Genomic DNA, 57671 nt, shown 5'->3' on the forward strand with positions numbered 1-57671 from the left:
CAAAGCGGATTTACCTACTCTGACTGCCTCAATGCTTGGGCACACATAACCAACAGTGTGCTTAGCTTATCCTACTGTGTCATCCCATCTCTCAAACGGTTATCGGTAGTACAGGAATATCAACCTGTTGTCCATCACCTACGCCTTTCGGCCTCAGCTTAGGTCCCGACTAACCCAGGGCGGACGAACCTTCCCCTGGAAACCTTGGGTTTACGGCCTGTGGGATTCTCACCCACATCTCGCTACTCATGCCAACATTCTCACTCCCATACTGTCCACATGTCCTTACGGTCATGCTTCAACCCGTATGGGAAGCTCCCCTACCCATCATTACTGATGCCGTAGCTTCGGTAGTAAGTTTTAGCCCCGGAAATCTTCGGCGCAGGATCACTCGACCAGTGAGCTATTACGCACTCTTTGAATGAGTGGCTGCTTCTAAGCCAACATCCTGGTTGTCTGTGCAATCCCACATCCTTTACCACTTAACTTACATTTAGGGACCTTAGCTGACGATCTGGGCTGTTGCCCTTTCGACTATGAATCTTATCACCCACAGTCTGACTCCCAAGTATAAGATGACGGCATTCGGAGTTTGATAGTCTTCGGTAGGTGCAATACCCCCTAGGACATTCAGTGCTCTACCTCCGTATCTCTCACCTTGAGGCTAGCCCTAAAGCTATTTCGGGGAGAACCAGCTATCTCCGGGCTCGATTGGAATTTCACCGCTACCCACAAGTCATCCCCGAGCTTTTCAACGCTCGTGGGTTCGGACCTCCACGAAATTTTACTTTCGCTTCATCCTGCTCATGGGTAGGTCGCCCGGTTTCGGGTCTACGTCAAGTAACTGAACGCTCAGTTAAAACTCGCTTTCGCTACGGCTCCACACCTTAAGTGCTTAACCTTGCTACTTAACGTAACTCGTTGGCCCGTTCTACAAAAAGTACGCGGTCACACAAGAAATGTGCTTCCACAGCTTGTAAGTGCAGGGTTTCAGGTTCTATTTCACTCCCCTCCCGGGGTTCTTTTCACCTTTCCCTCACGGTACTATACGCTATCGGTCACTAGGTAGTATTTAGCCTTGGAGGGTGGTCCCTCCTGCTTCCCACAGGGTTTCACGTGTCCCGTGGTACTCTGGATCATATCTGAAGTTTTCTCGTTTAACATACAGGACTATTACCTTCTGTGGTGGGTCTTTCCAAACCTCTTCAATTACGATACCTCTTCGTTATGATATGTCCGCAACCCCAATAAAGAAAACTTTATTGGTTTGGGCTATTCCGCGTTCGCTCGCCGCTACTTACGGAATCGAATTTCTTTCTCTTCCTTCAGGTACTTAGATGTTTCAGTTCCCTGAGTTCCCCTCATTAAGCTATGTATTCACTTAATGATACTTAGACATTACTCTAAGTGAGTTTCCTCATTCGGAAATCTTCGGATCAAAGTTTACGTGCAACTCCCCGAAGCTTATCGCAGCTTATCACGTCCTTCATCGGCTCCTAGTGCCAAGGCATCCGCCCTGCACCCTTAATAACTTGACCAGTTAAAAAGGTTTGATAGATTAAAGTCTATCAACTTGATAATTTTTAAAAGTTATCAGCTTTATATATTACAAATTAGATGTCATATCACTAAATATATATGCAGTTTTCAAAGTGCTAACGCACATCGCCAACGTATAAATCCCGTTGCTTAAAGTGCTAACGCACGTCGCCAACAAACAAACTTCACATTCGTTCAGTTTATTCTGTTGCTTAAAGTGCTAACGCACAGCGCCAACAAACAAACTTCACATTCGTTCAGTTTATTCTGTTGCTTAAAGTGCTAATTTTGAGTATTCGTAAAAACGAACCCTCAAAATTAAACAGTAGGTAATTCTCCTTAGAAAGGAGGTGATCCAGCCGCACCTTCCGATACGGCTACCTTGTTACGACTTCACCCCAGTTATTGATTCCACCTTCGACGACTTCTTCCAAAAGGTTAGATAATCGGCTTCGGGCGTCTCCAACTCCCGTGGTGTGACGGGCGGTGTGTACAAGACCCGGGAACGCATTCACCGCAGCATTCTGATCTGCGATTACTAGTAACTCCAGCTTCATGTAGGCGAGTTTCAGCCTACAATCCGAACTGAGAGTAGCTTTAAGGGATTAGCTCCACCTTACGGCTTGGCAACCCTCTGTACTACCCATTGTAGCACGTGTGTAGCCCTAAGCATAAGGGGCATGATGATTTGACGTCATCCCCACCTTCCTCCAGGTTATCCCTGGCAGTCTCTCTAGAGTGCCCAACTTAATGATGGCAACTAAAGACAAGGGTTGCGCTCGTTGCGGGACTTAACCCAACATCTCACGACACGAGCTGACGACAACCATGCACCACCTGTCACCAATGTCCCCGAAGGGAACTCTCCGATTAAGGAGATGTCATTGGGATGTCAAGCTTAGGTAAGGTTCTTCGCGTTGCTTCGAATTAAACCACATGCTCCGCTACTTGTGCGGGTCCCCGTCAATTCCTTTGAGTTTCACTCTTGCGAGCGTACTTCCCAGGCGGAGTACTTAATGCGTTAGCTGCGGCACCGAGGGGGGTAACCCCCGACACCTAGTACTCATCGTTTACAGCGTGGACTACCAGGGTATCTAATCCTGTTTGCTCCCCACGCTTTCGTGCCTCAGCGTCAGTTACAGTCCAGAGAGCCGCCTTCGCAACTGGTGTTCCTCCTAATATCTACGCATTTCACCGCTACACTAGGAATTCCACTCTCCTCTCCTGCACTCAAGTCTCCCAGTTTCAAGAGCTTACTACGGTTGAGCCGTAGCCTTTCACTCCTGACTTGAAAGACCGCCTACGCACCCTTTACGCCCAGTAAATCCGGATAACGCTAGCCCCCTACGTATTACCGCGGCTGCTGGCACGTAGTTAGCCGGGGCTTCCTCCTCAAGTACCGTCATTATCTTCCTTGAGGACAGAGTTTTACGACCCGAAGGCCTTCATCACTCACGCGGCGTTGCTGCATCAGGCTTTCGCCCATTGTGCAATATTCCCCACTGCTGCCTCCCGTAGGAGTTTGGACCGTGTCTCAGTTCCAATGTGGCCGATCACCCTCTCAGGTCGGCTACTGATCGTCGCCTTGGTAAGCCGTTACCTTACCAACTAGCTAATCAGACGCGGGTCCATCCTGTACTGGCTCACCTTTGATATTTAAGAGATGCCTCTCAAATATATTATCCCGTATTAGCATACCTTTCGGTATGTTATCCGTGTGTACAGGGTAGGTTACCCACGCGTTACTCACCCGTCCGCCGCTCTTTACCGAAGTAAATCGCTCAACTTGCATGTGTTAGGCACGCCGCCAGCGTTCATCCTGAGCCAGGATCAAACTCTCAAATAAAAGTTTATCAGGCTCAGATACTATTGTTATCAAAATATCTGGCTTTATGGTTTGTTTCTTGTTTTATAAATTAACCTACTGTTTAATTTTCAAAGTTCATTTTTCATGTTTGCCCTTTTCTTAAGGACAAGTAATACTATATCACCTTAAAAATAATCCGTCAACACCTTTTTAATATTTTTTATTTTATTTTTCATATATCAAGTTTCTTTAACTCTTCTAAATCGAGTGTTATCAACATATTAAGCATATCTTTTCTTTTGATTTTATCTTCATATTTTTCTATAACTTTTTTTCTAATATCACCTAATACATTTAAATATTCCTCATAATCTTCAGTATATATCTCTTCAAGCTCCTTTTTTATCTTTGATGATAATGAAGGGCTCTTACCCCCAGTAGATATACTTATAAGCAAATCACCTCTTTTTATATATGATGGGACAGTAAAATTTGATACCTCTACATTATCAACAACATTTACTAACTTCTTTTTTGTTCTACAATATAATCCTATTTCCATATTCAATTCTCTGTTATTTGTGGCAGCAATTATTACAGAAGCATTTTCTATATACATTTCTTTATAATCATCTTTTATTATCCTTATATCTCCTTCTAAATCATAAAACCTATTTGAAAGTTGTTTAGAAACTATAGTAACACTCTTATTAAAGTTTAAAAAATTCTTACATTTTCTATATGCAACTTCTCCTCCACCAATTATAACTACATCTAAATCATCTAATTTTAAATTAATAGGATATAGCATTTTATACCTCCAAAATTTATTTAATTACATAAATAAAGTATAGAAATTATAAATTAGTATCTATTCTTATTTAATAAAGCTCTAAATAAAAACACTATAGAATATCTAATTACAATTCCTATACTTTTTATAATTCTTTTTCTTTATAGAATCTATTTTTGTAGCAATCTCGCAATATCTTTAGCAAAATAAGTTATTATTATATCTGCTCCTGCTCTTTTTATAGATGTAATTGATTCAAGAATTACATCTTCATTTAATAAACCTTCTTTTACAGCATACTTAAGCATAGAGTATTCTCCACTTACATTATAAGCTGCTAGAGGTAAATCAAAATTGTCTTTAACTCTTCTTATGATATCTAAATATGATAATGCAGGTTTAACCATAAGTATGTCTGCACCTTCTAATATATCAAGCTCAGTTTCTATTATAGCTTCATTGCTATTTGCTGGGTCCATTTGATATGTTTTTCTATCACCAAAAGATGGTGCTGAATGAGCTGCTTCTCTAAAAGGTCCATAGAAATTTGAAGCGTATTTAACACTGTAAGCCATTATTCCTATATTCTCTAACCCATTTTCATCTAAAGCGTCTCTTATCGCTTGTATTCTTCCATCCATCATATCAGATGGAGCTACCATATCTGCTCCAGCTTTAGCATGACTTACAGATATTTTAGCTAAATACTCTAATGATTTATCATTATCAACATAGCCAGTATCAGTTAAAATTCCACAATGTCCATGACTTGTATATTGACACATACAGACATCTGTTATTACATTCATATCTGGATTTATCTCTTTAACTTTTCTAATTGCCTTTTGAACTATTCCATTATCATTAAATGCTTGTGAAGCACACTCATCTTTTTCATCTGGCACTCCAAATAACATTATATGTTCAATTCCTAACTCACTTATTTCTTTTATTTCTTCTTCTAACTTATCTATAGATAAATGATAAACATCTGGTAAAGATTTAATTTCTTCTTTAATATTTTCTCCCTCTACTACAAACAGCGGGTATATTAAATCTTCTACATTCAATTTAGTTTCTCTTACTAAATTTCTTATTGCTTTACTTGCTCTTAGTCTTCTTGGTCTTCTTAACATAGTAATCCTCCAAAATTAATTTTTTATGATTAAATCTATCAATGAATCTATAGTAGATTTAGTAGCTTCTTTATATAGCTTTATTCCCAAACTATTTATTGTATCTGTAGTTATAGGTCCTATGGATAGCGTTTTTATTTTGTCTAATATTTTAATATTTTCTTTTCCTATAATTTCAACAAGATTATTTACTGTTGAAGAACTAGTAAAAGTTATATAATCTATATCTTTAGAATTTAAAATATCTAATATCTCATCTTTTTTACCTTCATCTATTAATGTTCTATATGTATGTACTTCTGTTACTTCACAAATATCCTTAAGCTTGTCAACTAGATAGTCTCTAGCATTTTCTGCTCTTGGTATAAGTATATTATCACTACTTTTCAAAATAGGCATTAGCTCTTCATATAGTGATTCTGCTACAAACTTTTTAGGTACTATATCTGCTATAATTCCTCTTTTTTTCAATTCATTTGATGTAGCAGAGCCTATAGCACATATTTTTAAATTAGATAATATTCTTAAATCAAAATTCATTTCATATATCTTTTTAAAAAAGATTTCTACAGCGTTTTTACTAGTTAATATTAGATAATTATATTTGTTTATATTTTTTATTTCGTTTTCTAACTTAATATTATTTTGTATCTTTTCTATCTTTATAGTAGGTATTTCAACTGGATTTCCACCTAAATCCATTATTTTTTCCACCAATACACTATTTTGATTTCTAGACCTAGTTACAGCAATACTTTTTCCAAATAAAGGCTTATTCTCAAAGAAATTCAACTTTTCTCTAAGACCTACAACGCTTCCAACTACTATAAGGGTTGGCGGCTTTACTTCTTCTTTAATAGCAGTTTCATAAACATTCTCAAGTGTAGATGTAACTACTCTTTGATTGTACCTAGTTGCCCAACTTATAAGAGCAACTGGTGTATCTTTATCTTTTCCCTGTTTCATTAAGTTTTCACTTATTTTCTTTAAGTTTGATATTCCCATTAAAAACACAAGAGTCCCTTTATTGTTTGCAAGAGCATTCCAATTTAATTCCCCACTATCATCACCTTTCAAGTGACCTGTTATTACATGAAAAGATGAAGCATGTTCTCTATGTGTTATAGGTATACCAGCATAACATAAGCCTCCTATAGCAGAAGTTATTCCTGGAACTACTTCAAATTCTATCCCCTCATCTACTAAAGTCTCTGCTTCTTCGCCTCCTCTACCAAATACATAAGGGTCTCCCCCCTTAAGACGAGTCACATATTTTCCTTCTTTAGCTTTCTCTGCTATAATTCTATTTATATCTTCCTGTGGCAAAATATGATTACTTGATGCCTTTCCTACATATATAAGTTCACAATCAGGCTTAGCCTCTCTTAAGTAACTACTATTTGCTAATCTATCATATACTATTACATCTGATTTTCTTATACACTCTAGGCCTTTTAAAGTCATGAGTTTATAATCTCCTGGTCCTGCTCCTACTAAGTAAACTTTACCCTTCATAATTCTCATACTCCTTCAACACAAGTTTAGCTAACTTTAAACCTAACTCTCTAGGGGAAGAAATATCTCCATCTATAGACTTAATTACTACTTTAGTCCCTTCTGAATCTCCATATAGACCAGTAAGATGTATCTTATCTTGGATTATTTCACAATAAGCTGCCATTGGAATATGACAACTTCCATTAACACCATCCAAAAAACCTCTCTCAGCTAATATTTGGATTTCTGTATTTTCATCTTTTAGTGAATTTACTATTTCTTCTATATTACTATCATTACTTCTTATTTCTATAGCCAAAGCTCCTTGAGCAGGTGCTGGTATAACAACATCAACAGGTAAATAAGAACTTATTTTTTCTTGTAAATTCGCTCTTATTATTCCTGATGCAGCTAACACAATCCCATGCATATTTTCATCTTTTATTTTTCGTATTCTAGTTTCCACATTACCTCTAACTTGTACTATATTTAGGTCAGGTCTTTGCTTTAATAATTGAAATTTTCTTCTTTTACTTCCTGTTCCTATTACTGCTCCATGAGGTAAATCGTCTAAGTTTTTATATCCTTCTCTAAGTATTAGAACATCTCTTGGGTCTTCTCTCTTAGGTGTATGAGCAAATTTTAGTCCATCTGCTAAATAAGAGGGCATATCCTTCATACTATGTACTGCTATATCTATTTTTCCATCCAATAGTTGTTGCTCTATTTCTTTAACAAACAATCCTTTATCGCCTATTTTATCTAGGGAAACATTTTGAATCAAGTCCCCTTTTGTCTTTATAACTTTAATCTCAAAATTAATATTTGGATACTTCTTTTTTAGTTCATTAATTACCCATTCTGTTTGTATAAGTGCTAGATTACTACCCCTAGTTCCAACCACGATATTCATACTAAATCTCCTTTAAAATGTTACCTTCATCTATTTTATTTTGTTCTCTTTATTTACTAGTATTGTAGAAAAATAAGATATCTTATCTTCAAGATGTGCCTCTCGTAAATCTTTAAATACAGTTTCACCTTCTTGAGACGAGTTACTTACTAAAATAGCATGTTCTATTAGATTATATTTTTCTAGTTTCTTTATTATTTCTTTAAAATTCTTATAAACTTTCATCAATACTATTGAGTTATAATTTTGTAAAGCAAGTTCTATTTTATCATCTTCCATAGTACAAGGAACTATTACTAAGGCTTCCTTATCCATAACTAGTGGGAAATTTTGATTAGATGCTATATTAGAAAATGATGAAATTCCTGGTATAGTCTCAACCTCTATCTCATCTGATATTCTCTCCATTATGTACACATATGTACTATAAATCATAGGGTCCCCTAATGTTACAAACCCTACATTTTTTCCATTCTTAACATCTGCAGCAATCTCTTCAGCTACATTGTCCCATGCTATATTCTTTTCATTTCCATCAAAACACATTGGAAAATGTCTAGATTTTATCTCTATTGATTCATTTAAGTATTCTTTAACTATTGATAAAGCTAAGCTATCTCCACCTTTTTTTGATTCTGGAGTATATAAAATATCTAGTTTCTTTAATGTGCTAACTGCCTTCATTGTAAGTAAAGAACTATCTCCTGGCCCTGCTCCTATACCATAAAATTTAACATTTTCTGCACATTTAATCGCATGACTAACAAACTTATCTTGTATATAAGGATTTTCACCTAAGCCTTTTAAATGTATATTTACATTAAACCCATTCTCTTCTAAGATTGTTTTCCAAGAATCTTCTTCATCTCCTGCCATATCATTTATAGCATGGTCACCTGCAACTAACATAAATGGCATTAGATTTACAGTTTTTATATTTCCTTCTTTTAATCTTCTTATTACATGTTCTATTTCTGGATAACCTTCAACTGTACCAACATAAGCATTTACTCCATTATCTCTAAGCATATACTCTAATGCTGGATATGCCGAATGTGACTCATGAATAGTTCCATGACCCATGAATACTACTGCTTCATCATTTTCCATATGAGGGATTTGATGCTTAATTGCCTCTACAGATTCTTGATAGTCCTCAATATGTGTAAGTAAAGGTCTACCTAATACAATCTTTTTAAATTTAGATGAGTAGCTTTCCACTTGTTCTTTTAACTTGTTAAATTCTTCTCCACATATAATATGAAGAGTTTGAATTATTACTTCATCATATCCTTGTTCATATATTTTATCTAAAGCTTGTATTGGATTGTCTATCTCTATTCCATCTCTTTTTCTTATTTTATTTATTATCATATTTGATGTATAGGCTCTAAAAAAATCGTAATTTTTTAATGAATTTTTTATTTTATTTTCACATATATCTATTGTCTTTTCTCTCGTTTCATTATAGCTTGTACCAAAACTCACTACTAATAAGGCCTTCTTCATATGTTCTCCTCCTAAAAAATTATACAAGTATGTCTTTAATTTTGTTTATATCATTAATTACATTTTCATAGTTAATTGATTCTCTCTTAATAATTATCACTGGTATATTGAAACTTTTACATGCATTTACTTTTTCTAAGAAACCACCTGCTATTCCACTTTCTTTTGTTATAACTAAGTCTATGTCATAATGTTTATAAGTTTCTTCGTTTATACACTGGCTAAACGGCCCTTTCATAGCTACTATATTGTCTGCGTTTAAACCTAATTTTTCACAACTTAGTATAACTTCACTAGTTGGAAGAACTCTAACTACTAAGTTTTTATCATTTATTTCTTCTACAAATCTATTCAAATTTTTACTTCCTGTTCCTATGAATATATTTTTTCCTATTTTATTTGCTATTTCACAGGCTTCTTCAATTGTATTTACTATAAACTTATTATCATAATCTATTTTTTCAATTAGAGATTTTCTCTCAAATCTTATATATTCTATATTTGATAGTTTTGCACAATACATAGCATTTTTAGATACTTCAACTGCATAAGGATGAGTTGCATCTATTATTTTTACTATATGGTTATCTTTTATAAATTTTAGCATTTCCTCTTTTCCGAGTTTCCCTAAAATTACATTTTTTGTATGTCGTTGTGCAAGTTCCTTTCCATAATCTGTGGTCACTGAAAGGATATATGGTTGCTTTAGTTCATTTATCTTATCACATATAGATAAGCTATCTGAAGTTCCTCCTAAAATCAAAATCATACTGTATAGCCTCTTGGAGTTATCATCAACTCACCATCAATATAAGTAGATTTATTTCCAATTATAACCATTGTAGTCATATCGACTTTTTCAAAATCCATATTTTCAAAAGTACATACAAATTTTTCTTCCTTTTCTCTGCCTACATCTTTAACCACTCCAACAGGCGTATTCCCACTTTTAAATTCACCCATTATTTTAAATGCTTTACTTAAATGCTCACTTCTTCCTTTACTTCTTGGATTATATAAACAAATTACAAAGTCAGCTTCAGCAGCTAATTTCAACCTTTTTTCAATTACTTCCCATGGAGTCATTAAATCACTTAAACTTATATGACAAAAATCATGCATAATAGGAGCTCCAAGTATCGCTGCTGCACCAATACTTGCAGTAACACCTGGAATCACTTTTACTTTTATATCTTCTTTTTCTTTAGATATTAATTCTAAGATAAGTCCTGCCATTCCATATATTCCAGCATCTCCACTACTTACAACTGCTACCTTTTTTCCTTTTTTAGCTTCTTCTACTGCTTGTTTACATCTGTCAACTTCTTGTCTCATACCATTTTGAATTATTTCTTTATTTTGTATAAATTCTTCTATTAAATTTATATAAGTTTTATATCCAACAATAGCCTCAGAATCTTCAATTGCTTTTATTGCTTCTAAAGTCATGGTATCTTTGCTTCCTGGACCAATTCCTACAACGTATATCATATTTTTATTCTCCCCACTGAAAAAGTTATTCCTTTATATTTATGTTTTTCAACTATTAAATTACCTTTGCTCAAAAGATATGCTACAGGCTCTGCTACTGAATACACTCCCACATTTTTTTTAACAAAATCGGATTTATCAAATAAATTATCCACCTTTGATATTTCATCTATTGAAAATGTTTTAAATTGTATTTGTAGTACTTTTGATAAATCAATGATTGCCTTCTCATCTTTTTTCAGCTCTATACTTCCAATCATATTTATTGCTCTTATATCTATATTTTGTTTATTAAGAAATTCTACAAGCGAGTTATACATTAACTCACTATCTGTATTTCTTCTACAACCAATTCCTATTACTATATCTTTTGGAATTACTCTTATTATTTTTTCATTAATATAACCATTCTCAAACTCATTATCTGTATTTAAATTTTCAACATCTCTAATACAATTTATTTTATGGCTTATTATAACCACTTTTTCTATGTACTTATCTAAGAAACTCTCTTTTAATTCATCAATGTTTTCTATAAACTTAAATCCTCTAGTATCAACTTGATACCCTTCATCAACATATAAGCCAACACCTTTATTATTAACTAACATAGAATTCACTTCTTTTACATTTTCTCTGAAGTTATCAATGTGTGCATTTAGGTTCTTTGCTATCATGTCTAAGGAAGCTTTTTGATTTACATCAGTGGCTGTTGTTATTACTGGGTTAGCATCGATAAGATTACTTATATAATGTGTTAAATTATTTGCTCCTCCAATATGCCCACTCAATAAACTTATTACGTTTTTGCCTTTTTCATCTAGTACTAAAATTGCTGGGTCGCTAAATTTACTCACTATATATGGTGCTATACTTCGTACAACTATACCTGTAGCCATTATAAATACTATGTACTGAACCTCCCATGACTAAAGTCACAGGGTTCCTGCTTCATAGAATTTTGCATACTTAAATATGTCTTACAAACTCTCCACAGGCTATCCCCATAGTTCCTACGGTTCTTACATAAGTTATCTATTTTAAACTCTTATTAGTTTTAATCCTTCTTTTAGTATATTTATACTTGCATTTATATCTCTATCGTGAGTTTCATTACAACAAGGACAAATCCATTCTCTTATACTTAAATTCTTAACTTCCTCGTTTTTGTACCCACATTTATTGCATATTTGTGAACTTGCAAAGAATTTACCTACCTTTACAATTTGTCTACCATACCAATTAGCTTTATATTCTAATTGACGAACAAATTCTGACCATGACACATCAGAAATTAAGCGAGATAGTTTATGATTTTTAGTCATATTCTTTACTTGTAAATCTTCTATGCAAATAATATCATTCTCTCGTATTAATTTAGTAGATAGTTTTTGTAGAAAATCCTTCCTTTGATTAGCTATATGTTCTTGAAGTCTTGCAACTTTTAACCTTGCTTTATTTCTATTTAAACTACCAATTGTTTTTCTCGATAATTCTCTTTGTAATTTAGCAAGTTTGTTTAATGACTTTTGAAGATACTTAGGATTTTCTATAAATTCTCCACAACTTGAGATACAAAACTCTTTAATTCCTAAATCTAAACCTATCTGATTATTAGTATTTTCAAATGCTTCAATCTCTATATCAGTACAACATAGTGATACATAATATTTACCACTTGGTTCTTTGGATACTGTAGCATTAAGTATTCTCCCTTGAGGTACTTGTTTATCCCTTACTTTAACCATACCAAGTTTAGGTAATTTTATATATTGACTAAAGTACATAATATTTCCATTGGTAAAGTTAGTTCTATATGAAAATCTGTTAGTTTTCTTTGATTTAAATTTAGGAAATCCTGCATTTTCTTTAAAGAATTTTTTATATGCGTTTTCTAAATCTTTTAAGGTGTTTTGTAGTGAAAATTTGTCAGGTTCTTTAAGCCACTTTAATTCTCTTTTTAAATTGGTCAAATCAGAACTACACTGTTTATAAGTAAAAGTTTCTTTATTGTTTTCATAAACTTCTATTTTTTTAGCAAGATACTTATTATATACAAATCTACAACATCCAAAAGTTTTGTTAATTAACTCTTGCTGTTTTTTATTTGGATACATTCTAAACTTATAAGCTTTTTTCACTACTATCACCTCACTTTAATTGTTTTTTATGATTATTAATATACATATCCGAGTAACTTCTATTTTTCATCACCCATTATAATATTAACAAACGTAATTATTTAAAACAATTATTTCGAAGGTTTTATATCTATTTTTAAATAACATATGTAAGAACCGTAAGTCTTAACTTTTATCATTTTTGAAGTTGTCGTTCACATAAGTTCGCTACTACCTATGCAGTTCTCTTATGAACTTCTTACACTTTCATGTAAGCACAGACTATATCTTATCCTTCGGCATTATCCGTTAAGGTCTACCCACTTCCACTACCAATAGCTTGTAGTGTACTTCCCTCAAGAGGAATAGTCGTTGAAGTTTCTCCTATTCGGAGTTTACCTGCTGATTGCCCATTTTAAAGTACTTAGGGTTTAACCTTATACCATCTAACCAATTTTTTCTACTTTCGTAACTTTCACACTTAGGTTTATTTCATCCTTATGTTTTAGTTTGGTTAGCTTTAGGGGTTTCCAGCAATTCAAGTAGTATTGGATAGGTTATATCCTATCTCTACATATAAGTTTCCCTATACGCTGACTACTTTAGCTACTAACTCATGACTAAAGTCACAAGTGTGCGTAGCTATTTTTTAATCAAATTTATTAAATACTTCTCCCACAAAATCACTTAATTTCTTTTGAACTATATGTACACATGTTTCTTGAACATTTAAATCACTTTTTTTATTTTTTATTTGATATATAACACAGTTACTTACTAAAGATTTTATCTTTACAGCTAGATTCTTACCATTTTCTGTGATACAGATTATAGCAATATTACCCTCTATACTCATGTTTAAAATCCTTGTCATATAACTTTGAGTTATTATATTCTTCTCCTAAGAATCTTCCAACCATTATTAAAGCAGTTTTGTTTATATTATTTTCTTTAACTTTTACAGCTATGTCACTTAAAGTTCCTTTAACTATTTTTTCATCTGCCCAAGTTGCTTTATATATAACTGCTATAGGGGTATCTTTTGGATATCCACCTTCCAGTAATCTAGACACAACCTTCTCAATTTCTTGAACAGATAAAAATATTACCATAGATGTTTGATGCTTAGCATATGATTGTATTGATTCTTTCTCTGGAACTGGAGTTCTTCCTTCCATTCTTGTTATAATTACACTTTGAGAAATTTCTGGAACTGTATATTCAACACCTAAAGATGAAGCTGCTCCTAAAAAAGAACTTACTCCTGGAGTGCAATCATAGTCTATATTCAATTTATTTAAATCCTCCACTTGCTCTCTAATTGAACCATATATAGAAAAATCACCTGTTTGCAATCTTACAACAGACTTATTATTTTCTATACCTTCTCTCATTACATCTATTATCTCTTGTAAATCCATATGTGCACTATTATGTATTTGGCAATCTTCTTTACAATATTCCAGAAGTTCAGGATTAACAAGAGAACCTGCATATATTACTACATCTGCATTACTTAATAATTTGTATCCTTTTAGTGTTATTAATTCTTTATCTCCAGGTCCTGCTCCTACAAAATGTACTTTATTCATAATCATTTTCCCCTTTTTCACAAGATATTATATATATAGGATTTAGTGGTTTAAAGTATTCACCTTTTCCTAGTTTCTCTAGTTTAGAAACATTCAAAACGCATACATCTATTTCTTTAAATCCATATTTTTTTAGTAGTTTTAAAGTTTGATTAAAAGTATCTATTATTATAAAATTAGCTACAAGTCTTCCTCCTGTAACCAAACTCTTTTTAGACCATTCTATTATTTCTTCTAAATTATTTCCTGTTCCACCAAGGAAAATAGACTCAACCTGAGTATTTAATCCTATATCGATTGGAGCATATCCTTTTATTACTTCTATATTTTTTAAGTTGAATTTTTTTACGTTTTTATCTATAAGCTCTATAGCAACATCATTTTTTTCTATGGATATAACATTTAAATTTGGATAATTATATGCTGCTTCAATACTTACACTACCTGTACCAGCCCCTATGTCTATAAAGTTTTTAGCATTAACTAAATTCAACTTACTTATTGATATTGCTCTAACTTCTTCTTTAGTAATTGGAACTTTCCCTGTTATAAATTCACTATTCTTCATCTAAAATCACCACAACATTCATCTCGAAATTGTCCATTCTTATTATATCTTCTGGTTTTGCTATTGTTATTTTTTCATTTTCATATGACAAATTTTCTCCTACAACAATAATCTTATTTAGATTTCTATCCATTATTTCTTTACTTATTTGTTTTGGCCCTATCTTAGAGTCTGTAACCATACATACTTTTTTATGTGATAGTATATAATCAAAATCTGGTACTTTACCATGACTACTTGTGATATATACATCATTCATATCAACGTATATTTTTGAAAATATATATTGTAATGAACTAATTCCAGAAACCATATTTATTATTTTGTTGTCAATATTCTTAGATAGATATCTACCTATACCATATATTAATGGGTCGCCAGAAGCTATTACTGATATTTGCTTTTCTTTATTATTATTTATGTACTCTATAATTTCTCTCAAATTAGAATCTAAGATTATTTTTTCTCCTTTGAAGTTTTTTATAGATTCTAGATTCCTCTTACCACCAATTAATACATCAGAAGTGGAAATTAAGTTTTCACCTTTTTTTGTTATATAGTCCAAATTCCCAGGCCCTAGACCTATTATGTTTATCATATAAAGACCTCCACTAATGCATCTGTATTATCCGATTTACCTAACAATGACTTATCCATTGAAAATATCATCACTTCCACATCAATATCATCTGACTCTTCATTTAAGTATTGCTTTACTCTATCTCTACATTTATTACTTAATATATTATACACCTGTTTATATTCACTATTATTTATTATATCTACAGCTTCTTCAGCTGTTAGGCACTGATTTATTTTATTTAAAAATTCATATGTAGCTCCCATTAAGGCTAAATTTGCCACTAATATCTCACTTCGAGCATCTGCTACTTTACTATGAGTATTAAAGATACCAGCAGATACTTTTATAAACTTACCTATATGGCCAGCCATTAATATTTTTTTATATCCTATTCTTTGAGCTTCTTTAATCATATAGCCTACAAAGTTACTCGTTCTAACTACATACTTAATATCTAAGTTTAGTTTCTCTCTTATAAACTGTTCTCCATGATTTCCTGGAACCAGTATTATTTTATCTAAGCCTTGTTCTTTTTTCATTTGAAGTTCTATAGATAAAGATTTTTTCCATCCTTCATCACTCATAGGTTCAACAATACCAGTTGTACCTATTATAGATATTCCTCCAACTATGCCTAATCTTGGATTAAATGTTTTCTTTGCTACTGCTTCTCCTTGTGGAGCAAATATTGTTATTTTTAAAACTTTATTATCTCCAAGTATAGATTCAAAATTACTTCCTACAAGCTTTCTTATTTCCTCGTTTATCATTTTAAGTGGAGTAGGATTTATAGCTGGCTTACCAACATCTACACTAAGCCCTTTTTTGGTTACTACCCCAATACCAATCCCACCATAAACTCTAATAAATTTATGTAACTCACTTTGACTCTCACTATTAGTACTTACACTACCGATATCATATAAAGTAAGATACTCTTTATCCTCATCGTTTTTGGATACAATTTCAGCTCTTGCATAAATATCCATAGTATGAGTTGCATCTATGTCATCTCCACCATCTTTTTTTATGGAACACTCCACAAAAGAATTAGAAATATTTACATTATCGACCTTTAATGATAGTGGTATCCCTTTAGGTGTATCTATATTTATAGTATCAATCTTATTTTTTGTCATCAACATGTACACAGCAGCCTTAGATGCACCTGTTGCACATGAACCTGTAGTATATCCTCTTCGATATTTTTTACCATCTATATACACATATTCTTCCATACACATACCTACATAGTATATAATATAGCATTTACTATTGCTGCTGCTAAATTACTACCACCTTTTCTGCCTTTAGAAATTATATATGGTATATCTGTTTTTTCAACTTCGTCTTTTGATTCTTGTGCCCCTACAAAACCTACAGGAACACCTATAACTGCATCTAAATCTAATCTTCCTTCTGATTTCATCTCCATAACTTTATATAAAGCTGTTGGTGCATTTCCTAAAACAAATATCTTTCTTCCCTCTTCTTTAGCTGCAATCTCTACTGCTGCCATGGAACGAGTAATCCCTTTCTCTTTAGCTAATTTTGCAGTTTCTTCGTCTGCTACTAAACATTTATATTTACATCCTAATGCTTCTAGCTTTCTTTTATTTATCCCACTAAGAGCCATATTTGTATCAGTATAAATACTCGCATTATTTTTTAATGCATCTATTATACTATCTACTGCTTCTTCTGATATTTTTAATATGTCTAAGTAATCAAAATCTGCAGTAGTATGTATAGCTCTCTTTATTATTTTTTCTTCGATAGTATTCTTAAATCTATAATCTGGTCTAATCTCATCTATTATCTCTTGTATTAATTCAAAACTTTTTTCTTCTATTTTCATAGGATTCTTTATGTATTGCATTCTATTTCCCCCTTAATTCCTCCATTTATTATGTTCAACGTATAAATCTTATTATAAACAGAATTTATATTAGATTCACATAAAACATTTATTATATTTTTATCATCCATAAACTTATCAATTAAAATACCTATTACTGTACCACTGTGAGCAATGTTTACTCCATATGCTCCACATTTTTCAGCTATTTTTATGATTTCATTTAAGTACTCTTTTTTTTCTATATTTTCATTTGCTAAACTACTCAAAGTACAAGCCTCTCCAACTAGAGATAAGTTATCATTTTTCAATCCTTCTTCTAAAAGAGTAAATGACTTTTTTATGATTTCCCTATTTTCTATTTTTAAGGTATTATAATCTTTCCTCAGCCTAATTTTCATAGTATCTAGTACTTTATTGGGCTCAAGTATTATAACTTTTGCATTACTTATATTTCCTAGGTATTTTATAACAGTTCCATTTAGAGGATTAAATATGCTATTTTTGTCTATAAATATAGAATCTGTTGGCTCTATTTCTGCTGCTAATTTACAAATCTCTTCACTACTCAAGTCTTTATCTATCAATGATAATGTTGCCTTTATAGTAGCTCCTATATCGGCAGTCGAACTTGCCATCCCTTTTCCAATAGGTATTTTACTATCTATATTCAAAGAAATATTTTTAGTATCTTTTTTAGGTAAATTAAACTTTTCAAATACCTTCTCAATTGCCAATCTTGACTTATATCTACCCAAATTTATATCTACTAATTTTTCTTCAATATACACTTTGGAATACATATCTATTGCATATGAGCATAAATATTCTTCATCATCAATTATCCCTTGTACAAACTCTCCACAAGATGCTGGGCATATTCCATAAGATTTCATTTTAATCACCCAATAAACTTTTTATATTTTCTATAAGAATTTTATTATCCTCATGAGATTTTATAGCTACTCTTATAAAACTATCATCTAATCCTACAAAGTTAGATGCATCTCTAACCAATAGATTTCCTTGCTTAAACAAATCTTTTTTCAATTCTCTAGATATTTTTTTATAAATTTTTATCAAAATAAAATTAGCATCTGTATCATAGACTTTTATATTTTTTACGTTTCTCAACTCTTGTAACATGTATTTTCTTTCTTTTATGTAATATTCTTTACTCTTTCTAATATACTCTTTATCTTCAAAAATAAAATCAGATAGTATGTCTGCAAAAGAATTTATAGTCCATGGCTCTTTGTATTCATAAATTTTGTCCATAATGTTAGTATTGCTTGTAATACCATATCCTAACCTTAAGCCAGGCATACCAAAAAACTTAGTCACAGCTTTAATGATGAATATGTTTTTGTTTGATTCTATATATTTTACTAAGCTATACTCATTTTCATCTTCAACAAATTCCATAAAAGTTTCATCAACTATTAATAGCTTTTCGTGTTGACCTAATAAGTAAACAAGTTCCTTTAAGTCTTGAACATTCCCACTAGGATTATTAGGATTACATATAAATAAGCTGTCAAATTTTTCAATGTTCTTTTTTATTATATCTATATCAAGTTTAAAATTATTTTCCGAATCTAACTCTAATTCTATAATATCTAGATTGTTTAACTTAGCACTTCTTCTATATTCTGAAAATGTAGGATTTATTATAGCTAATCTTTTTTTAATACTCCTCATAAGCAAATAAATCACTTCTGTAGCACCATTTCCAGGTATTATAAAGTTTGGATTTATATCTATATATTTTGATATATTTCCTCTCAAGTTTGTATAGTTTATATCTGGATAATTCCTACACTCTTTTAATCCTCTTAAAATGTATCTTTCTAAATTTGGTAATACATTTGGATTTATATTTGAACTAAAATCTATTATTTCTTTTGGGTCTTTCCCATATAATTTTGCCATTTCATCTACATTGGCACCATGCCCTAAATCCTTCATCTATGTCCCCCTTAAGTTAGCAAACCATAATTTATATAATTAAGTTAATTAAAATCGCCCTACATAACATATATACTAGTGTAAATACTAATATAGATACAAAGGAAGATGCATACATAATTTTATTCGTTTTAATTATATCCTCTTTATCTATCTCCCTAAGCTTATCCCCTATTGTTGGCTTATATACTTTTTCTCCAAAATAAAAATTGGTACCTCCCAGTTGTATTCCTAAAGCACCAGACACTGCCCCCTCTGAAAAAGCACAATTTGGACTTTTATGATTCTTTCTATCTCTAATGGATATTTTAAAACAATTTCTATAGTTGTAACGTAAAAAGAAACTGCCAATTGTCATAAGAATAACAGATATTCTAGCTGGTATATAATTGGCTATATCATCAATCTTAGCAGAAGCAAAACCAATATCTTTATATTTCTCATTTTTATATCCAACAGTTGAATCTAATGTATTTATAGCTTTATACGCCATAGCAAGTGGTGCTCCTCCAATAAATGCATAAAACATAGGTGCAATTATACCATCTACAGTATTTTCTGCAACAGTTTCTACAGTCGCCCTTATTATCTCAGACTCACTTAAATTAGTAGTATCTCTACCTACTATATAAGATAACTGAGTTCTAGATTTCTCTATATCTCCAGTTTTTAATACATTATAAATTTTTAATGCTTCATCTTTTAAACATTTTGTAGCTAGTATTGTATAAATTAGAAAACTATTTACTGCAACACTCAATACTACATTAAAACTAAATAACTTCACTATAGCATAGGTTATTAAATACGTTATTCCAACAGTGATAAACCATAATATAAATCCGCCAAATTTTAATTGTTTATCACTCTTAAAAACCTTCCTTATTATACCTTGAGTAAAATTTATAAGCTTACCAATAAACCTCACTGGATGAGGAAAAGAATATGGGTCTCCTACAATTAAATCTGTCACATACCCTATATAAATAGATAAAATATTCATTTACTTATTTCCTTTATTCAAAAAATTTTCTATACAATTTAAATTATTATAAAAATGAGTATGAAGATATGTAGCTAAAGTGTTTCCTTTACTATAACCACCATCCCATTCTTCTACTATATTTCCATCTCTTTCTTTTTTCATCGAATATGCACACTTCTCATCACTCTCAAATATTGAATGATGAAACTCATGTCCTTTAATCGTCTCTCCCTTTTTAGATAAAAGAGTATTTTCTTTAGCTACACCAATACAGTATCCAAATCTCTTTAAAGAAGATGTCATCTTACTAATTCCACTAAATATACCAACCATATTAAATTCTTGTTCTTCTTGATTCAATAGTTTCTCACCTAGGTACATCAGTCCTCCACATTCTGCATAAATAGGTATATTGTTATTATGTGCTTCTAATATAGAGGTTCTCATTGACTCATTTGCTTCTAGTTCTTTTCCAAATATTTCTGGAAAACCTCCTCCAATATAAATATAATCTGAAGTTGGCACTGATGTATCTTCAAGAGGACTAAAATAATTTACTTCTAATCCAAGTTCTTCTAAAAGCTCTATATTTTCTCTATAATAAAAATTGAATGCCTTATCATATGCTATAGCTATTGATTTATTATTAACATGCTTTTTTATTCCATTATTTTCTATCAAAGTTTGAAAATCGAAATCACTCTCAAACTCATCACTTTCCGAGATTTCGATTATTCTATCAATATCTATATAACTTTCAATTTCATCAGCTAAAGTATAAAATTTTTCTCTTAGAGATTTCATCTCTACACTAGGAACCAATCCTAAATGTCTAGATTCTAAAGAAAATTTATTATTTGGAGGAAAATATCCCAATACTTCAACATTACAATATTTCTCTATAGAACTCTTAATTATTTGATAATGGCTATTAGTCTTAACATTATTTACTATGACACCTTTTATATTTACATCTTTATCTAATTCCTTATATCCTAGTACCATAGCAGCACTAGATGCTGCCATAGATTTTCCATTTATAACTAATATAACAGGTGATTTTAACACTTTCGAAGTATGTGAACTTGTACAGTTATCTAAATCTATTCCAAAACCATCATACAACCCCATAACACCTTCTATTACTGAAATCTCTGCATCCTTTGAGGACTTATTTACTATATACTTTATTTTTTCGTCATCTAACATATAAGAATCTAGATTTCTGGAATGTCTTCCAGTTATAAAAGTGTGGTATGAAGGGTCTATATAATCTGGCCCTACTTTATATGGCTGTACTTTCATATTTCTCTTGACTAAAGCTTGCATTATCCCTAATGATATTGTTGTCTTACCTACTCCACTACTAGTACCTGCAATTAAAATTTTTTTCATAATACACCTCCTACCTAAATTATAAATACAGAATCATTAATATTTCATAATCTCATATATTTTTTCTATATCTAAATGCTCTCTCAAAAAATCAGCCAATTTATCATATTCTTTATCTTTAAATTCATCAAAAGAGTTTACCTTGCTTTCTAATTCTTGTAGACCTTTTTTCATTCTTATATTATTTAAAATTTTCCTTGTAAAACTTATTTCATCGAAAATTCCATGAAGATAGGTTCCGATTACATTCCCATCTTTATTTATGCTTCCTTCAGTATAATTCACTTCTTCATCCAGTTTTTTTGTTATCAGGTCCAAGCTTCTTACACCATTACCTCGATTTGTAATACCCATATGGATTTCATAACCTTTGACTTTCTTACCTTTAAGGCCATTCATATATTCACCAGTACATTCAACAATAGTAGCTTCTACCTGTGTTGTAGTTTTTTCTTTCTCAAATATTGTTTCTGTATCTAAGAGACCTATACCATCAACTTCTTCAATTTCACTTTCAACATGGTAAGGGTCTTTTAATTTTTTACCTAGCATTTGATATCCACCACATATACCAAATATCAATTTACCCTGACTATATAAATTTTTAATTTGTGACTCAAGACCACTTTTTCTTATATATGTTAAATCATCTATAGTACTTTTAGTTCCAGGTATTATTACCATATCGGGATTTCCTAAAGATTCCCCATAATCTACATACCTAATACTTACATCTTCTTGCGTCTCAAATATATTGAAGTCTGTAAAGTTAGACATATGTGGAGTTCTAATTATTTCTATGTGTATATCGCTTTTATTCATTTTTTTCTTGAATCTAGTAGTCACACTATCTTCATCTTCTATTTTTATATCTGTATAAGGAACTACACCTATAACTGGTACTTTTATGATGTCCTCTAACATCTTTACTCCATCTTGTAAAAGCTCTTTTTTGCCTCTAAATTTATTAATTATTACTCCTTTTACTCTTTTTTTCTCATCTTCACTTAATAAAAGCATTGTTCCTACCAGTGATGCAAATACTCCACCTCTATCAATATCTCCAACTATTATTACAGGTGCATCCGCTATTTCTGCCATACCCATATTAGAGATATCTCTATCTTTTAAATTTATCTCTGCATTACTACCTGCACCTTCCATAACCACAATATCATAGGTTGAATTCAAGCTATCAAAGGTATCCTTCAATACATCTACCAATTCCAGTTTATAATCATGATATTGAGAAGATGGCATTTCCCCTATAACCTTCCCTCTTACAATAACTTGACTTTTGTTATTTCCAGAAGGTTTTAATAAAACCGGATTCATATCAGCTATTGGCTCTATTTTCGCCGCTTCGGCTTGAAACACTTGTGCTCTTCCCATTTCTAATCCTTCTTTAGTTATAAAAGAATTTAAAGCCATATTCTGAGATTTAAAAGGAGCAACCGTATAACCATCTTGTTTAAATATTCTACACAGCCCTGCTACTAAGATACTTTTACCTACATTTGATGCTGTTCCTTGTAGCATTATTTTTTTCCCCACTTTCTAACCCCTCCTTGTTAAAATTTACTAAAACACAAATAAAAAAAGTCCTAATGCTTCTAAAGATAGGACTTTTATACGTATTAATTAAAAATCTTTCACCCCGAAGACCTCTTGTTTTAAATTAAATTAGGCAGGTATCCTGGCTTAACTTCATCCTACTTCTATAACCTTCCCATCAAATTGACAGTGGTATTTATAGTTTCGTTGGTTTCACAGTAGCGGGGGCTGCAAAGGCATCTAACCTTTTTCCCTTTTAACATATAATTAAGAACCTAATTTTAATCTAATATTCTATTTTCATTGATATTCTTACAGACATATATTATAATACTTAATTTCAATTAAATTATATAAAATCTGTAAAATTCATTTTATCTACTACAGTAAATCCACTATTAACTTCTAAAACCGTAATAGATGAATTATCAATTTTAAAGTTCCAATGATATTTATAACTACCAGAAATCAAATGTGTTATTATATTTCTTATTGTTCCTGCATGAGAACATATAAGTATTGTTTTTATATCTGAATGACTATCATTTTCTAAAATTATATTATCAATCTCTTTTGCCACTCTTTTATAAGAGTCTATAAGACTTTCTCCACTTGGATATCTATAGTTGTTACCTTCTTCTATCATTTTTTCGAATTCTTTGGGATATTTGACTTTAATTTCCTCAAAAGTTATTCCTTCAAAGTCTCCAAAACTAATTTCTCTTAGAGTTTCTTTTTCTTCTATTTCTATTAACTTTAATCTTGATATTTTTTCTATTGTATCCTTAGTACGTGAAGATGGCGTCGTGTAAATTCTGTCTATATTTTCATGACTTAGATATTTAGTAATTTTATTTATTTGCAATTTACCTTCTTCACTAATACAACTATTTATGTGACCTGATAATCTTCCTTTTTTATTATCATTTGTCAATGCATGTCTTATTAATATTAATCTTATCATATTATCACCACTTTTTAGTTTTAAAAAAACATAAAAATTAACAAATATATATAAATCAAATATAAAAGTTCTGAAAGTTCTATTCCACAACCTAATATATCTCCTGTTACTCCATCAATCTTTTTATAAATATGTTTTTTGAATAATATTATAAATATAAAAACTACTATAGCTGAACCTAATATTTTAATCAATACTATATTAGGTAATAAGAATATAAATTTAGTAATAAGAATAACTATTAAAAATGTGTATATTATAGCTGTCATTAACATACTTGTAGTCAATTTGCCTATAAATAAATTTCCCATTCCTTTTTCTCTTGGTGTCACAGTTTTATATGTCAATAACATTACTCCTAATCTTGCAATCATTGGCATAAATATTATAATCCATAATGAGTTATTACTTATTATATTGTATATGAATCCAACCTTTAATAAAAGTACAAACATAATTGCTAAAAGTGAATTTGTGCCCAATCTTGAATCTTTCATTATTTCAAGCATTTTTTCTTTATCTCTATAACTGTATATTGCATCAAATGTATCTCCTAATCCATCTATATGGAGACCTCCAGTAATTAAAACACCAGCTAAAGTTATTATTATAGAAGCTATAAATGGCTCAAATAATAGTATAGAAATCCATCCTACTAAGTAGGTTAATATGCCAATGACAAAACCTACAAGTGGAAAATATACTATTGATTTATAAAATTCATCATCAAATCCTACATTTAATTTTATAGGTATCCTTGTTAAAAACTGTAGTATTAAAATAAATCTTTTCATAGATACATACTACTCCTTTATTTTCATGGGTATTCCACTAACTACAAAATAAACTTCATTACTTTTTGATGCTATGTATTGATTTATACGACCTACAATATCGGCATATATCCTACTAAGTTTATTCCCAGGAACAATTCCCATACCTAATTCATTTGTCACAAACACAAAGTATAGATTTGTTTTTTCTATTTCTTCAATAAGTTTTCTAACTTGTTCTTTTATGTACTCTTCCAATTTGTTTATTTCTTCTTGAGTAGACTCTTCTATATTTAGATTGTGTTTAAACATTAGATTATTTACTAATAATGTCACACAATCTAGTATAACAGTTTCATGTTCTTTGTATAGCTGTCTAATTATGGAATATATATCTTCATATATTTCATATGTATTCCAATTTCTAGGTCTATTCTCTTGATGTTTTTTTACTCTATCTTTCATTTCATCATCAAATGGAATAGAAGTTGCTATATAAGCTGTATTATTATTCCTGTTCAAACATAGTTTTTCTGCAAAGTTACTCTTTCCTGACCTAGCTCCTCCTGTTACCAGAATAATTTCACTCATCAAAACACTCCTATATATTAAATTTTTATGTCTTATCTTCCCATGTCAATTTCATCGAAAGTTGCCATATTCTTATAAGTATAATTTGAAGCTTCTATTATATTAAATGCTAAAGCAGCTCCACTTCCTTCACCTAACCTCATGTCCATATTTAGTAAAGGGTCTAATTTCAATATATCTAAGGCTCTTTTAGTCCCTGATTCTGCTGACGAGTGAGATGCTATCATATATTCTCTAGTTTTTGGATTTATCTTATATGCAATCAATGCTGCTGCATAAGAAATAAATCCATCTATTACTACTGGAATTCTATTAGCACTACATCCTAATATAACACCTGCCATTGAACCTATTTCAAATCCTCCTACTTTAGATAAAATATCTACTCCATCAGTTGGATTTGGATTATTAATCTCAATAGCCTTTCTAATTACTTCAGCCTTATGTTTTAGTCTTTCTTTTTTAAGACCTGCACCTATACCAGTAACTTCTAATGGGTCACATCCTGAAATCACAGATATTATTGCTGTACTTGGAGTAGTGTTTGCTATACCCATCTCTCCAATACCAATAAGCTTATAATCTTTTTCTATACACTGTTCTGCTATTTCAATTCCTATCTCTAAGCATCTAATAGCCTCTTGCTTACTCATAGCTGGCCCTTTCGCCATATTTGATGTTCCTTTTCTAATCTTATAATCTAATACTCCATCTAGTTTTTCATCACAGTTTATTCCTACATCTACAGCTACAACATCTGCCCCTACAAATTTACTTATTACTCCCACTCCACACAGACCTTTTGAGAAATTTGGAAATTGTAGTTTTGTTATGTTTTGAGGGTCAGGTGCTACTCCTTCTTCATATACACCATGGTCTCCAGCAAAAGCTATTATAACTTTTTTACTTGTATCAAAATTTTCATTGCCAAATATTCCTGATAATTGCATACAAATATCTTCTATTTTCCCTAAGCTTCCAGTTGGATGTATAAGCCTGTCCAATCTCTGCTTTGTTTTTTCAATAGAAGAATTATCTAAAGAATATATATTTTTTGATATACTTTCTAATAAACTCATTTTCTATCCTCCCAACATTTTTTTGTTTTTTAAATTATCTTTTTAGATAAAAAATACTCTTATTTTCTAAAAATTTCAACTTTTTATTTTTATTTTTACATATATACAAAAATTATTCTACATTTTATCTGTATTTCCTTTATTTTACATTATGAATTTGCATACAATCCGATGGTTTTTGTAAAAATATATTTAAAAGAACTTTAAGGAGATGATATTGTGGATGATTTTTCTAAATTAAAAAATTTATATGAAGATGGATATAGATGTATTTATCATGACTGTGTAGATAATAATTATACTATCTACCTTAAGAATTTTTATACGGAAGGTTCAGAAACTATAGAGTTGAGTAGCGAATCAGATTTCTCACAATTCAAAGATTATATAGATGGACTTAGAATGTCTTAATCACTATGAAACCCATTAAAATAGGGAGTTTAACAACTCCCTATTTTGAAGTCACAATTTTTTTTATAAGCTTTAAAAGTTCGTCTCGGTTTACTTCTCTTTCATTTTTTCTGTCCTTATACTCTTGAAAGTTAACAACTTTTGTATTTGGTTTCTCCATAAACTCACTTCCCATTTAACATTATTAACTTATCTTAATATATTTTATTCTATACAATTTATCTATTTCCTTCTATTTATAATACAAAATTTCTTAAATAATCCCAAATTTTCAAAACAAAATTTTCAAAATATACTAAAATCTACCTTTCAAATATAATATCAAATAAAATTTAATAATCCTTATACTTTATAGTATAATATACTCATAAAATATAATAAAGGAGATTTTAAATGAATATCTTACAAAATGAAAAGTTAATTATAGAATCAAACAGTTCTGGTGCTGAACTCACTAAAATATTTTCTAAAGAATATAACAAAGACATTCTTTGGAATGGCAATAAGAAATATTGGGGTAGACAATCACCTATATTATTTCCTATAGTAGGTAAACTTTTTGATAATGAAACTATAATAGAAGAAAATCTATACAGCATGACTCAGCATGGATTTGCTAGAGATATGGAATTTGAAATTGTAGACAAAGGAGATACATTCATATCTTATAAGTTAATAGACAATGAATCTACCTTAAAAAAGTATCCATACTCTTTTGAACTAATTATAAATTATACATTAAACAATGACAGTATAAATATAGAGTGGATTGTAAAAAATACTGACTCTAAAGATATATTCTTTTCTATAGGTGGACATCCTGCATTTAATATTCCTTTTTTTGAACAAAATGGTTTTTCTAAATATCATCTTGAATTTAAAAGAAGAAATGATGTGGAAAAAATCAATTTAAATGGTTCTTTTACTGATGATATAACATTTATTGGTGATTTAAAAAACTTACAGTTAAATCCGGAACTGTTCAAGAATGATGCCTTGATATACACCAATATAGATGAAGTATCTATATGTAATAATGATGGTAGCAAATATATAACTCTATCTATGTTAGATTTCCCTCTAGTTGGTATTTGGACTCCTTATTATAGTGAGTCTAATTCTACTGCTCCATTTTTATGTATAGAACCTTGGTATGGTCTTGCTGATAGTATGTATTCCAATAAAATTTATAAAGACAAGAAATTCATTAATAAACTTAGTAAGGGAAAAGTTTTTACTGCTTCTTACAGTATAAATATACATTAAATAAGAGTCAGTTACATGTGTTACCAAAGTTATAAAATATGTTAATATAAGTTAGTATAATAATATGAAGTGGTATTATTTAATATTCCTTAATCAAAAAATATTACTGGAATACAAAATTCCAGTAATATTTGATAACTAAATAATATGTTTTTACATAAGCCTATAAATATCTTATTTTTTATGGCTTAACAATACATACTTATATACGTTTTTTTAATTCTATTTAGAGCCTCATTTAATGTTTCTTTAGGACACCCTATATTAAGACGGATAAACCCCTCTCCATCTTTTACAAAGTAACTTCCAACTACCATAGTTAAATTTGCATGTCTAAAAAACTCTTTCGATTCTTCTTCATTTCTAAATACTTCTCTCACATCTATCCAAGCTAGAAAAGAAGAGTCTGATTTCATAACCTTAGCTTTTGGTATATATGTCTCAAAAAACTCATAGACTATTTGAAAATTATTTTCTACATAATTGGTCATTTCATCTAACCATTTTTCACTTTCATTATATGCCGCAACAATTGCTGGTATTGCAAATACATTTGGAGAAGTTATTGAGTTACTTTTTAGTCTTTCTAACAAAATTTCTCTAACTTTTAAATCTCTTATTAGTACATAAGATGTTTTTAATCCTCCTAAGTTGAATCCTTTATTAGGAGATACACAGATTATGCTATTTTTATAAATTTCTGGATGAGAATTCCATAAAGACACAAATCTATGACCTTTAAATACTACATCCCTATGAATTTCATCACTTACCAAAAGTACATTATACTTTAAGCATAACTCTGACACTTTATACAGTTCTTCCTTTGTCCATATACGACCTGATGGATTTTGTGGACTACAGAATATAAATAATTTTATATTTTCGTATTTCATTCGCTTTTCTATATCTTCTAAATCTAAATAATATCTATTATTATCTAATTTTAATGAACTACAGCATAACTTTCTATTATTATTTACTACAGCTTCTGCAAAAGGGTCATAGGCAGGTGTATTTATCAATACACCATCTCCTTCTTTAGTGTATGCTTGGACTATATAATGAAGAGTTGAAACAGTACCAAAAGTTAACTTTATCCATTCTTTCTCTACATATATATCAAATCGTCTTTTGTTCCAATTTATAACAGCATCATAGAAGTCATCTCCTATAAAAGTATAACTATAATCTCCTACTGAGGCTCTTTTTAAGATAGCTTCTTTTATGGTAGGAGCACATTCAAAATCAATATCAGCTAAATCCATAGGAATTGCATCTTCATTTAAGTCAAACTTTTCTTTAATTACATGGTTGCTCCATTTCCTACAATTCCCCTCTTTACGATTTAATACTTTGTCAAAATTATATTTCATAATTTTATTCTCCTAATATCATAAAATCTTTAGATGTCTTATTGAGTGAGACACCTTTTCCACCTATTATAGCAATGTCATCTTCTATCCTAACTCCCCCTATATTTGGAATGTAGATTCCTGGCTCACAAGACATTACCATTCCCTCTGTTAATATATCATCACTATTTGGATTTAGGGTAGGAACCTCTCCATCTCCAAGACCTATACCATGACCCAGACCATGATTAAAATACTCACCAAATCCATGTTTATCTATAATTTCTCTAGCTACTTTGTCAACATCACTGGCCTTAACGCCTTCTTTTATTGACTCTATTGCAGATAATTGTGCTTCTAATACCACATCATATATCTCTTGAATAATTTCAGGAGGTTTACCTATAGATATTGTACGAGTCATATCCGATTGATACCCTTGATAAACAACACCAAAATCTATTGTTATAGCCTCATTCGTTCTCAGTTTTTTGTTTGTAGGTCTTCCATGTGGCATTGCTCCTCTTTCTCCTGATACCACTATTGTTTCAAAAGACATTCCACTTGCACCTTTTTTCAATGCATGATACTGAATTAGAGCTGATACTTCTAGTTCGGTTATACCTTTTTTAATCTCAGAAATAACCTCACTAAATACTTCATCTGTAATCTCACATGCCTTTTTAATAAGTTCAATTTCTACTTTAGATTTTATAGCCCTTAATTTCCATAATTCATTGGTTATTAAACTGATTTCAAAACCTGCATTTTTTAGCAAAATATACTCTTGTATACTCATAGCCTGATTTTCTATTGCTAGCTTTCCTATATTCAATTCTCTTAATAATTCGATTATATTTGGTATATAAGAACCTTGAGATACAACTCTTTTTATGAAACCACTCGTTTTTTTATCTGCTTCATCAGTATATCTACCATCTAGAATTTGGTACTTTTTATCTTTAGTAACAAGTACATACACACCGCTACCTGATAATGCTCCTATATATTTTTTAGTATTTTTGGACTTAATCAAAAGAGCGTCAACACCTCTTTTATAGATTAAATCTACTAGTCTCTCTATTGTATTATTCATAACAAAATATTAGAAATCCAGACCTAAATCATCTAATAGGTCTTCTTCTTCTTTAGAGAATATGTTCTTTGTTTCTTCTTTTTGTTTTTTATTATTTTGTTGACGTTCCATTATTTTAAAGAATGGCCAATATAACAAGATTGCTAATACTAATTGTAATGCATTTGCTAATATAGAATGCCAATCTCCATTAGTTAAAAAACCTTCTAAGAACACTCCTACATATGGAGGGTCAAATACTGGTTTTGCTAACCATCCCCAGTGCATAAAAAACATTGGTAATGTACCTATTATAGCTCCACCAAATACATGTGGTATAAACATTATTGGATTTAATATTATAGGTGCACCAAATAATATTGGTTCATTTATTCCAAATAATGCAGGGAATAATGATACACGTCCAATTTTTTTATAAGATGAATTTTTTGACAACATACATGCGATTACACAACCTATACTAATTCCACAACCTGTAAATCCAAAGAATGCACTTGAAGCTCCTGCTGTAAAGAAATGAGGTATTGTTTCACCAGCTTGCATAGCTGCTATATTTTCAGCTATAAATGTAATCATTATAGGTCTAGTTATAGGGCTAAATACTGATGAATGTATTCCAAAAAAGAATATGGTGCATATTGCAAAATTAAGAGCAAGAACTGACCATGGATTATCCATACTTCCTACTAATGGAGATAAAAATTGAGTAAGTATCTGTGGAGGTAATTCTCCAAACACTTTTAATGAAATAAAACGAGCAACTATAAAAGTACCACAAACTATTATAGTAGTTGGTATTAACTCAAAAGACCTAGATACAAAATCAGGTACATTTTCTGGCATTTTTATTGTAATATTCTTCTTACTACAGAAATTATATAACTCTACAGAACCAAGCCCTGCTATCATCCCCGTAAATAGCCCTTTAGCTCCTAAGTTTCCTATTTCTAATGCACCATCTGGTGTGAATGATGCTACTAGGAATAGAAAAGAAAAAGTTGATAATGCAACACAACCTGGTATATATAATTTATAATAATTACCTAGATTAAAAGCAATACACATACAAGCATATAATCCTATCAAACCTATGGAAAGACTTACTGGCAAGTCCAGTATTGCTGCATTATTCAATATGAATTTGCTTATTGAGTTATTTTCTCCAAGCATGTTTGGAAGTGCTGGAAGTATTGCAAATATACTTCCTAATATTGTGAATGGTGTCATAGCTACCATACCAGCCTTTATAGAACCAAGGTGACGCTGATTGTCAACCTTGTGAGCTAAAGGCATAAATACTCTATTCATAAACGCTTCAAATTTTGAAAACATATTTAATCCCCCTTTTCCCTCAATATTCTTATTATCCTTGAGCTAATTGATGTTTCTTATAAGTTATTAATGCTAACTTCATAACTGTAGCTCCATCCATTTTTCCATAAACATCTTTATCTATTACTGCAAAAGGTTTATTTTTAGGCTCTAATATTCCTTTTAAAAAATCTATTTTGTGAGCTATTTGAGGACCTATAAGTACTATATCCCAATCATCAACCTCACTTTCTATTGAATCTGCTGGTATAGCTGTAAATTCAAAATCTTTTTCATTAAGTTTAGTACTTTCTTTTACTACCTTCTTCATATTTTGCATTAGCATATTAGTAGAAAATCCACCTGCACAACATAATAATATTTTCATAATAATTCCTCCTAAAATTTGTATTTTTTATTATCTCTTGAAAGTATTTAAAACTTTCTAAAAGAAAATTTATGTAAATAATTTATTTATACACTTCAACTACTTATCAAAACAATCTATCAAAGCCTCTATCAAATCTTTCGCTAGTTGAGAAGTCATGTAGTGGTCTTGGGCATGTACCATTAAAAGACTCATTGCTGGACTTTCAACATCTTCATTTAAATCTTGAGTTATTAATTCTGTCTGTATTCTGTGAGCTTCAATATCTATTTTACGAGCCTCCTCTATTAACAATTTTGCTCCTTTAAAATCTTTTGCCTTAACTTTTTTTAAAGCTTCGAAAGCTTTTGATTTACTTTCTCCTGCAGTTGATATAAGCTCCATTATTTGCACTTCTGTTGACATTTTCTTTTTCTCCTTTAAATAAAATTTCTTATATGTTTATATTTTTCTTCATCAAAATTTAAAATTAACTGTGTATATAATCTTATAATGGCATCTAAATCTTTATTACTTACTATCGAAAATGCACAATGACCATATCTGACTGGTACACAAGTTACTACACAAGGTTTCCCTTCATTTACAAGATGTGCTTCCCCCCCATCAGTTCCACCTGATTCAAACATATCGTGTTGAAGTAGTATGTTGTTTTCATCAGCAATTTCCATTACATAATCTATCATTTTTCTACTAGGGACTAGAGTCCTGTCTCTATGCATTAGCATTATACCTTTATCAATTTGTTTCTGATTTGTATAGTCTCTTACAAACTCGTTCTTAGCACATGCTACATCTATCACAAATACTATATCAGGATTTATTAACTGTGTTGCTGTCTTTGCACCCCTTATTCCAACCTCTTCACTACTTGTAGCTGCAAAGTGAATATTACAGCTTAGATTTTTCTTCTCTAACTCTTTTAAAACCTCACCCATCACAAAGCATCCTATTCTATCATCAAAAGCTTTTCCCACTAATCGGTCTGACAGAGCAAATTCCTCAAAGTTTGTTGTATAGGTCACCATATCCCCAACATGAATCCCTAAATTGTATACCTCTTCTTCTGTATATGCTCCAATATCTGCATATATATTTTCAGCTTTGCCATTATTATATGTGGCATTTATGATAGCAGGTATTTTTTTTCCTTCTCTTGTTGTAATTCTAATTTTTTGGACAAACTGTGCAAGAGGTTTTACCCCTCCTATTGTTATTAGGTGAATCATACCAAGTTTATCTATACTTCTCACCATAAATCCAACTTCATCCATATGAGCACAAATCATTACATTTGGTGCATTTTCATCTTTTATCTTAGAAAAAATTATACTCCCTAGCCCATCACATATAACTCTATCACTATAATCTCTTAATTCTTTTAATAAAACTTGCCTAACCTCCTCTTCATTAGATGCTATACCATCTGCTTCTGATAATCTCTTAAAAAACTCTATATTCATGTCTAACCTCCCAGGTAGATTTTTAACTTATACATAAACTCTTCATAGGATTGCGACTTATTTAGCATATCTACCATATCCTTATCTGTCATAATCTTACTTAGATACTTAGATATCTGTTTATGAAGTTCTAGATTTCCCTTTATTAATGAAATCATGAAAATAATCTTTGGCACTCTATTTTCATAACTAATATCAGTTTGTATCAAGGCCACTGATATAATATTTTTATTACCTGTCATTTCAATTGGATGAGGTATCGCTACACCATTTGTATAAATAGTGCTCAAATAACTCTCTCTTTCCCACACATCTTTAGGATAGGTCGGAGAACAAGCGCCTTCATCAACTATGCATTGTGACATGCTATCAAGGATATCCTTATATTTGAATTTATCTTTTATACATCTAAAATGATTCTTATCAAACAGACCTAATATGTATTGTTTTGGACTTGATATATTTCCTATATGTTCTGCAAATCTAATACTTTCTTTAATATCCAAATAATCTAGTTCGTCTAAAATTTCATTTATAAGAATAACTGGAGTATTTATTTCAAATAAAAGATTTGTTATTGAAAAAATCAAATCTGGTGCAAATTCTACTACATCCTTTTCTTCTAGTAATGAAAAGTTTTTTATATCAGCATTTGGAAAGATTTCTTTAAGTCTTAAATTTATCAAAAATGCGCTACCTCCGCCAGAAGAGCATATTATTGCTATCTTATATTTTTTATTAAAATTAGCCTCTTCTCTTTTTTCAAAAGGAACAGCAATGTGAGTTGCTATAAAACCTATTTCATCTTGACTTATTTTTATATGATACTCATTTTCTATAATTTTTGAAAATTGAATAGATAAATTAAAAACAGTTGGATACTGTTGACTTATCTTAACTGAAAAAGGATTTATTATCTTGTGATTCTTCTTTATGCGTTCTATTAAACATGCAATATGTAAATAAAATAAGTTAAGAAACTCTTTATCCTCCAAAAAATTAGAGTCATACTTTTTATCTATATCTCTAAAAAATTCATACATTATATCTTGAAGTTTATTTTTATCTATATTCTTTATAGTGGCTTTCTTATCTTTAGTCCTTAGTTTTATAAGTTGTTTTAAGTAATACTTTTCGTCATGAGTAAGGTTATATTTTTTATCTTTAAAAATTTTATCTAATAAATCATCTATAATTAAATCTTCTGTATATAAGTCTAAATCATTAATATCTCTCACCACTCTCATACTAACTCTTATATACAATATAATAATTTGTGCTAATATTTCCTCAAGCTCTGTTAAGTTAACTTCTAAGTTATGTTCATTAAGGACATTTTTTATTGTACTTCTGATATTATCTAATTTAAAATTATCTATAAACTTATTTCTATACTCTGTTATATTTCTATTACCTTTAAAATAACTCTCCACTAATATACTTTGAATTTCTTTTACAGAGCCTTCTATTTTGATTCCATAATGAGCCTTTCTTTCTAATTTTAATTCTGTATCTTTTATCTTTTCATCTACCTTTTTCAAATCATTTTTTATTTGAGATGAACTGACTAAAAATTTTTTACTTAACTGCTCTATAGTTTTATAACCTTCATTTATTAAAAGTTCTACTATTATAGACTCCAACCGTTGTTCTGGATTTTCAACTAAGTCTGAGGGTAAGTTTTTTAGGTAATGCTCGAATTTATCTTGGTCTTTAATATTTAGAATATATCCTAATTTAGACTTATATTCTAATTTGAAACCATTACATTCTTTTATAGTTTCTATCTTTTTTATTTCATTTCTGATAGTTCGAGTAGATACCCCTAACTTATCTGCAAAATAATCTATATTTAGATAACCACTACTATTTTTCAATGTTTCAAGAATAATGCGTTCTCTCATATCACCACCTCCCCCAGTATTATTATATTTTTCAAAGTAGTATTATAAACAAAAATATTTTCTTATAAAAATTAAACTCTTTATTTGTATTTATCGAAGTTTATATCCTAGTATATTTTAGCACTAAAATTTAAGATATATATTTCATAATAATAAAATATATAGTTCAATTTTTATTATATTTTAATTATATATGTAATACTTTACCAATAAAAGCTGATATTTTTCATCAATTAAATGAAAAAAATACACCATTATAGCTATAAATGAAATAAATTTTTCATATAACAAATATCCTAAACTTATCTAAAATAAATTTAGGATATTTTATTTTTTATGCTTTATTTACAGACCCACATACTTTAATCTTTTCTTTTACAAAGTCCTTTACTGATTGAAGTCCTGCTAATCCATATTTTTTAGGGTCTATAACTTCAGAATCTTCACTTAAAACTTTTTTAACTCCATTACTATATGCAATTCTTAATTCAGTTGCATAGTTAACTTTTGTAATCCCTCTTTTTATAGCCTCTTTTATAATATCATCACGTATTCCTGAACCTCCATGTAATACTAAAGGTATTGAAACTACCTTTTTAATTTCTGATAGTCTGTCTAAATCTATTTTAGGTTTACCTTTATACAGCCCATGCGCTGTACCTATAGCTATAGCTAATGAAGATACCCCTGTTCTATCGACAAACTCTTTTGCCTCTTTTGGATTTGTATAATCATTATTGTCTCCACCATCTAAATCATCTTCTTTCCCTCCAACTTTTCCAAGTTCTGCTTCAACTGGTATAAGAGACGGGTTACATGCTTCCACTACTGATTTAGATAGAGATATATTATTTTCAAAACTTTCATGAGAACCATCTATCATTATTGATGTATATCCATCCCTTAAAGCTTTCATTGCAAGGTCGAAACTTGAGCCATGGTCTAGATGCATTGCCACAGGTATATTTACTCTTTCTGCAGCAACCTTTGCGTTTGCTAGATAATAATCAAGCCCTGCATACTTTACAGTTGACGGAGTAGTTTGTAATATAACTGGAGAATTTAACTCCTCAGCAGCTTCTATAACAGCAATTACCATTTCCATATTTTCCACATTAAATGCTCCTACTGCATACTCTTCATCTTGTGCCTTTTTAAGCATAGATGTTGTTGTTACTAATGCCACATTGATACCCCCCAAATTATTTAATTATAATATTTTAACAAATGCTTTTAGTATTCATATATTGTTACACCTTTTACTACTCTATTTACTGTTCCCGTAGCTGACGGTGTGTCTGGCTTATTTTCAACTTTTATAGATACAAATAATGCTATAGTTTGTGCAAATAATATGTATGGCATTGCAAGATACACATCTGGTAATTTATTGTACTTTCCTTCAAATTCAAACTTTGTTCCTGAGAAATTATTTTCATCTTCTACTGATACTGAGCAAGCAAGTTTAGCAAGTTTATCTCTTTTTATTTCCTCTAAAACATCTAAGTCATATTTTCGTGTATATGAACAATTAGATACAAATTCAAAGACAAGTGTCTTTTCATCAATAAATGATTTTGGGCCATGTCTAAATCCCATAGGAGAATCATATACTGTAGCTATTTTCCCTGCTGTAAGTTCTAAAAGTTTTAGTTGTGCTTCTTGTGTCAAACCACCTAATCCCCCTGAGCCTAAGTATACAACTCTATCAAAATCTTTATTTATTAACTCATGTATTTCATCTTTTCTATCTATAACATTTTTTCCCATCTCAATTATTGCATGTATATATGACTTTTCTATATCCTCTTCTAAACTATCAAATATCAACATAGCAGATAACATCATACATGAAAAACTTCCTGTCATAGCAAAACCTTTATCATTTGATTTTGATGGCATTAATAATAAGTAATTATTTTCATCATTTTTAGTCATTTTAGCCAGTTCTCCTTCTGGGTTACAAGTTATAGCTAAATGATAAAAATTATCTACAACCTGATTCCCCAAATTTAGAGCAGCCAAACTTTCAGGGCTATTTCCACTTCTTGCAAATGAAACTAATAACGTTGGCACATCTTTTTTTAAGTAATCATATGGATTAGAAACTATATCTGTAGTAGGTATTGTTTCAAATATGTATTTTCTTATGTCATTTTTATTTTTAAGATACGGAAGTATTGAGTTGCCTACATAAGCTGAAGTTCCAGCACCTGTAAATATAACTCTAAACTGCCCATGATTATTACTTATTGTGTCTATAAATCTACTTAATCTTTCTTTGTTGGATTTATATATTTCATAAGTTTCTAACCATAGTTCAGGTTGTTGTTTTATTTCATTAGTCGTTATTATTGCACCTAAATCTTTTAGTTTTTGTTCTTCTAGTTTAAACATTTTTATTCCCCTTTCATACTTATAACATTTATTTTTGGTAATGAGGTTATAACCACTTTTAAATGTAAAAAAAATATATCTTTTTATATTTTTTACTTGGACTTTTTATTACTACTAAAACTAATTTTTAAATACACTCTATACATTTTGATTATTTTCATAATTTATTTTTAGTTTATATTAAAAAATTTATTAGAATTATATTATAGACGTTTTGGTATTTTTATTTTATGATAAAAATTTATTTAAACAAAGTGGTTATTACCACTAATCCAAATATAAATTAATTTGAATTTTTTGTCAATACATAAAATATTTATGTCAGTCAATTTTATATACATTTTTTAAAATTACTTTATCAATTATCTTTATTTGACCATTGATTTACCTGCATAAACTTCAGATTTATTTTTTTGACACAAAGTTTACAAATTTATGTGTCTGAATTATAATCATTTCTATAAATATAAAAAACACTAGGAGAAACTATTATGAAAAATATAAAAGTAGGTATGATAGGTCTTGGCTCTATAGCTCAAAAGGCATATTTACCTGTATTAGCAAAATCCGAGCGATTTGAGTTTGTAGGAGCTTTTACTCCAAATAAAACCAAGAAAGAAAAAATCTGTAGTGATTATAGACTCACACCATTTGATTCTATTGAATCTTTAGCTAAAAAATGTGATTGTATTTTTCTACATAGCTCTACAGAAACACATTACGATATTATAAAGAAATTATTAAATTTAGATACTCATATATATGTAGACAAGCCCCTTGCCTCAACAGTCGAGCAAGGAGAAGAGCTTATTGAGTTAAGTCTGAAAAGAAACTTAAATTTAATGGTTGGATTCAACCGCAGATTCTGTCCTATGTATAAAGAAATTAAAAATAATGCCACAGAAATTGTATCTATCAACATATGTAAACATGGATTAAATTCCTTAAGAAATGTTAGATTTGACAGTACACTTATAGATGACTATATACATGTTATTGACACTGCTTTATGGTTAGCAAATGGCGATGTCGAAATTACTGGAGAGGATTTATTTTTAACAGACAATAAAAATCTAATATTTGTAAGTCATAAACTTAAAGGTAAATATTTTTCTATAAATACCTCTATGCATAGAGATTCTGGAACAAAATTAGAACAAGTTGAAATTCTTTCAAAAGGTAAGATTCAAAGAGTTAAGAATCTTAATGTACTGGAAATAGAGGAAAATGGAAATCTAACTTCAAAACAGAGTGGTGCATGGGTAAATATATTAAAACAAAAGGGTTTTGAGGATATAACAAATCATTTCATTGATTGCTTAGAAAATAATATAAAGCCAGCAATTAGTGGAGAAGAGTGCGTTAAAGCTCAAAGATTACTAGAGAAAATTATAGGTTCAGTAAAATAGATATTTATTATAAAAATAGTTAGAGACAAATGTCTCTAACCTATTTTTATATAAGACTATGTTTTTATACATAAAATTCTATTATATGCATACTAAACCCATTATATTCACATTAGCTCTATTCAACTTAACTTTGTTACTTCAACTAAATTTTGATACTTCTCAACTTCTTCTAAACATACAAATCCAGTTTCCATATTTAGAGCATTACTTATACCACAAGCATTTGCAAACTTAAGTAAATATTCTATTTCGTACCCTCTTAAAATACCTACACTAAATCCAGCTATCGTGCTATCTCCACTACCTACAGTATTTACACATTTTACAGATGGTACTTTAACATCATATACACTATCTCTACTTAAATAAACCATTCCATCTTTTCCTAGAGATATACATACATTTTCTGCCCCCATTTCAAGAAGTTTTTTTCCTGATAAGATAACTTCCTCTCTTGACTCTATATTAATTCCTAATAAATTTCTTATTTCATCTATATTTGGCTTTATTAAATATGGTTGCGACTTTAAAGCTACTTTTAAAGCATCTCCTGATGTATCTAATATAAATTTTATATTATTTTCTCTACATAAATTACCTAACTTTTCATAATAGTCTATTGGCATATTTTCACAATAACTACCAGATGCCACTAGTATTTTAGTACTTTTTATTACTTCATCTATGTCATTTTCAAATCTCTCTAAATCACTTTTTTCCACCCTTGGTCCCTTTTCTAAAAATTCTGTACTTATTTTATTGTCTTCAATTATATTTAGACAATTTCTAGTTTCCTGCTTTATATTTGTAAATTTATTTTGTATATCTAATTTTTTAAGTTCATTTTGTATGAATTTTCCATTGAATCCCCCCAAAAATCCCATAGCCAAAGGTTTTTCTTTTAAAACTTTACATACTTTAGCTACATTTAATCCTTTACCTCCAGCAGTTGCATTTGTACTTACTACCCTTTGCACCTCACCTATATTTATACTATTTACTCTATACATTCTATCTATAGATGGGTTGAATGTTACTATTGTAATCATACTAGATTCTCCTCATTATTAACCTTTTACTTTTCTAAATAATAAATTAATATGTAAAAATATAAAATCCTCGTCTATAATACACCTCAAGTGGTTATTACCAATTTGAATATAAATTATTTCACTCGTTTTGTCAATGCATCATAATTTTGAAATAAATTAATAGTCTTACTTATTTAATTTTGATTAAAAAATAGCTACGCACACTCGTGACTTTAGTCGTGAGTTAGTAGCTAAAGTAGTCAGCATATAGGGAAACTTATATGTAGAGATAGGAAAGAACCTATCCAATACTACTTGAATTGCTGGAAACCCCTAAAGCTAACTAAACTAAAACATAAGGATGAAATAAACCTAAGTGTGAAAGTTACGAAAGTAGAAAAAATTGGTTAGATGGTATAAGGTTAAACCCTAAGTACTTTAAAATGGGCAATCAGCAGGTAAGCTCCGAATAGGAGAAACTTCAACGACTATTCCTCTTGAGGGAAGTACACTACAAGCTATTGGTAGTGGAAGTGGGTAGACCTTAACGGATAATGCCGAAGGATAAGATATAGTCTGTGCTTGCATGAAAATGTAAGAAGTTCATAAGAGAACTGCATAGGTAGTAGCGAACTTATGTGAACGACAACCTCAAAAATGATAAAAGTTAAGGGCTTACAGTTCTTATATATGTTATTTAAAAAATAAATATGAAAACCTTCAAAATACTTGTTTTAAATGTTAATATTATGATGGGTGATGAATAATCAGAAAAAACAAGTAAAGTGAGGTGATAGTAGTGGAAAAGTCATATAAGTTTAGAATGTATCCAAATAAAAAACAGCAAGAGTTAATTAATAAAACTTTTGGATGTTGTAGATTTGTATATAATAAATATCTTGCTAAAAAAATAGAAGTTTATGAAAACGATAAAGACATTTTTACTTATAAACAGTGTAGTTCTGATTTGACCAATTTAAAAAAGGAATTAGAGTGGCTTAAAGAACCTGACAAATTTTCACTACAAAACACCTTAAAAGATTTAGAAAACGCATATAAAAAATTCTTTAAAGAAAATGCAGGATTTCCTAAATTTAAATCAAAGAAAACTAATAGGTTTTCATATAGAACTAACTTTACAAATGAAAATATTATGCACCTTGGTCAATATATAAAATTACCTAAACTTGGTATGATCAAAGTAAGGGATAAACAAGTACCTCAAGGGAGAATACTTAATGCTACAGTATCCAAAGAACCAAGTGGTAAATATTATGTATCATTATGTTGTACTGATATAGATATTAAAGCTTTTGAAAATACTAATAGTCAGATAGGTTTAGATTTAGGAATTAAAGAGTTTTGTATCTCAAGTTGTGGAGAATTTATAGAAAATCCTAAGTATCTTAAGAAGTCATTAAACAAACTTGCTAAATTACAAAGAGAATTATCAAGAAAAACAATTGGTAGTTTAAATAGAAATAAAGCAAGGTTAAAAGTTGCAAGACTTCAAGAACATATAGCTAATCAAAGGAAGGATTTTCTACAAAAACTATCTACTAAATTAATACGAGAGAATGATATTATTTGCATAGATGATTTACAAGTAAAGAATATGACTAAAAATCATAAACTATCTTGCTTAATTTCTGATGTGTCATGGTCAGAATTTGTTCGTCAATTAGAATACAAGGCTAATTGGTATGGTAGACAAATTGTAAAGGCAGGTAAATTCTTTGCAAGTTCACAAATATGCAATAAATGTGGGTACAAAAACGAGGAAATGAAGAATTTAAATATAAGAGAATGGATTTGTCCTTGTTGTAATGAAACTCACAATAGAGATATAAATGCAAGTATAAATATACTAAAAGAAGGATTAAGACTAATAACAGTTTAAAATAAATAACTTATGTAAGAACCGTAGGAACTACGGGGATAGCCTGTGGAGAATTAGTAAGACATATTTTAGTATGCAAAATTCTATGAAGTAGGAACCCTGTGACTTTAGTCATGGGAGGTTCAGTAAGCTTTACTCATTGACAGAAATAATTGTATATTTTATAATCAAATTGTGGTTATAACCACTTAGAAAGGACTATAAATTTTTATGATAAAAAGAAATGATAAAAGACCAATATATGACCAACTTGTTGAGATACTAAGGACTAAAATTGAAAACGAGATGGAACCAAATGATAGAATGCTTTCCGAAAGAAAAATTTGTGATGAATACGGAGTAAGTAGAACTACAGTTAGACTAGCTATGGCTGAATTAGAACATATGGGATATATATACAAAAGACATGGAAAAGGAACTTTTGTTGCTGCACTTAGTCAAAATTCCCAAAACTTAATGGATAGTTATAGCTTTACAGATTACATGAGAACACAAGGAAAAAAACCAAGTACAAAAGTATTATCATTTGAGGTAGTGGAAAGTACAAAATATTTTTCTGAGAAATTAGGTATAACTCCTGGTGAAAAAATAATAAAAATAATGCGTCTAAGACTTGCTGATAATCTCCCTATGATGCTTGAAAGAACATATCTTCCTATGAAAGAATTTACAGGACTGACACAGGAAAAAATAGAACAAAAACCTCTATATGAGATATTTAGAGAAGATTATGGAGAGATTATTAAAGTGGCTGATGAGGAATTTTCTGCAGGAATAATATCTGATAAGGAATCAAAATTGCTAGAAGTCCCAGGTGATTCACCTTGTCTAAAATTACTTCGTACCACATATAATGATGACAATATAGTTATTGAATTTACCTTGAGTGTTGCTAGAAGTGATAAATTTGTATATAAGATAAGGCATGTAAGATAATAAATTTTAAATAGATTTCCAGAAAACTTAATGTTTTATAAACGTCAAAACTACAAATGATAGTACAAATTATAAGGAGGTAGTTTTGAAAAATTTTATTTATGCAGATAAATTTTTTATGAAGTATGGCATCAAAGAAAAAGGTTACCTTAGAATAATTGATGGCAAATTTGGTGAATTTCAACAAGAAAAACCAGATATTGCCGATAGTGTTATAGATTTTTCAGGTAAATATATTGCTCCTGGTTTAGTTGATACTCATATCCATGGACTTTTGGGTGTAGACATTATGGATAATACATTTGAAGCAATAAACACAATTTCAAAAGGTCTATTGAAGTATGGAGTAACGTCTTTCCTACCCACTACTTTAACTGATTCTATAGATAACCTAAATGACTGTATTGAAAATATAAGTAATAATTATGATAAAGTTGAAGGTGCAAAAATACAAGGTATTTATTTAGAAGGTCCCTTTTTTACAGAAAAATACAAAGGTGCTCAAAACGAAAAATATTTTAGAGACCCCAGCATTGACACTTTAAAGTTATGGCAAAAAAAATCAAAAAATTTAATAAGAAAAATAGCAATTGCCCCAGAACGTAATGGTTCAATAGAATTCACAAAATACGCTACTAAAAATAATATATCCGTAGCACTTGGCCACAGCTCAGCTACATTTGAGCAAGTTGAACAAGTTGTTAATTCAGGTGCTAAAGTGTTTGTACATACATATAATGGAATGAGCCCTTTAAATCATAGAGAACCTGGAATGGTTGGAGCTGCCATGGCATTAAAAGGTACTTATGCTGAATTAATCTGTGATGGTCATCATGTAAATCCTATAGCTGCTAAAATAATAATGGATATTAAGTCTAGAAATAATATTGCTTTGATTACAGACTGTATGAGAGCTGGTGCTATGGATGATGGAGAATATACTCTTGGTAGGTTTAATGTCAATGTAAAAAATGGTGTTGCAAGATTAAGCAGTGGAAGTTTAGCTGGGAGTGTATTGACAATGGATAATGCTGTAAGAAATATAGTTGATTGGAATATATCAACTTTAGAAGATGCAATAAAAATGGCTACATATATACCTGCTTTAAGTTGCAATATTGATAATGTCTGTGGCTCTATGTGCCAAGGTATGAGTGCAGATTTTATAGTGATAGATGATAACTTTAATATACATGAAACTTATATAAATGGTATATGTAAGTATAAGACTGATAAATAGATTCTACATAAAAAACATAGAGTGGATAATTAAAAATTATCCACTCTTTTATAATACTCTTCATTTTATACTATAAGTTTATAAGAATTAAATCCTATTTATCAATCTGTTCTCTAAGCCACTTAGTTGCCACATCCAACTGTTTATTTTCATCTTTTTCTTCAATGGTAGGTTTTATTCCTTTTTCATTGATATAATCTCCATTAGGTGTAAAATATTGAGCAGTAGTTAGCTTGTATCCTGTTCCATCTTTTAATCTTACAACTGATTGTACCAATCCTTTACCAAAAGTTGTAGTACCTACAGAAATACCTTCTTTATTATCAACGATTGCAGCTGTTAGTATTTCAGCAGCAGAGGCACTTTCTCCATTAGTCAAGACTACTATTGGAAGTCCCAATTTTTCTTTATCAGATTTCAAGTACTCAGTGTTTCCTTTGTTGTCTTTTGTATATACTATAGTCCCTTCACCAATTAGCTCATCAGCAACTTCTTTACATATATCCAGCATTCCACCAGGATTATTTCTAAGGTCTATTACTAATCCCTTAATATTTTTTGCCTTTAATTCTTTTAAAGCTTTGTCAAAGTCAGTATATGTACTTGATATAAATTGAGTGATTTCTATATAACCTAAATTATTATCAATTACTTTACTTTCTATACTTTTCTCAACTATCTGTTCTGTCTTTACCTTAAAGCTTAGTTGTTTGTCTTCTCTTAATATTGCTAACTCAACTATTTTTCCTTTTTTACCTTTCATCATACGCACAGCTTCATCTGAATTCTTATATGATACAGACTTTCCATTTACTTTTACTAGTTTATCCCCTGCTTTTACACCTGCTTTTTCTGCTGGAGAATCTTTCATAGGAACTACCACTAGCCCTCCATCTTTTGATGCACCTATATACATGCCTACACCAACATAAGAGCCTTCACTATCGTTTATTAAATCTTCCATTTCATCTTTAGTGTAATAACCAGAATACTTATCATTCGTACCTAAGAACAAGCCTTTTGATGCTCCATCTACCAAGTCAGCATCAGATACTTTTTTATAAAAATCTTGTTTTATAATAGATTCTAATCCTAACAACTTATCATATTTTTTATAGTCTTCATAGAGTTCTTTCGATATTACAACCTTATTCCCCAATGTTAACTGAAATGCTGATGTAGTCATCGCTGTTATAATTACTAAAATCACCCCTAAAAAAATAGCTTTCTTCTTTGAAATCACAAGATACATCTCCTTTTACATAAACTATTATTATTATATGACTAGCTGTTATTTTTATTACATTTACCCAAATATATTGCTTTATTGTAACAAACTATACTAAAATTTATATTAAATACAATTGCTGTACACATTATAACATATTAAGGGAGGAATATTTTATGAAAAAAGAATTTAGGAAAAAAGTTATTGAATCTAGAAAAAATAAGAGTGCAGATTTTGTACTTAATAATTCAAATTTAATAACAGAAAAATTACTTCAAATGAAAGATATAAGAAATGCAACTAATATAATGCTTTATCTAGACTTTAATAATGAAGTTCAAACAGATAACTTAATCCAAAAACTTTTATCCCTAAAGAAAATAGTCTCAAGCCCTGTAACAATAAAAGAAAATCATACATTAATCCCTACTCAAATAACAGATTTGAAAGATGGATTGAGAATTGGAACATATGGAATAAGAGAACCTAATGAAACATCACCTACAATTGATATTAAAGCTTTAGATGTTGTAATTGTACCAGCTGTAGCATATGATATAGATTGCTACAGACTAGGGTATGGTGGAGGATTTTATGATAGGTTTTTAGAAAATTTAAGAAAAGATGCCATAACTATTGGAATAGCATTTGATTTCCAGATATTCAATTCTATCCCAAAAGAAACTCATGATGCACAATTAAATTATATAGTTACTGAAACTAGAATTATCACTCCAAATAGTTTTAACACCAAATAGTTTTAGCATTATATAATGAGCATTTTAAGTCATGGCTTTTAAAATAATAAAATATATATAATTTACCTACAATAATAAAAACCATGACTTTATTGTATAAATCTTTAGTTGTTTAGTTATAAAACATATTTTTATTTAGTTGAATTTAATTCTATTCTATCTGGAAGCTCACTCATGTTTGTTTCAACCACTATGTATGGAAAAGAATTCTCCTTATCTTTATACTTTACCTTGACTCTCAAAACATCCTTTCCTTCTTCACTCACACTTTCTATTTTGTCCATTTCTATACCATATTTATTATTTCCTCTAGTCACTATGATATATATTTTGTTATCAATTTTGGCTGCCAATGCTCTTTCTTCGTTTGTATACTTATCCATGACATCAAGTATCTTTTCTGGTATTGAATTTCTTTGTAATATTGTATAATCTATAGGCTTTGATTTTTCTACAAACATACTTGGTATGAATATAAATCCCCCTATAACAAATATAAGAGCTATGACTCCATAAATTATACCTTTAATATTAAACTTTACATTCAATCTTATCACTCCTCCCATCTATTCTAAATATATGATTTATAACTTTATCTTAGACTCTAAATTATCGCTTAGAATATATTTATCCATAATTTTAAATATATGTAATATAATTAAAAAACATGTTTTCGACATTTTGTTATAAGTCAACTGTAAAATAAAAAGAGCTATATGAAAACAATTTAATTGTTTTCATATAGCTCTTAAATTACAATCTTAAAATATTTATTTGTCACTAACTCCCTCTTGGTATCCAGACGTTTTTGTAATCTGTCTATAAAGAACACAAACCAGTATTATGACGCCCATATATCCAGTGTATGGATATAAAATACCAACCAGCTTATCAAATGGTAGGAATCCACCTATAAGACCTAATATAGCTGTTATTAAAGTTATTATTTTAAACTTAGGATGATTATCATCAACAAATCTATTAGTTACTGACCATAATAGAGGTACAGCTGTTGTATATATACCTAATATAAGAATTATTGAGAATAAAATTCCAACTATTGGTGAAATCTTATCTGCTAAGAATAATGATGGTATTGCTTTTGAGTATAAGTTTCCTATATCAGAAAGAATAGCTAAGTGCATCATTATAGCTGCTGCCATAAGTGCTACTCCACCTAATATACCACCACAAATGGCTTCTTTTTTATTAGCAGCACCTGCTCCTAATCCTGTCAAGAACGCCATGACAACGATTGTATTATAAGTAGTATATATTACACCAGATAAATATGCGTTTGGTACTGGTCTAGCTACATCTACAGTACTAAGAACTTGTGTAGCCTCTCCTATATTACCTATATTACTAGCTAAACTTATACCACCAACTAAAAGTGTAAAGATTATTATTATAGGTCCTATTCCACCTAGTATCTTTGATAATTTATCAAGACCTAGTGAAACAGTTAATAATGCTACTACTGCCATACCAACTCTACCTACAAATGGATTTAATCCATAATATTCAGTTAAAGTTGCTCCTGCTCCTGAAATCATTACTACGAAAACACCAAATAAGAATAATGGTCCAAACCACTCAAAGAATATTCCTAAATACTTACCACAATAAACACGATAAATTTTGATAGGTTCTTTAAGTTGAAGTTCTTTACCTTTTGACATAACTGAAGCACCCATCCATGAGAATAATACCATTGAAATTACTCCACCAACAATACCTGCAAAACCATAAAAAGAGAAAAATTGCATTATTTCCTGTCCTGTTGCAAATCCAGAACCAATTACTGTTGCTACATAAGCTCCTGCGAAACTTATGACTGTTTTAACGTTTACCTTTTCTGACATATCTCAGTTACCTCCCCACGTGAAATTTTTCATCTGCTTAAACAATTCGATAAACTACCTATAATTTCCTTTAACATAAAATACATGATAACTGTTTTAGAGCCTTTTTAGTATAATAACTTAAAACTTATAATATGTTTTTTATACAGTATACCTCCTTTTATAAAATTTACTAGATTCTTTTTTGTCTAAGTAGTCTTTATATATAAAATTAATTTCCCTATAAACTATATATTAGTCATATTTTTCTGAATAGTCAATATATATTTGAATATTTTCTCTATTTTTGTAAAAATTTGAATATTTCATTACATTTTTGATATATTGATATCATGTATAAAAAAGAGAGATATAAATTAATATAGACCTTTATATCTCTCCTTCAAATATATTATATTATTAACAAACATGAATAATTTATATGCCTTAAATTCTTTTTGCAAGAATAGCCTCTTTGGCAACTTTTATTATATCCTCACAAGTTAATTCGTATTTTTTTAACAATTCATTTGGGGCACCAGATTCTCCAAATGAATCTTTAATTCCAACTTTTTTTACTATAGTTGGATAAGACTCTCCAACTACTTCACTTACAGCAGAACCTAGCCCTCCAATTATACTATGCTCTTCTACAGTCACTATAGCATTTGTTTCTTTTGCTGTTTTTAATATTAAATCCTTATCTATAGGTTTTATTGTAGACATGTTTATGACTCTAGCACTTATACCTTCTTCTTGTAACTTTTCTTGTGCTAATAGAGCCTCATTCACCATAATTCCACAAGCTATAATTGATACATCAGTCCCATCTCTTAAAACTGTACCTTTTCCTATTTCAAACTTATAGTTTTCATCAAATAAAACTGGCACTGAGCTTCTTCCTAGTCTGACATAAACAGGCCCATTATACTTAGATACTTCAAAAATCATTTTTTCTGTTTCAACACCATCAGCTGGAACAAGAACCGTCATATTTGGTATAGCTCTCATTATAGCAATATCCTCTACACTTTCATGAGATGCTCCATCTTCGCCAACAGTAAGACCTGCATGAGTAGCACAGATTTTTACATTTAGTTTTGGATAGCAAACTGAATTTCTTATAATCTCAAAAGCTCTTCCTGTAGCAAACATAGCAAAAGTACTTGCAAAAGGTATTTTGCCAGCAGTTGATAGCCCACAAGCAGCACCTATTAAGTTTTGTTCTGCTATACCCATATTAAAAAATCTATCTGGAAATGATTTATAGAAATCATGCGTTTTTGTAGATTTAGATAAATCTGCATCTAATACCACAACATTGTCATTTATTTGACCTAGTTTTACTAATGCTTTACCATATGCCTCTCTCGTCGCCATTTTACTCATTGTCAGCACCTCCTAGTTCAAGCAAGGCTTTTTCTAACTCTTCATCACTTGGAGCTGTTCCGTGCCATCCTGCTTGATTTTCCATAAAAGATATTCCTTTGCCTTTTATAGTTTTTGCAATTATCATTGTAGGTTTTTTAACTGTTGATTTAGCTATATCGAGAGCAGCAAATATTTGGTCAAAGTCATGTCCATCTATTTCAATTACATTCCACCCAAAAGCTTTAAATTTATCAACTATTGAACCTAAATTCATTACACTTTCTATATCTCCATCTATTTGAAGCCCATTATTATCTAAAAAAGCAATTAAATTATCAAGCTTATAATGTGCAGCACTCATAGCAGCTTCCCAAACAATACCCTCTTGAACTTCTCCATCACCAAGTAAAGTATATACGTTCCATGGAGCATTATCCAGCTTGGATGCCATCGCCATGCCACATGCAACTGAAAAACCTTGCCCTAAAGAACCTGTAGATATCTCTACTCCTGGCGTACCTTTCATATCTGGATGACCTTGTAACATTCTTCCAATTTTCCTTAGCCCATTCAGTTCTTCCTTATCAAAATAGCCTTTTTCAGCCAATGTAGCATATAATGCTGGTGCAGCATGTCCTTTTGATAATACAAATCTATCTCTATCCTCCATTTTAGGATTTGAAGAATCCACATTCATTTCATCAAAGTATAACGCAGTAAGTATTTCAACTACTGATAATGACCCTCCTGGATGTCCAGATTTGGCTCTATGTATCATAGAAACTATATCTCTTCTTATGATACGCGCAATCTCATTTAATCCCTTATGGTCTCTCATGCAATTACCTCCCTTGAGTTCGTAATTTTATATCAATTCCATATTATTATATCACTTTTATACTATTTTTTGCGTTATTTTTGATTTTCTTAATACGCACTACTAAAATTAAACCTTAAAAGATATTTTTAACGAAAAAAGGGATTGTCTAATAAAAGACAAACCCCTCTTTAAAAAGTAAACAATCCTAAACTTATTTGAAGTCCATCGTCTACTTTTATCATCATATTTTCATCTAGACAACCAATTTTCTCCCTCAGTCTCTTTTTATCAATAGTTCTAATTTGCTCTAAAAGAATTACTGAGTCTTTATTAAGCCCATATTCATTGGAACTTATCTCTACATGAGTAGGTAATTTGGCTTTATTAATCTGAGATGTTATAGCTGATACTATAACTGTAGGACTGTATTTATTACCTACATCATTTTGTATTATCAGAACAGGTCTAACGCCTCCCTGCTCTGACCCAACAACTGGACTTAAATCAGCGTAATATAAATCACCACGCTTTATTTCACAATTAGTACTCACCTTGGGCAATCTTCCCTTCATTTTTATCATCAGAAGATACTTCTTCAACTGTCATACCTAATTCAGCCAATGACAGATTAATTTGACCCATTTCTCTATAACCCGTTTTCATAGATTCTTTAATATGAATTCTCTTTTTCTGAGTTATATAGAACTGAAAAGCAGCTTTTGCAAAATCTTCTCTGTTACTGTTCTCCATCTGAACTATACTATCAACTTCAGAAACCAGAGAGTCTGGTAAAGTAACTTCTATTTTTTCTTTACTTTTATCGTACACAAAATCGCCTCCCAGATTATAATATCATGGTTTTATTTTAGCAAATAACTGTTTATTTGTACAAGCTCATTATTTTCCATATAAACACGGTCAACTCTTCTTGATATCATACATAACACTTCATAGTTTATAGTTCCTAAGTCTTGGGCTATACGTTCAGCTGTAACTTCACCTTCTCCAAATAGTATAACCTCATCTCCAACTTTTATGTCTATATCTTTGTCAATTCTAACCATTATTTGATCCATACATATTCTACCAACTACATCAAACACTTCTCCTTTAATAAGAACCTTTGGATTTTTTTGAATTCTAGTAAATCCATCTGCATATCCTATTGGAATTGTAGCGATTGTTTCTTTACCTGTAGTTGTATACTTTAATCCATAACTTATTCCTACACCTGGTTCAACTTGTTTTATATGTCCGATTTTTGATTTTAATTTCATGGCTGGTCTTAGTTCTAATCTTTCTTTAAATACATCATCAGATGGATAATGACCATATAATATTATTCCTGCTCTTACCATATTTAATCTTAAATCAGGGCAATCCATAATAGCTGCACTGTTTGATACATGTTTTATAGATATTTTTACACCAGCTTCATCCAACTTATCAGACATAAATTTGTAATTATTAGCTTGTTTATAAGTGTACTCTTTACTTACCTCATCAGCTGTTGCGAAATGAGTAAACATACCTTCTAAATCTATATATTCTAATTTATTTAATTTTATTATTTCCTGTACTGACTCCTCATTAGGTTGGAAACCTATTCTAGTCATTCCTGAGTCTATTTTAATGTGAACACAGGCTTTTTCTCCTAAGGATTTTGCAATTTCATTTATCTTTTGTGCTGTTTCTAAAGAATAAACTGTCATAGTTATTTTATTTTTTATAGAATCTTCGAAAGCTTCGTCTGGAGTATATCCTAAGTTCAAAATAGGAAGTGTTATGCCATTTTGTCTAAGTTCAATTCCTTCAGCAGTTCTTGCTACTGCTAAATAATCTACTTTTTCTTTTTCTAGTAATTTTGCAACTTCTACTGCACCATGTCCATATGCATCAGCTTTTATTACTCCACAAACCTTAATATCTTCTTCTAATAAATTTTTAATATTATTTAAGTTAAATCTTAAGTTATCTAGATTTATCTCTGCCCATGTAGGCACTGTTATTTTTTGCATTTCTTTAGTCCCCCTTAGTTTCTGTATTCAAAATCTTTGTATTTTACTGTAAATCTTGGCACTCCTTCCTTATCCAATACTTCCATTTTTTCAGGGTTCTTTGTGTCAGCATTTACATATAATACTTGCTTATTAAAATATTTATTATCCCCAGGAATAAAAGTTTCTAGAACCAAATGTCCTTTGGATAACTTTATTTTCATCTCTTCGTTTTGAAGATAGTTTTTTATAAAGTCTCCTATAAAAAGATATTGATTGTTCTTTCCTGTATTAGGCAATTCCACTATATCACTGATATTTGGATTTTTAACTAATATTTTATCACCTTGATACTCTATACTCTTCCCTTTTAAATGTTTTGGGGAAATTACTTCTAATTTATAGTTATCAGTTTTTTTATAAGTATGAATTAAAACATAATTGTGTGGGCTTTTATTTCCAAATACTTCTACATCAGCTTTACAACTGTAAGAATTCATATCAGAAATCTGCTTTTGAAAATCTTTGTATACTTCTTCTTTTGTGGACTGTCGCTTTTGGCATCCTATTACAATTATAACCAGTGCCAAAAACATAATACATGCTATGGTCCACTTTTTTCTCACATCACACCTCCTATTCTAGTCTATTCATTGTATAAAGCTTTTATTATATCATATCTACAAATTATACCTTTGAGTTTATTGTCATCATCTACTACAGGAACCCTGTTTATTGATTTTTTAATCATTACATTAGCTACATCATCAAACTTATCATCTTCATGAACTTTTATTATATCTTTAGACATAAGTTCTCCAACTTTATAAGCAGCCACTTGCTTTATATCTTTTTCTACTTTTTTTAAATCATCTAAGAAAATTAAACCTTGTAATAGGTTTATATAGAGAGGTGCTTCTATATATTTTTCCTTTTTAAGAATGTCTGTTTCAGAAATTACTCCAACAACTCTATTCTCTGAATCTACAACTGGCAGACCTCCTATTTTTTCTGCAATTAGCATGTTAGCTACATCTGCTATACTATCATCTTGTTTTGCTACTATTACATCTGTTGTCATTATTTCTTTTGCTGTTTTGTCCATCATAATGTAATCACTCCTTAGTCCTTAATTATGGTTATCGCATTTGCTATAGCATAATCTTTTGAATGTGATATTGAAACTTTTATTTCTAAAACATTATAATCTATGCACATTTTTGTGAGATTATTATAAGTTTTTACTATTGGTTTTCCCATTTCATTTCTGAGAACTTCTATGTCTTTAAAGTTAAATACTCTAATTCCTGTACCCATAGATTTACTTATAGCTTCCTTAGCTGCGAAATTACCTGCTATACTTTCTGCTTTAAAATTCTTAGAATTAAAATACTCAATTTCTTTATCAGTAAATATTTTTTCCAAAAACCTATTGTTTTTTTCTACAGCTTTTCTTATTCTATCAATTTCAATTATGTCTACACCAATATCAAATATATTCATTGTTCCTCCAGAAAATTTATAATGCTTCTTTAAATATTAATAATGAATTTATAAATTTACTATTGATAATACATATTATTATTTAGTTTATGTTACTTATCTTAATTTAATAATCATTATAATAAAATTGTAACTTTTAAAATTATTTGTAATGAATATTATATACAAATCTATTATATTATTTATTATACTACACAACTAAGCAAATTTTTTAAATTTTATAAAAATTTTATATATATTTATTATATGAAGATGATTTCACTTACATAAAATCAATCTAAACCTTCTTTATATTCTTAATTACAACATAATTTTGCAGTAAATTTAAACTTGTTGTGAATTTATTGTCACTAAAAACTTACATTTTTTCGTTATTTTATTAACATCAAAAACAAAAAAAGTCATTTTATCCAAAATATTTTTTGGTCAAAATGACTTTTTAGGATATAAATTAAATTATTAAATCCACTCAGCAGATTCTGTTAATATAACTGTTTTATTTTGAGCTACATTAACAAATCCTTCTGCTATTTTCGCCTCTTTAAAACTTCCATCTTTTTTTATCTTTAAAATTCCTACAGGTATACCTGAAACAAATGGTATATGACCTTTCAATACCCCTTTGTCTCCTTTTGTAGTTCTAACTACTACCATTTCAACGTCTCCATCATAAAAAGTATTATCTGGAGTTACAACTTTCAATGAAAATTCACTGGCCATGACTACATACTTCCCTTCGCTTTTTTAACAGCATCTTCTATTGTTCCTACAAACAAGAATGCTGACTCTGGTAAGTCATCATGTTTACCTTCAAGAATCTCTTTAAATCCTCTTACAGTCTCTTTAACAGGAACATATTGACCTGGATTTCCTGTAAATTGCTCAGCAACTGTAAATGATTGAGATAAGAATCTTTGTATCTTTCTAGCACGTGCAACTATTAACTTATCTTCATCAGATAATTCGTCCATACCAAGTATAGCGATTATATCTTGAAGTTCTTTATATCTTTGAAGTATTGATTGTACACCTCTGGCTACTTCATAATGTTCTTTTCCTACTATATTAGGGTCAAGAATTCTTGATGTAGATTCAAGAGGGTCAACTGCTGGATATATACCCAGTGATGATATTTGTCTAGATAAAACTGTTTTTGCATCTAAGTGAGAGAATGTTGTAGCTGGTGCTGGGTCAGTTAAGTCATCTGCTGGTACATAAACCGCTTGAACAGATGTTATTGAACCTTTTTTAGTTGATGTTATTCTCTCTTGAAGTGCACCCATTTCAGTAGCTAATGTTGGCTGATAACCAACAGCTGATGGCATACGTCCTAGAAGCGCTGAAACTTCTGAACCAGCTTGTGTGAAACGGAATATATTATCAACGAAAAGTAAAACGTCTTGTCCTTGCTCATCTCTAAAATGCTCTGCCATTGTAAGCCCAGTTAAAGCAACTCTCATTCTTGCTCCAGGCGGCTCGTTCATCTGACCAAACACTAGAGCAGTTTTGTTTATAACTCCAGATTCACTCATCTCTCCATAAAGGTCATTACCCTCTCTTGTTCTTTCTCCTACTCCTGAGAATACAGAAATACCACCATGTTGCTTAGCAATATTGTTTATAAGTTCTTGTATTAAAACTGTTTTTCCTACTCCTGCTCCTCCAAATAGACCTATTTTTCCACCTTTTAGATATGGTGCTAGTAAGTCAACTACCTTAATGCCTGTTTCCAGTATTTCAGCTGTAGTTTCTAGTTCATCATATGCTGGTGCTGGTCTATGTATAGGTAATTTAGGTGCAGATTTTGGAGCTGGTTTTCCATCAACTGGTTTTCCAAGAACATTAAATATTCTACCTAAAGTCTCGTCTCCAACAGGAACGCTTATTGGTCCACCTGTATCTACAACTTCCATACCTCTTACAAGTCCATCTGTTGCACTCATAGATATACATCTTACAGTATCATCACCTATATGTTGAGCAACTTCTGCAACTATTTCTTTATCTCCTAACTTTATTACTAACGCATTTAATAAGTTAGGTAGGCTTTGTTCACTATCAAACTTAACATCTAGTACAGCTCCTACAATCTGTACTACTTTACCTACATTTGCCATTTCCTAACCTCCCTATTTTAGAGCTTCAACTCCACCAACTATCTCTGTTATTTCTTGAGTTACAGCTGACTGTCTTGCTCTGTTATAACTTAACTCTAAATTAGATAGCATTTCATTCGCATTGTCTGTAGCTGATTCCATCGCAGTTCTTCTAGCACCTTGCTCTGATGCAAAAGACTCCAAAATTCCGCCATACACTGTACCTGATATAAATTGAGGTACAATATAACTTAAAACTGCCTCTGCTGATGGTATATATTGTACTTTTGATTTACTTTGATTTTCTTCTTTTATTACAATTCCATGGTCATCTGTATCTTTTTCAAAAACTAATGGAAGCAATTTTAAAATTTCAACTTCTTGTGATAAAGCTGATTTAAACTTTGTATAAGAAATATAAACTTCATCTACCTCACCTTTTTTATACAGGTCAATAATAGTTTGTGAAATTTCTATCGCATCTTCATATCCACAAGCTTCAACACTACTTATATCTTTTGCTATATTGTAATCTCTTTTGGAAAAGAATTCATGAGCTTTCTTTCCTACAGTTATAACTGTTTCCTTTTTACCTTGCATATGAGATACAGATTCCTTTAATACATTGGAATTGTATCCACCTGCAAGACCTCTGTCTCCAGCCACTACTATATAGCACTTATTTTTTACTTCTCTTTCTTTCAAAAATTCATTTCTAACTCCACGTGTTGTTTGGGCAATATCTTTTACTGTATCGTACAAAGTATTAAAGTATTCTCTTGAATCTTCAGCTTTTTCTTTTGCCTTTCTAAGCTTAGAAGATGCAACTAGTTCCATCGCTTTAGTTATTTGTTTTGTACTTTCAACAGTTCCCATACGTGTTTTGATTGCTTTAATTCCAGCTCCTGCCAATTAATTTACCTCCTTTTTTAAAAAGGATTATACTTCAACAACAAACTTTTCTTTAAATTCATTTATTGCATCTGTTAAATCATGAGTGAAGTCCTCTCCACCTAATATTTTTCTTGATATTTCTGGATAATTATTATCTACAAATGCATACAGTTCTGATTCAAATCTAGCTATATTATCTATTGGAATATCCTCTAGATGATTATTTATAACAGCGTATATTATCATAACCTGATTTTCAACTTTTATTGGTTGATGCTCACCTTGTTTTAATATCTCAACGATTCTTTCACCTTGAGCAAGTCTCTTCTTAGTAT

At 30.3% G+C, this 57671-nt stretch carries 56 protein-coding genes, 2 rRNA genes and 1 riboswitch (2 of these 59 only partly in view); of the genes, 7 read left to right on the forward strand and 51 right to left on the reverse strand.

The window, feature by feature from the left end:
• The 26 genes from ACTG44_RS18810 to cobT form a co-directional block, all read right to left on the reverse strand.
• A 23S ribosomal RNA gene (locus ACTG44_RS18810) occupies positions 1–1538 on the reverse strand (it extends 1360 nt beyond the left edge of the window).
• A 344-nt stretch (positions 1539–1882) separates the two neighbouring features.
• A 16S ribosomal RNA gene (locus ACTG44_RS18815) occupies positions 1883–3385 on the reverse strand.
• Together the 16S and 23S rRNA genes form the textbook arrangement of a ribosomal RNA operon.
• A gap of 193 nt (positions 3386–3578) precedes the next feature.
• Positions 3579–4157: a precorrin-2 dehydrogenase/sirohydrochlorin ferrochelatase family protein gene (locus tag ACTG44_RS18820; RefSeq protein ID WP_479921020.1), complete on the reverse strand. Its 579-nt coding sequence runs from the start codon at positions 4155–4157 to the stop codon at positions 3579–3581.
• 152 nt (positions 4158–4309) lie between these two features.
• Positions 4310–5275: a porphobilinogen synthase gene (gene hemB / locus ACTG44_RS18825; RefSeq protein WP_479921021.1), complete on the reverse strand. Its 966-nt coding sequence runs from the start codon at positions 5273–5275 to the stop codon at positions 4310–4312.
• A 15-nt stretch (positions 5276–5290) separates the two neighbouring features.
• Positions 5291–6790: a uroporphyrinogen-III C-methyltransferase gene (gene cobA, locus ACTG44_RS18830; protein ID WP_479921022.1), complete on the reverse strand. Its 1500-nt coding sequence runs from the start codon at positions 6788–6790 to the stop codon at positions 5291–5293.
• The gene (hemC, locus tag ACTG44_RS18835) at positions 6780–7685 is read right to left on the reverse strand and encodes a hydroxymethylbilane synthase (protein ID WP_479917728.1); all 906 of its coding nucleotides are present in this window, start codon (positions 7683–7685) and stop codon (positions 6780–6782) included. The genes cobA and hemC overlap by 11 nt, the downstream gene beginning before the upstream one ends.
• Before the next feature lie 30 nt (positions 7686–7715).
• A complete protein-coding gene (locus ACTG44_RS18840; protein WP_479921023.1) occupies positions 7716–9194 on the reverse strand; it encodes a cobalt-factor II C(20)-methyltransferase in 1479 nt (492 codons plus the stop codon).
• Between the two features lie 19 nt (positions 9195–9213).
• Complete coding sequence (gene cobK, locus ACTG44_RS18845) at positions 9214–9963, reverse strand: precorrin-6A reductase (RefSeq protein ID WP_021386350.1); 750 nt, start codon at positions 9961–9963, stop codon at positions 9214–9216.
• A complete protein-coding gene (cobJ, locus tag ACTG44_RS18850; RefSeq protein WP_169470255.1) occupies positions 9960–10685 on the reverse strand; it encodes a precorrin-3B C(17)-methyltransferase in 726 nt (241 codons plus the stop codon). Before cobJ ends, cobK begins: the two co-directional genes overlap by 4 nt.
• Positions 10682–11596 (reverse strand): cobalt-precorrin 5A hydrolase, encoded by a 915-nt coding sequence (gene cbiG / locus ACTG44_RS18855; RefSeq protein WP_479920304.1) that lies wholly within the window; start codon positions 11594–11596, stop codon positions 10682–10684. The genes cobJ and cbiG overlap by 4 nt, the downstream gene beginning before the upstream one ends.
• A 129-nt stretch (positions 11597–11725) precedes the next feature.
• Positions 11726–12835, reverse strand: coding sequence for an IS200/IS605 family element RNA-guided endonuclease TnpB (tnpB, locus tag ACTG44_RS18860; RefSeq protein WP_479921024.1), 1110 nt, complete (start codon positions 12833–12835; stop codon positions 11726–11728).
• A gap of 619 nt (positions 12836–13454) precedes the next feature.
• Positions 13455–13661 (reverse strand): hypothetical protein, encoded by a 207-nt coding sequence (locus ACTG44_RS18865; protein ID WP_479917732.1) that lies wholly within the window; start codon positions 13659–13661, stop codon positions 13455–13457.
• Positions 13645–14397: a cobalt-precorrin-4 methyltransferase gene (locus tag ACTG44_RS18870; RefSeq protein WP_021386369.1), complete on the reverse strand. Its 753-nt coding sequence runs from the start codon at positions 14395–14397 to the stop codon at positions 13645–13647. Before ACTG44_RS18870 ends, ACTG44_RS18865 begins: the two co-directional genes overlap by 17 nt.
• On the reverse strand, positions 14390–14965 hold the full coding sequence (locus tag ACTG44_RS18875) for a decarboxylating cobalt-precorrin-6B (C(15))-methyltransferase (RefSeq protein ID WP_021386341.1): 576 nt from the start codon (positions 14963–14965) through the stop codon (positions 14390–14392). Before ACTG44_RS18875 ends, ACTG44_RS18870 begins: the two co-directional genes overlap by 8 nt.
• On the reverse strand, positions 14955–15563 hold the full coding sequence (locus ACTG44_RS18880) for a cobalt-precorrin-7 (C(5))-methyltransferase (RefSeq protein ID WP_021386351.1): 609 nt from the start codon (positions 15561–15563) through the stop codon (positions 14955–14957). The genes ACTG44_RS18875 and ACTG44_RS18880 overlap by 11 nt, the downstream gene beginning before the upstream one ends.
• On the reverse strand, positions 15560–16786 hold the full coding sequence (gene cbiD / locus ACTG44_RS18885; RefSeq protein WP_479917733.1) for a cobalt-precorrin-5B (C(1))-methyltransferase CbiD: 1227 nt from the start codon (positions 16784–16786) through the stop codon (positions 15560–15562). Before cbiD ends, ACTG44_RS18880 begins: the two co-directional genes overlap by 4 nt.
• Before the next feature lie 8 nt (positions 16787–16794).
• Entirely contained in the window at positions 16795–17427 is a 633-nt protein-coding gene (locus tag ACTG44_RS18890) for a cobalt-precorrin-8 methylmutase (RefSeq protein ID WP_479917734.1), read from the reverse strand.
• The gene (locus tag ACTG44_RS18895; protein ID WP_479917735.1) at positions 17415–18302 is read right to left on the reverse strand and encodes a GHMP family kinase ATP-binding protein; all 888 of its coding nucleotides are present in this window, start codon (positions 18300–18302) and stop codon (positions 17415–17417) included. The genes ACTG44_RS18890 and ACTG44_RS18895 overlap by 13 nt, the downstream gene beginning before the upstream one ends.
• 1 nt (position 18303) lies before the next feature.
• A complete protein-coding gene (locus tag ACTG44_RS18900) occupies positions 18304–19374 on the reverse strand; it encodes a pyridoxal phosphate-dependent aminotransferase (protein ID WP_479917736.1) in 1071 nt (356 codons plus the stop codon).
• 31 nt (positions 19375–19405) lie between these two features.
• Positions 19406–20377 carry an adenosylcobinamide-phosphate synthase CbiB gene (gene cbiB / locus ACTG44_RS18905; protein WP_479921025.1) on the reverse strand — a complete coding sequence of 324 codons (972 nt, stop codon included), beginning with the start codon at positions 20375–20377 and terminating at the stop codon, positions 19406–19408.
• The gene (locus ACTG44_RS18910; protein WP_021386354.1) at positions 20378–21754 is read right to left on the reverse strand and encodes a cobyrinic acid a,c-diamide synthase CobB; all 1377 of its coding nucleotides are present in this window, start codon (positions 21752–21754) and stop codon (positions 20378–20380) included. It abuts the gene before it with no gap.
• A gap of 36 nt (positions 21755–21790) precedes the next feature.
• The gene (locus tag ACTG44_RS18915; RefSeq protein ID WP_479921026.1) at positions 21791–23308 is read right to left on the reverse strand and encodes a cobyric acid synthase; all 1518 of its coding nucleotides are present in this window, start codon (positions 23306–23308) and stop codon (positions 21791–21793) included.
• 115 nt (positions 23309–23423) lie between these two features.
• A riboswitch (cobalamin riboswitch) is annotated at positions 23424–23602 on the reverse strand.
• 55 nt (positions 23603–23657) lie between these two features.
• Positions 23658–24272, reverse strand: coding sequence for a histidine phosphatase family protein (locus ACTG44_RS18920; RefSeq protein WP_479921027.1), 615 nt, complete (start codon positions 24270–24272; stop codon positions 23658–23660).
• A 20-nt stretch (positions 24273–24292) separates the two neighbouring features.
• Entirely contained in the window at positions 24293–25066 is a 774-nt protein-coding gene (gene cobS / locus ACTG44_RS18925; protein ID WP_021386345.1) for an adenosylcobinamide-GDP ribazoletransferase, read from the reverse strand.
• A 9-nt stretch (positions 25067–25075) separates the two neighbouring features.
• Entirely contained in the window at positions 25076–25636 is a 561-nt protein-coding gene (gene cobU / locus ACTG44_RS18930) for a bifunctional adenosylcobinamide kinase/adenosylcobinamide-phosphate guanylyltransferase (protein WP_021386356.1), read from the reverse strand.
• 32 nt (positions 25637–25668) lie between these two features.
• Complete coding sequence (gene cobT, locus ACTG44_RS18935) at positions 25669–26715, reverse strand: nicotinate-nucleotide--dimethylbenzimidazole phosphoribosyltransferase (RefSeq protein WP_479921028.1); 1047 nt, start codon at positions 26713–26715, stop codon at positions 25669–25671.
• 219 nt (positions 26716–26934) lie between these two features.
• On the opposite strand from cobT, the gene ACTG44_RS18940 reads away from it, so the two are divergent.
• Entirely contained in the window at positions 26935–27126 is a 192-nt protein-coding gene (locus tag ACTG44_RS18940; RefSeq protein ID WP_003425777.1) for a hypothetical protein, read from the forward strand.
• Between the two features lie 393 nt (positions 27127–27519).
• Positions 27520–28392 (forward strand): aldose 1-epimerase family protein, encoded by an 873-nt coding sequence (locus tag ACTG44_RS18945; protein WP_479919557.1) that lies wholly within the window; start codon positions 27520–27522, stop codon positions 28390–28392.
• Between the two features lie 188 nt (positions 28393–28580).
• Here the strand turns inward: ACTG44_RS18945 and ACTG44_RS18950 are convergent, their stop codons facing one another.
• From ACTG44_RS18950 to ACTG44_RS18990, 9 genes are all read right to left on the reverse strand, one after another.
• The gene (locus ACTG44_RS18950) at positions 28581–29768 is read right to left on the reverse strand and encodes a MalY/PatB family protein (RefSeq protein WP_479919558.1); all 1188 of its coding nucleotides are present in this window, start codon (positions 29766–29768) and stop codon (positions 28581–28583) included.
• Positions 29769–29772: 4 nt separating this feature from the next.
• Positions 29773–30843 carry an aminopeptidase P family protein gene (locus tag ACTG44_RS18955; protein ID WP_479919559.1) on the reverse strand — a complete coding sequence of 357 codons (1071 nt, stop codon included), beginning with the start codon at positions 30841–30843 and terminating at the stop codon, positions 29773–29775.
• Between the two features lie 9 nt (positions 30844–30852).
• Positions 30853–32175: a PTS sugar transporter subunit IIC gene (locus ACTG44_RS18960; protein ID WP_021386355.1), complete on the reverse strand. Its 1323-nt coding sequence runs from the start codon at positions 32173–32175 to the stop codon at positions 30853–30855.
• Positions 32176–32206: 31 nt separating this feature from the next.
• Positions 32207–32542, reverse strand: a complete 336-nt coding sequence (locus ACTG44_RS18965) for a PTS sugar transporter subunit IIB (protein WP_021386367.1) — start codon at positions 32540–32542, stop codon at positions 32207–32209.
• 99 nt (positions 32543–32641) lie between these two features.
• Complete coding sequence (locus tag ACTG44_RS18970) at positions 32642–32947, reverse strand: PTS sugar transporter subunit IIA (protein WP_021386337.1); 306 nt, start codon at positions 32945–32947, stop codon at positions 32642–32644.
• A gap of 14 nt (positions 32948–32961) precedes the next feature.
• Positions 32962–34005, reverse strand: a complete 1044-nt coding sequence (ypdE, locus tag ACTG44_RS18975) for an aminopeptidase (protein ID WP_479921029.1) — start codon at positions 34003–34005, stop codon at positions 32962–32964.
• Between the two features lie 2 nt (positions 34006–34007).
• Positions 34008–35909, reverse strand: coding sequence for a BglG family transcription antiterminator (locus ACTG44_RS18980; protein ID WP_479921030.1), 1902 nt, complete (start codon positions 35907–35909; stop codon positions 34008–34010).
• 334 nt (positions 35910–36243) lie between these two features.
• Positions 36244–37095 (reverse strand): tagatose-bisphosphate aldolase subunit GatY, encoded by an 852-nt coding sequence (gene gatY, locus ACTG44_RS18985; RefSeq protein ID WP_479921031.1) that lies wholly within the window; start codon positions 37093–37095, stop codon positions 36244–36246.
• Positions 37096–37142: 47 nt separating this feature from the next.
• Positions 37143–38306: an SIS domain-containing protein gene (locus tag ACTG44_RS18990; RefSeq protein ID WP_479917748.1), complete on the reverse strand. Its 1164-nt coding sequence runs from the start codon at positions 38304–38306 to the stop codon at positions 37143–37145.
• Positions 38307–38797: 491 nt separating this feature from the next.
• On the opposite strand from ACTG44_RS18990, the gene ACTG44_RS18995 reads away from it, so the two are divergent.
• The gene (locus ACTG44_RS18995; protein WP_479919563.1) at positions 38798–39715 is read left to right on the forward strand and encodes a Gfo/Idh/MocA family protein; all 918 of its coding nucleotides are present in this window, start codon (positions 38798–38800) and stop codon (positions 39713–39715) included.
• A 122-nt stretch (positions 39716–39837) separates the two neighbouring features.
• On the opposite strand, the gene pfkB is transcribed toward ACTG44_RS18995, so the two are convergent.
• A complete protein-coding gene (gene pfkB / locus ACTG44_RS19000; RefSeq protein ID WP_479919564.1) occupies positions 39838–40767 on the reverse strand; it encodes a 1-phosphofructokinase in 930 nt (309 codons plus the stop codon).
• Positions 40768–41539: 772 nt separating this feature from the next.
• On the opposite strand from pfkB, the gene tnpB (ACTG44_RS19005) reads away from it, so the two are divergent.
• The 3 genes from tnpB (ACTG44_RS19005) (at position 41540) to nagA (ending at position 44825) form a co-directional block, all read left to right on the forward strand.
• Positions 41540–42649: an IS200/IS605 family element RNA-guided endonuclease TnpB gene (tnpB, locus tag ACTG44_RS19005; protein WP_479921032.1), complete on the forward strand. Its 1110-nt coding sequence runs from the start codon at positions 41540–41542 to the stop codon at positions 42647–42649.
• A 210-nt stretch (positions 42650–42859) separates the two neighbouring features.
• Entirely contained in the window at positions 42860–43585 is a 726-nt protein-coding gene (locus ACTG44_RS19010) for a GntR family transcriptional regulator (RefSeq protein WP_021386377.1), read from the forward strand.
• An 85-nt stretch (positions 43586–43670) separates the two neighbouring features.
• Positions 43671–44825 (forward strand): N-acetylglucosamine-6-phosphate deacetylase, encoded by a 1155-nt coding sequence (nagA, locus tag ACTG44_RS19015; RefSeq protein WP_479921033.1) that lies wholly within the window; start codon positions 43671–43673, stop codon positions 44823–44825.
• A gap of 94 nt (positions 44826–44919) precedes the next feature.
• Here the strand turns inward: nagA and ACTG44_RS19020 are convergent, their stop codons facing one another.
• Positions 44920–46077, reverse strand: coding sequence for a S41 family peptidase (locus ACTG44_RS19020; RefSeq protein ID WP_044214020.1), 1158 nt, complete (start codon positions 46075–46077; stop codon positions 44920–44922).
• Between the two features lie 152 nt (positions 46078–46229).
• Between ACTG44_RS19020 and ACTG44_RS19025 the strand changes: the two genes are divergently transcribed.
• Complete coding sequence (locus ACTG44_RS19025) at positions 46230–46811, forward strand: 5-formyltetrahydrofolate cyclo-ligase (RefSeq protein WP_479921034.1); 582 nt, start codon at positions 46230–46232, stop codon at positions 46809–46811.
• A 131-nt stretch (positions 46812–46942) separates the two neighbouring features.
• On the opposite strand, the gene ACTG44_RS19030 is transcribed toward ACTG44_RS19025, so the two are convergent.
• From ACTG44_RS19030 to atpA, 14 genes are all read right to left on the reverse strand, one after another.
• Positions 46943–47359, reverse strand: coding sequence for a hypothetical protein (locus ACTG44_RS19030; protein ID WP_021386383.1), 417 nt, complete (start codon positions 47357–47359; stop codon positions 46943–46945).
• A gap of 222 nt (positions 47360–47581) precedes the next feature.
• Positions 47582–48676, reverse strand: a complete 1095-nt coding sequence (locus ACTG44_RS19035; RefSeq protein WP_479921035.1) for a YkvI family membrane protein — start codon at positions 48674–48676, stop codon at positions 47582–47584.
• A gap of 426 nt (positions 48677–49102) precedes the next feature.
• Entirely contained in the window at positions 49103–50044 is a 942-nt protein-coding gene (locus ACTG44_RS19040; protein WP_479919570.1) for a transketolase family protein, read from the reverse strand.
• Positions 50037–50864, reverse strand: coding sequence for a transketolase (locus ACTG44_RS19045; protein WP_479919571.1), 828 nt, complete (start codon positions 50862–50864; stop codon positions 50037–50039). The genes ACTG44_RS19040 and ACTG44_RS19045 overlap by 8 nt, the downstream gene beginning before the upstream one ends.
• Positions 50865–51034: 170 nt before the next feature.
• Positions 51035–51418: a type II toxin-antitoxin system PemK/MazF family toxin gene (locus tag ACTG44_RS19050; RefSeq protein WP_003421356.1), complete on the reverse strand. Its 384-nt coding sequence runs from the start codon at positions 51416–51418 to the stop codon at positions 51035–51037.
• Positions 51387–51674 carry a ribbon-helix-helix protein, CopG family gene (locus ACTG44_RS19055; RefSeq protein ID WP_021386373.1) on the reverse strand — a complete coding sequence of 96 codons (288 nt, stop codon included), beginning with the start codon at positions 51672–51674 and terminating at the stop codon, positions 51387–51389. The genes ACTG44_RS19050 and ACTG44_RS19055 overlap by 32 nt, the downstream gene beginning before the upstream one ends.
• Positions 51675–51706: 32 nt before the next feature.
• Positions 51707–52864, reverse strand: coding sequence for an alanine racemase (alr, locus tag ACTG44_RS19060; RefSeq protein WP_479921036.1), 1158 nt, complete (start codon positions 52862–52864; stop codon positions 51707–51709).
• A 14-nt stretch (positions 52865–52878) separates the two neighbouring features.
• Positions 52879–53469, reverse strand: coding sequence for a germination lipoprotein GerS (gene gerS, locus ACTG44_RS19065; protein WP_021386375.1), 591 nt, complete (start codon positions 53467–53469; stop codon positions 52879–52881).
• Positions 53470–53489: 20 nt separating this feature from the next.
• Positions 53490–53951, reverse strand: a complete 462-nt coding sequence (locus tag ACTG44_RS19070) for a CBS domain-containing protein (RefSeq protein WP_021386374.1) — start codon at positions 53949–53951, stop codon at positions 53490–53492.
• A gap of 14 nt (positions 53952–53965) precedes the next feature.
• A complete protein-coding gene (acpS, locus tag ACTG44_RS19075; protein ID WP_021386379.1) occupies positions 53966–54346 on the reverse strand; it encodes a holo-ACP synthase in 381 nt (126 codons plus the stop codon).
• Positions 54347–54805: 459 nt separating this feature from the next.
• Positions 54806–55066 (reverse strand): ATP synthase F1 subunit epsilon, encoded by a 261-nt coding sequence (atpC, locus tag ACTG44_RS19080; protein WP_021386388.1) that lies wholly within the window; start codon positions 55064–55066, stop codon positions 54806–54808.
• A gap of 2 nt (positions 55067–55068) precedes the next feature.
• Entirely contained in the window at positions 55069–56463 is a 1395-nt protein-coding gene (gene atpD, locus ACTG44_RS19085) for a F0F1 ATP synthase subunit beta (RefSeq protein ID WP_021386424.1), read from the reverse strand.
• Between the two features lie 12 nt (positions 56464–56475).
• Positions 56476–57354: an ATP synthase F1 subunit gamma gene (atpG, locus tag ACTG44_RS19090; RefSeq protein WP_021386389.1), complete on the reverse strand. Its 879-nt coding sequence runs from the start codon at positions 57352–57354 to the stop codon at positions 56476–56478.
• A gap of 27 nt (positions 57355–57381) precedes the next feature.
• Positions 57382–57671, reverse strand: the end of a protein-coding gene (gene atpA / locus ACTG44_RS19095; RefSeq protein ID WP_021386417.1) for a F0F1 ATP synthase subunit alpha. The gene runs 1213 nt beyond the window's last position; the window shows 290 of its 1503 coding nt (coding positions 1214–1503); its start codon lies beyond the right edge, outside the window; it ends in the stop codon at positions 57382–57384.

Source organism: Clostridioides sp. LIBA-2809 (assembly GCF_056688965.1).

Coding starts and splice junctions, on each gene's coding strand:
- ACTG44_RS18820 (WP_479921020.1), bottom strand. CDS start 4,157: ATGCTATATCCTATTAATTTAAAATTAGATGATTTAGATGTAGTTATA.
- hemB (WP_479921021.1), bottom strand. CDS start 5,275: ATGTTAAGAAGACCAAGAAGACTAAGAGCAAGTAAAGCAATAAGAAAT.
- cobA (WP_479921022.1), bottom strand. CDS start 6,790: ATGAAGGGTAAAGTTTACTTAGTAGGAGCAGGACCAGGAGATTATAAA.
- hemC (WP_479917728.1), bottom strand. CDS start 7,685: ATGAATATCGTGGTTGGAACTAGGGGTAGTAATCTAGCACTTATACAA.
- ACTG44_RS18840 (WP_479921023.1), bottom strand. CDS start 9,194: ATGAAGAAGGCCTTATTAGTAGTGAGTTTTGGTACAAGCTATAATGAA.
- cobK (WP_021386350.1), bottom strand. CDS start 9,963: ATGATTTTGATTTTAGGAGGAACTTCAGATAGCTTATCTATATGTGAT.
- cobJ (WP_169470255.1), bottom strand. CDS start 10,685: ATGATATACGTTGTAGGAATTGGTCCAGGAAGCAAAGATACCATGACT.
- ACTG44_RS18865 (WP_479917732.1), bottom strand. CDS start 13,661: ATGAGTATAGAGGGTAATATTGCTATAATCTGTATCACAGAAAATGGT.
- ACTG44_RS18870 (WP_021386369.1), bottom strand. CDS start 14,397: ATGAATAAAGTACATTTTGTAGGAGCAGGACCTGGAGATAAAGAATTA.
- ACTG44_RS18875 (WP_021386341.1), bottom strand. CDS start 14,965: ATGAAGAATAGTGAATTTATAACAGGGAAAGTTCCAATTACTAAAGAA.
- ACTG44_RS18880 (WP_021386351.1), bottom strand. CDS start 15,563: ATGATAAACATAATAGGTCTAGGGCCTGGGAATTTGGACTATATAACA.
- cbiD (WP_479917733.1), bottom strand. CDS start 16,786: ATGGAAGAATATGTGTATATAGATGGTAAAAAATATCGAAGAGGATAT.
- ACTG44_RS18890 (WP_479917734.1), bottom strand. CDS start 17,427: ATGCAATACATAAAGAATCCTATGAAAATAGAAGAAAAAAGTTTTGAA.
- ACTG44_RS18895 (WP_479917735.1), bottom strand. CDS start 18,302: ATGAAATCTTATGGAATATGCCCAGCATCTTGTGGAGAGTTTGTACAA.
- ACTG44_RS18900 (WP_479917736.1), bottom strand. CDS start 19,374: ATGAAGGATTTAGGGCATGGTGCCAATGTAGATGAAATGGCAAAATTA.
- cbiB (WP_479921025.1), bottom strand. CDS start 20,377: ATGAATATTTTATCTATTTATATAGGGTATGTGACAGATTTAATTGTA.
- ACTG44_RS18910 (WP_021386354.1), bottom strand. CDS start 21,754: ATGAAAAAAATTTTAATTGCAGGTACTAGTAGTGGAGTAGGTAAGACA.
- ACTG44_RS18920 (WP_479921027.1), bottom strand. CDS start 24,272: ATGATAAGATTAATATTAATAAGACATGCATTGACAAATGATAATAAA.
- cobS (WP_021386345.1), bottom strand. CDS start 25,066: ATGAAAAGATTTATTTTAATACTACAGTTTTTAACAAGGATACCTATA.
- cobU (WP_021386356.1), bottom strand. CDS start 25,636: ATGAGTGAAATTATTCTGGTAACAGGAGGAGCTAGGTCAGGAAAGAGT.
- cobT (WP_479921028.1), bottom strand. CDS start 26,715: ATGAGTTTATTAGAAAGTATATCAAAAAATATATATTCTTTAGATAAT.
- ACTG44_RS18945 (WP_479919557.1), top strand. CDS start 27,520: ATGAATATCTTACAAAATGAAAAGTTAATTATAGAATCAAACAGTTCT.
- ACTG44_RS18950 (WP_479919558.1), bottom strand. CDS start 29,768: ATGAAATATAATTTTGACAAAGTATTAAATCGTAAAGAGGGGAATTGT.
- ACTG44_RS18955 (WP_479919559.1), bottom strand. CDS start 30,843: ATGAATAATACAATAGAGAGACTAGTAGATTTAATCTATAAAAGAGGT.
- ACTG44_RS18960 (WP_021386355.1), bottom strand. CDS start 32,175: ATGTTTTCAAAATTTGAAGCGTTTATGAATAGAGTATTTATGCCTTTA.
- ACTG44_RS18965 (WP_021386367.1), bottom strand. CDS start 32,542: ATGAAAATATTATTATGTTGTGCAGGTGGATTTTCTACTAATATGCTA.
- ACTG44_RS18970 (WP_021386337.1), bottom strand. CDS start 32,947: ATGTCAACAGAAGTGCAAATAATGGAGCTTATATCAACTGCAGGAGAA.
- ypdE (WP_479921029.1), bottom strand. CDS start 34,005: ATGAATATAGAGTTTTTTAAGAGATTATCAGAAGCAGATGGTATAGCA.
- ACTG44_RS18980 (WP_479921030.1), bottom strand. CDS start 35,909: ATGAGAGAACGCATTATTCTTGAAACATTGAAAAATAGTAGTGGTTAT.
- ACTG44_RS18990 (WP_479917748.1), bottom strand. CDS start 38,306: ATGTTTAAACTAGAAGAACAAAAACTAAAAGATTTAGGTGCAATAATA.
- ACTG44_RS18995 (WP_479919563.1), top strand. CDS start 38,798: ATGAAAAATATAAAAGTAGGTATGATAGGTCTTGGCTCTATAGCTCAA.
- pfkB (WP_479919564.1), bottom strand. CDS start 40,767: ATGATTACAATAGTAACATTCAACCCATCTATAGATAGAATGTATAGA.
- ACTG44_RS19010 (WP_021386377.1), top strand. CDS start 42,860: ATGATAAAAAGAAATGATAAAAGACCAATATATGACCAACTTGTTGAG.
- ACTG44_RS19020 (WP_044214020.1), bottom strand. CDS start 46,077: ATGTATCTTGTGATTTCAAAGAAGAAAGCTATTTTTTTAGGGGTGATT.
- ACTG44_RS19025 (WP_479921034.1), top strand. CDS start 46,230: ATGAAAAAAGAATTTAGGAAAAAAGTTATTGAATCTAGAAAAAATAAG.
- ACTG44_RS19035 (WP_479921035.1), bottom strand. CDS start 48,676: ATGTCAGAAAAGGTAAACGTTAAAACAGTCATAAGTTTCGCAGGAGCT.
- ACTG44_RS19040 (WP_479919570.1), bottom strand. CDS start 50,044: ATGAGTAAAATGGCGACGAGAGAGGCATATGGTAAAGCATTAGTAAAA.
- ACTG44_RS19045 (WP_479919571.1), bottom strand. CDS start 50,864: ATGAGAGACCATAAGGGATTAAATGAGATTGCGCGTATCATAAGAAGA.
- ACTG44_RS19050 (WP_003421356.1), bottom strand. CDS start 51,418: ATGAAGGGAAGATTGCCCAAGGTGAGTACTAATTGTGAAATAAAGCGT.
- alr (WP_479921036.1), bottom strand. CDS start 52,864: ATGCAAAAAATAACAGTGCCTACATGGGCAGAGATAAATCTAGATAAC.
- ACTG44_RS19070 (WP_021386374.1), bottom strand. CDS start 53,951: ATGATGGACAAAACAGCAAAAGAAATAATGACAACAGATGTAATAGTA.
- acpS (WP_021386379.1), bottom strand. CDS start 54,346: ATGAATATATTTGATATTGGTGTAGACATAATTGAAATTGATAGAATA.
- atpC (WP_021386388.1), bottom strand. CDS start 55,066: ATGGCCAGTGAATTTTCATTGAAAGTTGTAACTCCAGATAATACTTTT.
- atpD (WP_021386424.1), bottom strand. CDS start 56,463: ATGGCAAATGTAGGTAAAGTAGTACAGATTGTAGGAGCTGTACTAGAT.